Source organism: Pseudomonas sp. GW821-FHT07B01, assembly GCF_059419065.1.
Window position 1 is genome coordinate 1 of the sequence record NZ_JBWKRA010000027.1, and the last position, 56,111, is coordinate 56,111.

General features: G+C 60.4%; 54 protein-coding genes. 20 read left to right on the forward strand and 34 right to left on the reverse strand.

The window, feature by feature from the left end; genetic code table 11:
• Positions 1-161 precede the first annotated feature (161 nt).
• The 10 genes from brnQ to sdhC all read right to left on the reverse strand — a co-directional run bounded on the left by brnQ (position 162) and on the right by sdhC (position 13,282).
• The gene (brnQ, locus tag AC07S6_RS23255; protein WP_014717734.1) at positions 162-1,475 is read right to left on the reverse strand and encodes a branched-chain amino acid transport system II carrier protein; all 1,314 of its coding nucleotides are present in this window, start codon (positions 1,473-1,475) and stop codon (positions 162-164) included.
• Between the two features lie 428 nt (positions 1,476-1,903).
• The gene (gene sucD / locus AC07S6_RS23260) at positions 1,904-2,785 is read right to left on the reverse strand and encodes a succinate--CoA ligase subunit alpha (protein ID WP_003190013.1); all 882 of its coding nucleotides are present in this window, start codon (positions 2,783-2,785) and stop codon (positions 1,904-1,906) included.
• Positions 2,785-3,951, reverse strand: a complete 1,167-nt coding sequence (sucC, locus tag AC07S6_RS23265; protein ID WP_003190011.1) for an ADP-forming succinate--CoA ligase subunit beta — start codon at positions 3,949-3,951, stop codon at positions 2,785-2,787. Before sucC ends, sucD begins: the two co-directional genes overlap by 1 nt.
• Before the next feature lie 204 nt (positions 3,952-4,155).
• Positions 4,156-5,592, reverse strand: coding sequence for a dihydrolipoyl dehydrogenase (lpdA, locus tag AC07S6_RS23270; RefSeq protein WP_014717733.1), 1,437 nt, complete (start codon positions 5,590-5,592; stop codon positions 4,156-4,158).
• 99 nt (positions 5,593-5,691) lie between these two features.
• A complete protein-coding gene (gene odhB, locus AC07S6_RS23275; RefSeq protein WP_014717732.1) occupies positions 5,692-6,915 on the reverse strand; it encodes a 2-oxoglutarate dehydrogenase complex dihydrolipoyllysine-residue succinyltransferase in 1,224 nt (407 codons plus the stop codon).
• 44 nt (positions 6,916-6,959) lie between these two features.
• The gene (locus tag AC07S6_RS23280; RefSeq protein WP_014717731.1) at positions 6,960-9,791 is read right to left on the reverse strand and encodes a 2-oxoglutarate dehydrogenase E1 component; all 2,832 of its coding nucleotides are present in this window, start codon (positions 9,789-9,791) and stop codon (positions 6,960-6,962) included.
• A 262-nt stretch (positions 9,792-10,053) separates the two neighbouring features.
• Positions 10,054-10,758, reverse strand: coding sequence for a succinate dehydrogenase iron-sulfur subunit (locus AC07S6_RS23285; RefSeq protein ID WP_003172807.1), 705 nt, complete (start codon positions 10,756-10,758; stop codon positions 10,054-10,056).
• An 11-nt stretch (positions 10,759-10,769) separates the two neighbouring features.
• Entirely contained in the window at positions 10,770-12,542 is a 1,773-nt protein-coding gene (gene sdhA, locus AC07S6_RS23290; RefSeq protein ID WP_014717730.1) for a succinate dehydrogenase flavoprotein subunit, read from the reverse strand.
• A 3-nt stretch (positions 12,543-12,545) separates the two neighbouring features.
• Positions 12,546-12,914 carry a succinate dehydrogenase, hydrophobic membrane anchor protein gene (sdhD, locus tag AC07S6_RS23295; protein ID WP_003172805.1) on the reverse strand — a complete coding sequence of 123 codons (369 nt, stop codon included), beginning with the start codon at positions 12,912-12,914 and terminating at the stop codon, positions 12,546-12,548.
• Complete coding sequence (gene sdhC, locus AC07S6_RS23300) at positions 12,908-13,282, reverse strand: succinate dehydrogenase, cytochrome b556 subunit (RefSeq protein ID WP_014717729.1); 375 nt, start codon at positions 13,280-13,282, stop codon at positions 12,908-12,910. The genes sdhD and sdhC overlap by 7 nt, the downstream gene beginning before the upstream one ends.
• A 365-nt stretch (positions 13,283-13,647) precedes the next feature.
• Here sdhC and gltA point away from each other — a divergent pair, with 365 nt between their 5' ends.
• The gene (gene gltA / locus AC07S6_RS23305) at positions 13,648-14,937 is read left to right on the forward strand and encodes a citrate synthase (protein WP_014717728.1); all 1,290 of its coding nucleotides are present in this window, start codon (positions 13,648-13,650) and stop codon (positions 14,935-14,937) included.
• A 228-nt stretch (positions 14,938-15,165) separates the two neighbouring features.
• On the opposite strand, the gene AC07S6_RS23310 is transcribed toward gltA, so the two are convergent.
• The 3 genes from AC07S6_RS23310 to AC07S6_RS23320 form a co-directional block, all read right to left on the reverse strand.
• Positions 15,166-16,824, reverse strand: coding sequence for a cation acetate symporter (locus AC07S6_RS23310; RefSeq protein WP_014717727.1), 1,659 nt, complete (start codon positions 16,822-16,824; stop codon positions 15,166-15,168).
• Positions 16,821-17,132, reverse strand: coding sequence for a DUF485 domain-containing protein (locus AC07S6_RS23315; protein WP_003190001.1), 312 nt, complete (start codon positions 17,130-17,132; stop codon positions 16,821-16,823). The genes AC07S6_RS23310 and AC07S6_RS23315 overlap by 4 nt, the downstream gene beginning before the upstream one ends.
• A gap of 232 nt (positions 17,133-17,364) precedes the next feature.
• The gene (locus AC07S6_RS23320) at positions 17,365-18,216 is read right to left on the reverse strand and encodes a glycine betaine ABC transporter substrate-binding protein (RefSeq protein ID WP_003233255.1); all 852 of its coding nucleotides are present in this window, start codon (positions 18,214-18,216) and stop codon (positions 17,365-17,367) included.
• Between the two features lie 332 nt (positions 18,217-18,548).
• Between AC07S6_RS23320 and AC07S6_RS23325 the strand changes: the two genes are divergently transcribed.
• Positions 18,549-20,102, forward strand: coding sequence for a glycoside hydrolase family 17 protein (locus AC07S6_RS23325; RefSeq protein WP_495113154.1), 1,554 nt, complete (start codon positions 18,549-18,551; stop codon positions 20,100-20,102).
• A gap of 106 nt (positions 20,103-20,208) precedes the next feature.
• Here the strand turns inward: AC07S6_RS23325 and AC07S6_RS23330 are convergent, their stop codons facing one another.
• On the reverse strand, positions 20,209-20,577 hold the full coding sequence (locus AC07S6_RS23330) for a hypothetical protein (RefSeq protein ID WP_014717724.1): 369 nt from the start codon (positions 20,575-20,577) through the stop codon (positions 20,209-20,211).
• 233 nt (positions 20,578-20,810) lie between these two features.
• Here AC07S6_RS23330 and AC07S6_RS23335 point away from each other — a divergent pair, with 233 nt between their 5' ends.
• Together AC07S6_RS23335 and AC07S6_RS23340 are read left to right on the forward strand one after the other, a co-directional pair.
• On the forward strand, positions 20,811-22,109 hold the full coding sequence (locus AC07S6_RS23335) for a serine/threonine protein kinase (protein WP_034135177.1): 1,299 nt from the start codon (positions 20,811-20,813) through the stop codon (positions 22,107-22,109).
• Positions 22,102-22,890 carry an MlaA family lipoprotein gene (locus tag AC07S6_RS23340; RefSeq protein ID WP_054898378.1) on the forward strand — a complete coding sequence of 263 codons (789 nt, stop codon included), beginning with the start codon at positions 22,102-22,104 and terminating at the stop codon, positions 22,888-22,890. Before AC07S6_RS23335 ends, AC07S6_RS23340 begins: the two co-directional genes overlap by 8 nt.
• 63 nt (positions 22,891-22,953) lie before the next feature.
• Here AC07S6_RS23340 and AC07S6_RS23345 read toward each other — a convergent pair whose 3' ends face one another.
• Together AC07S6_RS23345 and AC07S6_RS23350 are read right to left on the reverse strand one after the other, a co-directional pair.
• Entirely contained in the window at positions 22,954-23,328 is a 375-nt protein-coding gene (locus tag AC07S6_RS23345) for a DUF805 domain-containing protein (RefSeq protein ID WP_161906352.1), read from the reverse strand.
• A 133-nt stretch (positions 23,329-23,461) separates the two neighbouring features.
• On the reverse strand, positions 23,462-24,376 hold the full coding sequence (locus tag AC07S6_RS23350) for a DUF808 domain-containing protein (RefSeq protein WP_495113155.1): 915 nt from the start codon (positions 24,374-24,376) through the stop codon (positions 23,462-23,464).
• A 134-nt stretch (positions 24,377-24,510) separates the two neighbouring features.
• On the opposite strand from AC07S6_RS23350, the gene AC07S6_RS23355 reads away from it, so the two are divergent.
• On the forward strand, positions 24,511-25,116 hold the full coding sequence (locus AC07S6_RS23355) for a TetR/AcrR family transcriptional regulator (RefSeq protein ID WP_014717721.1): 606 nt from the start codon (positions 24,511-24,513) through the stop codon (positions 25,114-25,116).
• Between the two features lie 212 nt (positions 25,117-25,328).
• A complete protein-coding gene (locus AC07S6_RS23360) occupies positions 25,329-25,787 on the forward strand; it encodes an REP-associated tyrosine transposase (protein ID WP_078467014.1) in 459 nt (152 codons plus the stop codon).
• A gap of 110 nt (positions 25,788-25,897) precedes the next feature.
• Here AC07S6_RS23360 and AC07S6_RS23365 read toward each other — a convergent pair whose 3' ends face one another.
• Positions 25,898-26,338 (reverse strand): GlcG/HbpS family heme-binding protein, encoded by a 441-nt coding sequence (locus tag AC07S6_RS23365; RefSeq protein WP_020302584.1) that lies wholly within the window; start codon positions 26,336-26,338, stop codon positions 25,898-25,900.
• Between the two features lie 256 nt (positions 26,339-26,594).
• Here AC07S6_RS23365 and gcl point away from each other — a divergent pair, with 256 nt between their 5' ends.
• From gcl to AC07S6_RS23410, 9 genes are all read left to right on the forward strand, one after another.
• The gene (gcl, locus tag AC07S6_RS23370; protein WP_003189987.1) at positions 26,595-28,370 is read left to right on the forward strand and encodes a glyoxylate carboligase; all 1,776 of its coding nucleotides are present in this window, start codon (positions 26,595-26,597) and stop codon (positions 28,368-28,370) included.
• Between the two features lie 10 nt (positions 28,371-28,380).
• Positions 28,381-29,163 carry a hydroxypyruvate isomerase gene (hyi, locus tag AC07S6_RS23375; RefSeq protein WP_014717718.1) on the forward strand — a complete coding sequence of 261 codons (783 nt, stop codon included), beginning with the start codon at positions 28,381-28,383 and terminating at the stop codon, positions 29,161-29,163.
• Positions 29,164-29,291: 128 nt separating this feature from the next.
• Positions 29,292-30,182, forward strand: a complete 891-nt coding sequence (locus tag AC07S6_RS23380) for a 2-hydroxy-3-oxopropionate reductase (RefSeq protein WP_034135176.1) — start codon at positions 29,292-29,294, stop codon at positions 30,180-30,182.
• A 157-nt stretch (positions 30,183-30,339) separates the two neighbouring features.
• Complete coding sequence (locus tag AC07S6_RS23385) at positions 30,340-31,620, forward strand: glycerate kinase type-2 family protein (RefSeq protein ID WP_259038217.1); 1,281 nt, start codon at positions 30,340-30,342, stop codon at positions 31,618-31,620.
• Positions 31,610-33,025 carry a pyruvate kinase gene (gene pyk, locus AC07S6_RS23390; protein WP_014717715.1) on the forward strand — a complete coding sequence of 472 codons (1,416 nt, stop codon included), beginning with the start codon at positions 31,610-31,612 and terminating at the stop codon, positions 33,023-33,025. The genes AC07S6_RS23385 and pyk overlap by 11 nt, the downstream gene beginning before the upstream one ends.
• A 131-nt stretch (positions 33,026-33,156) precedes the next feature.
• Positions 33,157-34,032 (forward strand): urea transporter, encoded by an 876-nt coding sequence (locus AC07S6_RS23395; protein WP_197883864.1) that lies wholly within the window; start codon positions 33,157-33,159, stop codon positions 34,030-34,032.
• Between the two features lie 31 nt (positions 34,033-34,063).
• Positions 34,064-34,888 carry an ion transporter gene (locus AC07S6_RS23400; protein ID WP_019820385.1) on the forward strand — a complete coding sequence of 275 codons (825 nt, stop codon included), beginning with the start codon at positions 34,064-34,066 and terminating at the stop codon, positions 34,886-34,888.
• 93 nt (positions 34,889-34,981) lie between these two features.
• Positions 34,982-35,983 carry a sulfate ABC transporter substrate-binding protein gene (locus tag AC07S6_RS23405; protein ID WP_197883866.1) on the forward strand — a complete coding sequence of 334 codons (1,002 nt, stop codon included), beginning with the start codon at positions 34,982-34,984 and terminating at the stop codon, positions 35,981-35,983.
• 251 nt (positions 35,984-36,234) lie between these two features.
• Positions 36,235-37,440, forward strand: coding sequence for an MFS transporter (locus tag AC07S6_RS23410; RefSeq protein WP_495113156.1), 1,206 nt, complete (start codon positions 36,235-36,237; stop codon positions 37,438-37,440).
• A 257-nt stretch (positions 37,441-37,697) separates the two neighbouring features.
• Here the strand turns inward: AC07S6_RS23410 and phnN are convergent, their stop codons facing one another.
• The 11 genes from phnN to ccmA all read right to left on the reverse strand — a co-directional run bounded on the left by phnN (position 37,698) and on the right by ccmA (position 46,083).
• Positions 37,698-38,270, reverse strand: coding sequence for a phosphonate metabolism protein/1,5-bisphosphokinase (PRPP-forming) PhnN (phnN, locus tag AC07S6_RS23415; RefSeq protein ID WP_057976699.1), 573 nt, complete (start codon positions 38,268-38,270; stop codon positions 37,698-37,700).
• 439 nt (positions 38,271-38,709) lie between these two features.
• Positions 38,710-39,117, reverse strand: coding sequence for a hypothetical protein (locus AC07S6_RS23420; protein WP_197884142.1), 408 nt, complete (start codon positions 39,115-39,117; stop codon positions 38,710-38,712).
• Between the two features lie 16 nt (positions 39,118-39,133).
• Positions 39,134-40,324 carry a c-type cytochrome biogenesis protein CcmI gene (ccmI, locus tag AC07S6_RS23425; protein ID WP_105226273.1) on the reverse strand — a complete coding sequence of 397 codons (1,191 nt, stop codon included), beginning with the start codon at positions 40,322-40,324 and terminating at the stop codon, positions 39,134-39,136.
• Positions 40,317-40,790, reverse strand: a complete 474-nt coding sequence (locus AC07S6_RS23430; protein ID WP_020301388.1) for a cytochrome c-type biogenesis protein — start codon at positions 40,788-40,790, stop codon at positions 40,317-40,319. Before AC07S6_RS23430 ends, ccmI begins: the two co-directional genes overlap by 8 nt.
• Positions 40,787-41,323, reverse strand: a complete 537-nt coding sequence (locus tag AC07S6_RS23435; protein WP_054920121.1) for a DsbE family thiol:disulfide interchange protein — start codon at positions 41,321-41,323, stop codon at positions 40,787-40,789. Before AC07S6_RS23435 ends, AC07S6_RS23430 begins: the two co-directional genes overlap by 4 nt.
• Positions 41,320-43,308, reverse strand: coding sequence for a heme lyase CcmF/NrfE family subunit (locus AC07S6_RS23440; protein ID WP_197884140.1), 1,989 nt, complete (start codon positions 43,306-43,308; stop codon positions 41,320-41,322). Before AC07S6_RS23440 ends, AC07S6_RS23435 begins: the two co-directional genes overlap by 4 nt.
• 3 nt (positions 43,309-43,311) lie before the next feature.
• Positions 43,312-43,770, reverse strand: a complete 459-nt coding sequence (gene ccmE / locus AC07S6_RS23445; protein ID WP_014717703.1) for a cytochrome c maturation protein CcmE — start codon at positions 43,768-43,770, stop codon at positions 43,312-43,314.
• Positions 43,767-43,943 (reverse strand): heme exporter protein CcmD, encoded by a 177-nt coding sequence (ccmD, locus tag AC07S6_RS23450; protein WP_003172771.1) that lies wholly within the window; start codon positions 43,941-43,943, stop codon positions 43,767-43,769. The genes ccmE and ccmD overlap by 4 nt, the downstream gene beginning before the upstream one ends.
• Entirely contained in the window at positions 43,940-44,695 is a 756-nt protein-coding gene (locus AC07S6_RS23455; protein ID WP_072448155.1) for a heme ABC transporter permease, read from the reverse strand. The genes ccmD and AC07S6_RS23455 overlap by 4 nt, the downstream gene beginning before the upstream one ends.
• Before the next feature lie 87 nt (positions 44,696-44,782).
• Positions 44,783-45,451 (reverse strand): heme exporter protein CcmB, encoded by a 669-nt coding sequence (gene ccmB / locus AC07S6_RS23460; RefSeq protein WP_054920124.1) that lies wholly within the window; start codon positions 45,449-45,451, stop codon positions 44,783-44,785.
• Complete coding sequence (gene ccmA / locus AC07S6_RS23465) at positions 45,448-46,083, reverse strand: cytochrome c biogenesis heme-transporting ATPase CcmA (protein WP_073842772.1); 636 nt, start codon at positions 46,081-46,083, stop codon at positions 45,448-45,450. The genes ccmB and ccmA overlap by 4 nt, the downstream gene beginning before the upstream one ends.
• Before the next feature lie 199 nt (positions 46,084-46,282).
• Here ccmA and fliK point away from each other — a divergent pair, with 199 nt between their 5' ends.
• Positions 46,283-47,860, forward strand: coding sequence for a flagellar hook-length control protein FliK (gene fliK, locus AC07S6_RS23470; RefSeq protein ID WP_495113164.1), 1,578 nt, complete (start codon positions 46,283-46,285; stop codon positions 47,858-47,860).
• Positions 47,857-48,186 carry an EscU/YscU/HrcU family type III secretion system export apparatus switch protein gene (locus AC07S6_RS23475; RefSeq protein WP_014717698.1) on the forward strand — a complete coding sequence of 110 codons (330 nt, stop codon included), beginning with the start codon at positions 47,857-47,859 and terminating at the stop codon, positions 48,184-48,186. The genes fliK and AC07S6_RS23475 overlap by 4 nt, the downstream gene beginning before the upstream one ends.
• Positions 48,187-48,317: 131 nt before the next feature.
• On the opposite strand, the gene AC07S6_RS23480 is transcribed toward AC07S6_RS23475, so the two are convergent.
• Together AC07S6_RS23480 and moaB are read right to left on the reverse strand one after the other, a co-directional pair.
• On the reverse strand, positions 48,318-49,544 hold the full coding sequence (locus AC07S6_RS23480; protein ID WP_197881640.1) for a molybdopterin molybdotransferase MoeA: 1,227 nt from the start codon (positions 49,542-49,544) through the stop codon (positions 48,318-48,320).
• Complete coding sequence (gene moaB, locus AC07S6_RS23485) at positions 49,528-50,067, reverse strand: molybdenum cofactor biosynthesis protein B (protein ID WP_057976686.1); 540 nt, start codon at positions 50,065-50,067, stop codon at positions 49,528-49,530. The genes AC07S6_RS23480 and moaB overlap by 17 nt, the downstream gene beginning before the upstream one ends.
• A 76-nt stretch (positions 50,068-50,143) precedes the next feature.
• Here moaB and mobA point away from each other — a divergent pair, with 76 nt between their 5' ends.
• Together mobA and AC07S6_RS23495 are read left to right on the forward strand one after the other, a co-directional pair.
• Entirely contained in the window at positions 50,144-50,746 is a 603-nt protein-coding gene (gene mobA / locus AC07S6_RS23490) for a molybdenum cofactor guanylyltransferase MobA (protein ID WP_495113157.1), read from the forward strand.
• A gap of 79 nt (positions 50,747-50,825) precedes the next feature.
• Positions 50,826-51,047: a YgdI/YgdR family lipoprotein gene (locus AC07S6_RS23495; RefSeq protein WP_003189935.1), complete on the forward strand. Its 222-nt coding sequence runs from the start codon at positions 50,826-50,828 to the stop codon at positions 51,045-51,047.
• Positions 51,048-51,102: 55 nt separating this feature from the next.
• Here AC07S6_RS23495 and AC07S6_RS23500 read toward each other — a convergent pair whose 3' ends face one another.
• From AC07S6_RS23500 to AC07S6_RS23510, 3 genes are all read right to left on the reverse strand, one after another.
• On the reverse strand, positions 51,103-51,993 hold the full coding sequence (locus AC07S6_RS23500) for a pseudouridine synthase (protein ID WP_014717693.1): 891 nt from the start codon (positions 51,991-51,993) through the stop codon (positions 51,103-51,105).
• Between the two features lie 69 nt (positions 51,994-52,062).
• Positions 52,063-52,398, reverse strand: coding sequence for a transcriptional regulator (locus AC07S6_RS23505; RefSeq protein ID WP_495113158.1), 336 nt, complete (start codon positions 52,396-52,398; stop codon positions 52,063-52,065).
• A 74-nt stretch (positions 52,399-52,472) separates the two neighbouring features.
• Positions 52,473-52,709, reverse strand: a complete 237-nt coding sequence (locus tag AC07S6_RS23510) for a glutaredoxin family protein (RefSeq protein WP_014717692.1) — start codon at positions 52,707-52,709, stop codon at positions 52,473-52,475.
• Between the two features lie 173 nt (positions 52,710-52,882).
• On the opposite strand from AC07S6_RS23510, the gene AC07S6_RS23515 reads away from it, so the two are divergent.
• Positions 52,883-54,613 carry a cation:proton antiporter gene (locus AC07S6_RS23515; RefSeq protein WP_032903008.1) on the forward strand — a complete coding sequence of 577 codons (1,731 nt, stop codon included), beginning with the start codon at positions 52,883-52,885 and terminating at the stop codon, positions 54,611-54,613.
• On the opposite strand, the gene AC07S6_RS23520 is transcribed toward AC07S6_RS23515, so the two are convergent.
• Positions 54,600-55,808 carry an ammonium transporter gene (locus AC07S6_RS23520; RefSeq protein ID WP_197881637.1) on the reverse strand — a complete coding sequence of 403 codons (1,209 nt, stop codon included), beginning with the start codon at positions 55,806-55,808 and terminating at the stop codon, positions 54,600-54,602. The genes AC07S6_RS23515 and AC07S6_RS23520 overlap by 14 nt on opposite strands.
• Positions 55,809-56,111: the final 303 nt, after the last annotated feature.

Here is a 56,111-nt window from a genome sequence, read left to right on the forward strand (position 1 = left end):
GCGGTGTGCCAGCTGCATATTAGTTTGCTGACACACCGCATTCGCGAGCAAGCCCGCTCCCACATTACCGGTTCACAAGTTTAGAAATATGTAACCTCATACGCAAAAAAAATGCCCCGTATCGTTTGATACGGGGCATTTCAGTAGAGCTCAACCGCGCGTTACGCGATGGCTTCGCTGCGCTTACCCAGCATACGGTCAATCACCACGGCCCCGACCAGCGTCATCACCGACGGCACCAGCCACGCCAAGCCTTGTTCGCTCAACGGCAGGTTTACCAGTTGCGTAGGCATCCAACCCGCCAGGCCTGCACCCTTGAGTGCGTCGATGCAGCCAAAGATGAACGACACCAGCATCACCGGGCCGACAATACGGCCCTGCTCCTGCCAGAACCCTTTGCAGAAGCTCAAGGCTACCAACACGATGCACGGCGGGTAGATCGCGGTCAGTACCGGGATCGAGAAGGCAATGAGTTTGGTCAAGCCCAGGTTGGACACAAACAGCGAGAACAATGCCAGGATCACCACAAGGGTCTTGTAGGACAGCGGCAGGATCTTGCTGAAGTACTCGGCGCAGGCACAGGTCAGGCCCACGGCGGTCACCAGGCATGCCAGGGAAATCAACACGGCGAGGAAACCACTACCCAGGGAGCCGAACGTGTATTGCACGTAGGCGTGCAGTACCGCCGCGCCATTGCTGGCACCCGCGGCCACGGCATGGCTGCCGGAGCCCAGGCGGAACAGGCTGACATACACCAGCGCCAGGCCCACGCCGGCAATCAGCCCTGCAATGATCGCGTAGCGGGTGATCAGCTTGGGTGACTCGACGCCACGGGAGCGGATCGCGTTGACGATCACGATGCCGAACACCAGGGCGCCCAGGGTGTCCATGGTCAGGTAACCATTGATAAAGCCTTGGGAGAACGGTGCTGCAACGTATTCCGGCGTGGCGACACCCACTTCACCCGCAGGCAAGGCAAACGCAGCGATACCGAGGATAGCCAGGGCGATGATTTTCAGCGGCGCCAGGAAACGGCCCACGGTGTCCAGCAGTCGACCTGGGTACAGGGAGACAAAGAACACCACCAGGAAATACACCGAGCTGTAGAGGAACAGCGCCAACGGGCTTTCACCGGTCAAGGGCGCCAGGCCCACTTCAAACGATACTGTTGCGGTGCGCGGGGTCGCGAACAGCGGGCCCACTGCCAGGTAGGCCGCTGCCGCCAGCAGGCCACCGGCGATCTTGCCTATCGGGCTGCTCAGCGCGTCCATGCCACCACCGACCTTGGCCAGGGCGATCACGGTGACCACCGGCAAACCGACCGCGGTGATCAGAAAGCCAAGCGCCGCCATCCACACATGCGGCCCGGACTGCAAACCCACGATAGGCGGGAAGATGATGTTGCCGGCGCCCACGAACAGGGCAAAGGTCATAAAGCCCAGCGCCAGGATATCCTGGCTTTTCAACACTTTCATTTGAGGAAATACCACACTACTGAATCGGAATTTAGAGAGGGCTTCCCTATGGATGAGGGAAATGCTGCCGGCCCTTGTGGGGACCGACCGGTCTAGCGCGCAGCTTCCTTTTGGGACGCGGACGCATAAAGAGGCGGCTAGAGTACAGAATCAGGCTGACAAACGCACTGTTGCGGGGCGAACTGTCCGATAAGCGACATTTGAATGTCGCGTTTTCATACTTAATTGGGCAATACAGAACCCTGTGGGCGCTGGCTTGCCTGCGATGGCATCGACTGGGCATAGCTGATGCGCCGAGGTGTCCGCATCGCAGGCAAGCCAGCTCCCACATTGAACCGAGTACATCCCCAAATCTGGGTATACCCAGAAAGCACAAAGGCCACCCGAAGGTGGCCTTTGTGTGGTGAAGCGTCAGCTAAGCGCGAGGCTTACTTGACAGCCCAACCGGTCAGCTCGGCCAGGGCCTTGCCGATGTCTGCCAGCGAACGCACGGTTTTAACGCCTGCGTCTTGCAGTGCAGCGAATTTCTCGTCTGCAGTACCTTTGCCGCCAGAAATGATTGCGCCAGCATGGCCCATGCGCTTGCCCGCAGGGGCAGTCACACCAGCGATGTAGGAAACAACCGGCTTGGTCACGTGTGCCTTGATGTAGGCAGCCGCTTCTTCTTCAGCCGAACCGCCGATCTCACCGATCATCACGATCGCTTCGGTCTTCGGGTCTTCCTGGAACAGCTTCAGGATGTCGATGAAGTTGGAGCCTGGGATCGGGTCACCGCCGATGCCGACGCAAGTCGACTGACCGAAACCGGCGTCAGTGGTCTGCTTGACAGCTTCATAGGTCAGGGTGCCGGAACGGGAAACGATACCGACTTTACCTGGCAAGTGAATGTGACCTGGCATGATGCCGATCTTGCATTCGCCTGGGGTGATCACGCCTGGGCAGTTAGGGCCGATCAGGACTACGCCCAGTTCGTCGCACTTAACTTTAGCGTCCAGCATGTCCAGGGTAGGAATGCCTTCGGTGATGCAGACGATCAGCTTGATGCCGCCGAATGCCGCTTCCAGGATCGAGTCCTTGCAGAAAGGAGCTGGAACGTAGATCACGCTGGCGGTGGCGCCAGTGGCTTCTACTGCTTCTTTCACGGTGTTGAACACGGGCAGGCCCAGGTGCTCGGTGCCGCCTTTGCCTGGAGTTACGCCGCCAACCATCTGGGTGCCGTATTCGATGGCTTGCTGGGTGTGGAAACTACCTTGCGAACCGGTAATACCCTGGCAGATAACTTTGGTGTCTTTATTGATCAGGACGCTCATTACTTGCCCTCCGCAGCTTTGACAACTTGTTGAGCAGCGTCGGTCAGGCTGGTAGCCGCGATGATGTTCAAACCGCTTTCTGCCAGTACTTTAGCGCCCAGTTCAGCGTTGTTACCTTCAAGGCGAACAACAACCGGGATTTTAACGCCGACTTCTTTCACTGCACCGATGATGCCTTCGGCAATCATGTCGCAACGAACGATGCCGCCGAAGATGTTGACCAGTACTGCAGCGACGTTGGAGTCGGACAGGATGATCTTGAACGCTTCGGTAACGCGTTCCTTGGTAGCGCCACCACCTACGTCGAGGAAGTTGGCTGGCTTGCCGCCATGCAGGTTGACGATGTCCATGGTCCCCATGGCCAGGCCGGCACCGTTGACCATGCAGCCGATGTTGCCTTCCAGGGCTACGTAGTTCAGTTCGAACTTGGCAGCGTGCGCTTCGCGCGGATCGTCTTGCGACGGATCGTGGAAAGTCTTCAGCTTAGGCTGACGGTACATGGCGTTGGCGTCGATGTTGATCTTGGCATCGAGGCAGTGCAGATCGCCGTCAGCCTTGATCACCAGCGGGTTCACTTCCAGCAGGGCCAGATCGTGATCCTGGAACAGTTTGGCCAGACCTACGAAGATCTTGGCGAACTGGGCAACTTGCTTGCCTTCCAGGCCCAGCTGGAAAGCCAGTTCACGACCCTGGAATGGCTGAGCGCCAACCAGTGGATCGATAGTGGCCTTCAGAATTTTTTCTGGGGTTTCGTGAGCGATTTTCTCGATGTCCACGCCACCTTCGGTGGAAGCCATGAACACGATGCGACGGCTCGAACGGTCAACGACAGCGCCCAGGTACAGCTCTTTAGCGATATCAGTGCACGATTCAACCAGGATCTTGGTGACTGGTTGGCCATTGGCATCAGTCTGGTAAGTCACCAGACGCTTGCCCAGCCACTGCTGTGCGAAGGCCTTGGCGTCTTCTTTGCTGCGAACCAGCTTGACGCCGCCCGCTTTACCGCGACCACCGGCGTGGACCTGGGCTTTGACAACCCACTCGCTGCCACCGATTTTGTCGCAAGCTTCTGCTGCTGCTTCCGGGGTGTCTACTGCGTAGCCCTTGGAAACTGGCAGGCCGTATTCAGCGAACAGCTGCTTACCCTGATACTCGTGAAGATTCATGCTTTTTACCGTCTTCGTTAGGTACTGCGCATTCGGCGCTGCGCTCATTATGAGTGCCGCGCCACCTGTGACTGCTGCTTGCGCAACTTGCGGGGCTTATGGCCCGTAAAGCTGCGCAAGGCTGCGTCCAGCGGATATTCCGCGGTGAGTCTTGCGCGCAAGGCTCACGACGGGCAACTCCGCCGTGGTTTCTTATTATCTCGCTTAGCGCTTCTTCTTGTTGGCAATGTGGATGGCGCCGCCATTCACTGCCAACGCAGCTTCGTGCAGCGCTTCGGACAGGGTCGGATGGGAGAAGACCATCATGCCCAAGTCCTCGGCACTGGTGCCGAATTCCATGCCGATCGCGCCTTGCTGAACCAGTTCTGCAGCGCTTGGGCCAATCACGTGGACGCCCAATACGCGGTCAGTCTTGGCATCAGCGATGACTTTGACAAAACCACCGGTGTCGTTGGCTGCCATGGCACGGCCAGAAGCGGCAAACGGGAAGGTGCCGACGTTAACTTCAACGCCTTCAGCTTTCAACTGCTGTTCGTTCTTGCCGACCCATGCAATTTCCGGGTGGGTGTAGATAACCGATGGGATCAGGTCGTAGTTCATCTGGGTCTTGTGACCCTTGATGCGCTCGACAACCATGATGCCCTCTTCGGAAGCCTTGTGGGCCAGCATCATGCCACGAACCACGTCGCCAATGGCATAGACGCCAGGCACGGTGGTGGCGCAATGATCGTCAACGTGGATGAAACCACGCTCGTCGATGTTCACGCCGCTGTCGGAAGCCAGCAAGTCGTTGGTCACTGGGCGGCGGCCCACGGCGACGATCAGCTTGTCGAAAGTGATGGTCTGCTCGCCGTCTTTATCGGTGTAGGTCACTACGACTTCTTCGCCGTTGACCTTGGAACCGGTAACACGGGCGCCGAGCTTGATGTCCAGACCTTGTTTGGTCAGGGTTTTCAGCGCTTCCTTGGACACCGCGGTGTCGGCAGCCAGCAGGAATGTATCCAGGGCTTCCAGCACGGTGACTTGAGCACCCAGGCGGGACCATACCGAACCCAGTTCCAAACCGATCACGCCGGCGCCGATGACGCCCAAACGCTTAGGCACAGCCTGGAATTCCAGGGCGCCGGTCGAATCAACGATCACGTTGTTATCAACAGGAGCAGGCGGAATGTCGATTGGACGCGAACCTGGCGCCAGGATCACGTTTTCGGCTTCGATGACTTCAACCGAACCGTCTGGCTTGGTGACTTCAACTTTCTTGCCGGCCAGCAGCTTGCCGTGGCCTTGAATGGAAGTCACGCCGTTGGCCTTGAACAAGGTGGCAACGCCGGAAGTCAGGCCTTTGACGATGTTGGCTTTACGGCCGACCATTGCGGGTACGTCCATGGTCACGCCAGCATGGTTGATGCCGTGGATCGCAAAGCCGTCTTGGGCTTCGTGGAATTTCCAGGAGCTGTCCAGCAGCGCCTTGGACGGAATGCAACCCACGTTCAGGCAAGTACCGCCCAGCGCCAGTTTGCCTTCCTTGTCGGTGTATTTTTCGATGCAAGCAGTGGACAGGCCCAGTTGCGCAGCCTTGATGGCGGCAACATAGCCGCCAGGGCCTGCACCAATCACTACAACGTCAAATTTCTGTGTCATGAAAATAGATCCTCTATTTGCGACAAGCTTCTAGTCACACATTGCAAGCCAAGCTGCTTTTTCCTACAGCTTGTAGCTCGCAACGTGCAACTGCTTCTATCAGATGTCCAGGAGCAGGCGAGCCGGGTCTTCCAGCAGGTTCTTGATGGTCACCAGGAACGTCACGGCTTCTTTACCGTCGATCAGGCGGTGATCGTAAGACAGTGCCAGGTACATCATTGGGCGGATCACGACTTGGCCGTTGATGGCCATCGGACGCTGGATGATGTTGTGCATGCCCAGGATCGCGGCCTGCGGTGGGTTGACGATCGGCGTCGACATCATCGAACCGAAGGTACCACCGTTGGTGATGGTGAAGGTACCGCCGGTCATCTCGTCGATGGTCAGCTTGCCGTCACGGGCTTTCTTGCCGAAGCCAGCGATGCCGCCTTCGATTTCGGCCAGGCTCATCAGCTCGGCGTTACGCAGGACTGGAACCACCAGGCCGCGGTCGCTGGAGACGGCAACGCCGATATCCGAGTAGCCGTGGTAAACGATGTCGCCGCCGTCGATCGAAGCGTTGACTGCCGGGAAGCGCTTCAGCGCTTCGGTGGCCGCTTTCACGAAGAACGACATGAAGCCCAGGCGCACGCCGTTGTGGGACTTCTCGAACAGGTCCTTGTACTTCGAACGCAGGGCCATGACTTCGGTCATGTCGACTTCGTTGAAGGTGGTCAGCATCGCCATGTTCGACTGAGCTTCAACCAGGCGCTTGGCCACGGTGGCACGTACACGAGTCATCGGTACGCGCTTCTCGGTGCGGTCGCCAGCGGCAAACACAGGCGCAGCGGCAGCAGGCGCTGCAGCCTTGGCAGGTGCGGCAGCCGGAGCGTTCTTCTTGGCTTCAACTGCGGCAACCACGTCTTCCTTGGTCACACGGCCATCTTTGCCGGTGCCCTTGATGGAAGCCAGGTTGATGCCGTTTTCCTCAGCCAGTTGACGCGCAGCCGGTGCAGCGATTGGATCTTCGCCACCCGCAGCCGGTGCGGCAGGCGCAGAAGCAGCCGGTGCAGCAGCGGCAGGAGCAGGAGCAGCGGCAGCAGCGCTGCCCTCTTCGATCGAGCCCAGTACCTGGTTCGACAGAACGGTAGCGCCCTCTTCAGCAACGATTGCGCCCAGCACGCCGTCAGCTTCGGCCAACACTTCCAGAACGACTTTGTCGGTCTCGATGTCGACGATCAGGTCGTCACGCTTGACGGCCTCGCCTGGTTTCTTGTGCCAGGTGGCAACGGTGCCATCGGCAACCGATTCCGGGAATGACGGGGCTTTGATTTCGATAGCCATTATCTGTAGGTCCTTAAAATTCGGTTTCAGTCAGCGCGAAGGCGTTAAACAGTGAAAGCATCTTGCAGCAGTTTTTCCTGCTGCTCGGCGTGCATCGACGCGTAACCACAGGCAGGTGCAGCAGAAGCATCACGACCGGCATACTCAAGGACCAAAGCCTTGTTGTGGTTGCCGATGCTGCGACGCAGATGATGCTGGCTGCTGTACCAGGCGCCCTGGTTCATCGGTTCTTCCTGACACCACACTACGTTCGTGAGGTTGGTGTAAGGCGCGATGATCTCCATGAGGTCATCTTCCGGGAACGGATAAAGCTGCTCGATACGCACGATGGCGATGTCTTCGCGGCCTTCGGCACGGCGTTTTTCCAACAGATCGTAGTAGACCTTGCCGCTGCACAGGATCAGGCGAGTGACCTTGGCGGCGTCCAGCGTATCGATCTCTGGAATCACGGTCTGGAACGAACCTTGGGCCAGATCTTCCAGGGTCGAAACGGCCAGCTTGTGACGCAACAGCGACTTCGGCGTCAGCACCACCAGCGGCTTGCGCAGCGGACGGATCACCTGGCGACGCAGCAAGTGGTAGATCTGCGCCGGGGTCGTCGGCACGCACACCTGAATGTTGTGCTCGGCGCACAATTGCAGGTAACGCTCCAGACGGGCCGAGGAGTGCTCAGGGCCCTGACCTTCATAACCGTGTGGCAGCAGCATGGTCAGACCGCACAGACGGCCCCACTTGTGCTCGCCGCTGGTGATGAACTGGTCGATAACCACCTGGGCACCGTTGGCGAAGTCGCCGAACTGGGCTTCCCAGATCACCAGCGCGTTCGGCGTGGTGGTCGAGTAACCGTATTCGAACGCCAGTACGGCTTCTTCGGACAGGAACGAATCGTACAGGTCGAAACGTGGCTGGCCTTCGTACAGGTTCTGCAACGGGATGTAGGTGCCCGCGTCTTTCTGGTTGTGCAATACAGCATGACGGTGCGAGAACGTACCGCGGCCGATGTCCTGGCCGGTCATGCGGATCGGGTGACCTTCGAACGCCAGGGTCGCGTACGCCATGGTTTCGGCGTAACCCCAGTTGATCGGCAGGCCACCGGCTTGCATCTTCTGACGGTCTTCGTAGATCTTCGCAACCTGGCGCTGTACGACGAAGCCTTCGGGAATTTCCAGCAGCTTGGCGGACAGTTCCTGCAACGTCTTCAAATCGAACGAGGTATCGTGACGTGCAGTCCAGGTGTGACCCAGGTATGGGCGCCAGTCAACGAACAGCTCTTTGTTCGGCTCCTTGACCAGGCTTTTCACTACATGCAGGCCGTTGTCCAGCGCGTTGCGGTATTCGTCGACTTTCGCCTGAACACGCGCATCGTCAACCACGCCGGCCTTGGTCAGGCTTTCGGCGTACAGCTCACGGGTGGTGCGCTGCTTGGTGATCTGCTGGTACATCAACGGCTGGGTGCCGCTTGGCTCGTCCGCTTCGTTGTGACCGCGACGGCGGTAGCAAACCAGGTCGATGACCACGTCACGCTTGAACTGCATGCGGTAGTCGACAGCCAGTTGGGTCACGAACAGCACGGCTTCCGGATCATCGCCATTCACATGGAGGATCGGCGCCTGGATCATCTTGGCAACGTCGGTGGCGTACTCGGTGGAACGCGCGTCCAACGGGTTGCTGATGGTGAAGCCCACCTGGTTGTTGATGACGATGTGAACGGTACCACCGGTCTTGAAGCCGCGAGTCTGCGACATCTGGAACGTTTCCAGGACCACGCCTTGACCGGCGAATGCCGCGTCACCATGGATGGAAATTGGCAGAACCTTCTCACCGGTGGAATCGTTACGACGATCCTGGCGAGCACGTACCGAACCCTCGACCACTGGCGAAACGATTTCCAGGTGGGAGGGGTTGAATGCCATGGCCAGGTGAACTTCACCGCCGGTGGTCATCACGTTGGACGAGAAGCCCTGGTGGTATTTAACGTCACCGGAACCCAGCTCGACCTTCTTCTTGCCTTCGAACTCGTCGAACAGCTCACGCGGGTTCTTGCCGAAGGTGTTGACCAACACGTTCAGGCGACCACGGTGAGCCATGCCGATCACGATTTCCTTGGTGCCATAGGAACCGGAACGCTGGATCAGCTCGTCGAGCATCGGAATCAGGCTTTCGCCGCCTTCCAGGCCGAAACGCTTGGTGCCTGGGTATTTGGTGCCCAGGTATTTCTCGAGGCCTTCGGCCGCGGTCACGCGCTCCAGCAGGTGGCCGCGCACATCGGCGGACAATACCGGACGGCCACGCACGCCTTCCAGGCGGTGCTGGAACCACTGGCGCTGCTCGGAATCGGTGATGTGCGTAAATTCAGCGCCGATGGTGCGGCAATATGTCTGCTGCAACGCTTCGTGAATTTCGCGTAGGCTCGCTTCCTCTTTGCCGATGAACAGGTCGCCGGCACGGAAGGTCGTATCAAGATCGGCATTGGTCAAGCCGTAATGATTGATCGACAGGTCTGCAGGTGCAGGACGCTGCCACAGCCCCAGCGGGTCAAGCTGGGCTGCCTGGTGGCCACGCATACGGTAGGCCTGGATCAGTCGCAGTACTTCAACTTGCTTCTTCTCATGCTCACTGCTCACGCTGCCGGCGGAAACCGGTTGGGCGCGGCGCTGGTTCTTTGCCAGCAGCACGAACTGATCGCGAATTGTTGCGTGCGATACATCGGTGGCAGCGTTGCCGTCTGAAGACAACGTCTGAAATTTGGTGCGCCATTCTTCTGGCACAGCGTTAGGGTCGTGCAGGTAGAGCTCATAAAGCTCTTCCACATAGGCAGCGTTACCACCTGAAAGATAGCCGCTGTTCCACATGCGCTGCATCACGCTTTCTTGCATGCTTGGTCACCCTCGATTTGGGGACACCACCGGCGAAAACACCGAGTTTGCTTGCAAAAGGCCAAGTGCAGCGACCAAAACAAGCCACTTAGGATCACGCTGATAGTTCGGGTACCAACCCGAATGCCCCTGCTTGTCTCATTTCTTCAAAATAAGAGCCGCGGCTTTGTAAGTCGCTGCTCAAGTTAAAACTACGGCGCCGGTTGAAGCCTGCGCCGCAGCATTTACGGGCACAACGGTCCTGCTTTTACTACAACGTCAGTTACACGCCGCTCTGCAGCAGCATGTTACGGATGTGACCAATGGCCTTAGTCGGGTTCAGGCCTTTAGGACATACGTTGACGCAGTTCATGATCCCGCGGCAGCGGAATACGCTGAACGGGTCATCCAGCGAAGCCAGACGCTCGGACGTCTTGGTATCACGGCTGTCTGCCAGGAAGCGGTAGGCTTGCAGCAGCGCAGCTGGACCCAGGAACTTGTCCGGGTTCCACCAGAAGGACGGGCAGGATGTCGAGCAGCAAGCGCACAGGATGCACTCGTACAGGCCATCGAGTTTTTCACGTTCTTCCGGGGACTGCAGACGCTCGATGGCCGGAGCCGGCGTGTCGTTCTGCAGGAATGGCTTAACTTTCTCGTATTGCTTGTAGAAGATGCTCATATCGACGACCAGGTCACGGATAACCGGCAAACCTGGCAGTGGACGAACAATCAGCTTGTTGCCTTTGACCACGGCGGACAGCGGCGTGATGCACGCCAGGCCGTTTTTGCCGTTGATGTTCATGCCGTCGGAACCGCACACACCTTCACGGCAAGAGCGACGATAGGAGAAACCCTCGTCCTGCTCTTTGATCAGTGCCAGTACATCCAGCACCATCAGGTCTTTACCACCGGTATCGACCTGGAACTCCTGCATGAACGGCGCGGCGTCCTGATCAGGGTTGTAGCGATAAACACTGACTTTCAACATGGCAGCCACCCTTAGTAAGTCCGAATCTTCGGTTCAAACGTCGGCACCGTCTTCGGCGAGAAGTTCACGGCACGCTTGGTTACGCGCTTGTCACCCGGGAAGTACAGGGTGTGGCACAACCAGTTTTCGTCGTCGCGATCTTCAAAGTCTTCACGAGCGTGAGCACCACGGGATTCTTTACGAACCTCGGCGGCGATCGCCGTTGCTTCAGCCACTTCCAGCAGGTTTTGCAGCTCAAGGGCTTCGATACGAGCAGTGTTGAACGCCTGGCTCTTATCGTTGATCTTGACGTTGGCGATGCGCTTGCGCAGGTCAGCCAGCTGGGCGATGCCCTTCTGCATGTATTCGCCGGTACGGAACACACCGAAGTAGTTCTGCATGCAGCTTTGCAGCTCGCGACGCAGGGTTGCCACGTCTTCGCCATCCGTGCGCTCGTTCAGAGCGTTCAGACGCGCCAGGGCCGCTTCGATGTTGGCGTCGGTGGCGTCATCGTATTCGATGCCGTCAGTCAGCGCCTTCTCAAGGTGCAGGCCGGCCGCACGGCCGAATACCACCAGGTCGAGCAGCGAGTTGCCGCCCAGGCGGTTGGCACCGTGAACCGATACGCAAGCCACTTCACCTACTGCGAACAGACCATGGATGATCTCGTCCTGGCCGTCGGCGTTCTGGGTGATTGCCTGACCATGAATGTTGGTCGGCACGCCGCCCATCATATAGTGGCAAGTTGGAACCACCGGAACCGGAGCAACTACAGGGTCAACGTGGGCGAAGGTCTTGGACAGCTCGCAGATACCAGGCAGGCGGCTGTGCAGCACTTCTTCACCCAGGTGATCGAGCTTGAGCAGTACGTGGTCGCCATTCGGACCACAGCCGTTACCGGCGATGATCTCTTTAACCATCGAACGAGCCACAACGTCACGGCCAGCCAAGTCTTTGGCGTTCGGAGCATAACGCTCCATGAAACGCTCGCCGTGCTTGTTGATCAGGTAACCACCTTCACCACGGCAACCTTCGGTCACCAGTACACCGGCGCCGGCGATGCCGGTCGGGTGGAACTGCCACATTTCGATGTCTTGTACCGGTACGCCAGCACGCAGGGCCATGCCGACGCCGTCACCGGTGTTGATCAGGGCATTGGTGGTAGAAGCGTAGATACGACCTGCACCACCGGTCGCCAGCACAGTCGCCTTGGCGCGGATGTAGGTGGTTTCACCGGTTTCGATGCAGATGGCGATCACACCGACGAACTCGCCCTTGCCGTTCTTCACCAGATCAACAGCGTAGTACTCGTTCAGGAACGTGGTACCGGCTTTCAGGTTGCCTTGGTAAAGGGTATGCAGCAGCGCGTGACCGGTACGGTCGGACGCAGCGCAAGTACGGGCAGCCTGGCCGCCTTTACCGTAATCCTTGGACTGGCCACCGAATGGACGCTGGTAGATACGGCCTTGCTCGGTACGGGAGAATGGCAGACCCATGTGGTCCAGCTCGAACACCGCGGCCGGGCCTTCCTGACACATGTATTCGATAGCGTCCTGGTCACCGATATAGTCGGAACCCTTGACGGTATCGTACATGTGCCAGCGCCAGTCATCGTTCGGGTCGGCGGAGGCAATGGCGCAGGTGATGCCACCCTGGGCCGATACGGTGTGCGAGCGCGTCGGGAACACCTTGGTGATCACGGCAGTCTTGTGACCGCCCTGGGCCAGCTGCAGCGCAGCGCGCATGCCAGCACCGCCGCCACCAATAATGATGGCGTCGAATGAAATAGTTGGAATGTTAGCCATGAATCAGATACCCCAAAGAATCTGCACACCCCAGACGAAGTAAGCGAACATCGCGACGCCGCATACTGCCTGGAAGAGGAAACGTACTGCAGTCGCGGACTTGCCCAGCGCCATCGGCGTCAGGTAGTCAGTCGCGATGGTCCACATGCCAACCCAGGCGTGAGCGCCCAGGGCTACAAGGGCCAGCAGACTGAAGATTCGCATCGCATTGTGGGAAAACAGGCCGTGCCATTGCTCATAGCCGATGCCCGGGTTTGCGACGAGGTATCCGATCAGGAAAATGAAATAAGCCGCGAGAACGACCGCAGACACACGCTGTGCCATCCAGTCATAGAGGCCCGAACGCGACAGATTCGTTACGCTGGTTACCATATCCAAACTCCTGCCAGAACGATCAGCACCACGGAAATGGCGACGATGATTTTCGAGCCCAGGCGGCCGCCTTCCAGCGTCTCACCGATGCCCATGTCCATGATCAAGTGGCGCACACCGGCTACCAGGTGATACAGAAGAGAGGACAGGAGGCCCCATGCTACGAACTTGGCCAGCGGGCTGGTCAAGCATGCCTTCACCTCGGCGTATCCTTCCTCGGAACCCAGGGATTTGCTCAATGCATAAAGCATGATGCCCAAGCCCAGGAACAGGATGATGCCGGAAACACGGTGCAGGAACGACGTAACGCCGGTGATGGGGAGTTTGATGGTCCTTAGGTCTAGGTTTACAGGTCGTTGGCTATTCACGGCTTTTTTTCACACTGAAGAGCCCCTAACAATCAGGGCAAAGTTGTTGGGGAGTGCGACTGGTCAGGTAAGCACCACCCAGGGAGTGCGACCCCCAATGAAAGCAAGCCCAAAAGCCCTTGGCGGTCGGTGGCCGAGTATAGACAGTTAGGTTACTAATGACAACGCGCACACCTCACCCTAATAGCTGATTGCGCTGGCGGGATAAAAGGCGTAAATGGCAGTCAATTTCGACGAAAAAGTACGGTTAAAGCCTTCTGGCGCAAGACTTTAGGCAAATTGACATCTGGATTTATATCAATATAGTGGTGCGGGCCCTGCGTGGGGGGTCTGTCTGATGATTTGAAGCATAAATAGGAGGCCACATGGCTGACAAAAAAGCGCAGTTGATCATCGAGGGCGCAGCCCCCGTCGAGCTGCCCATTTTAACCGGCACCGTTGGTCCCGATGTTATCGACGTACGGGGCCTGACGGCCACGGGCCGTTTTACTTTCGACCCAGGCTTCATGTCGACCGCTTCCTGCGAGTCGAAGATCACCTATATCGATGGTGATAATGGCATTCTGCTTCATCGCGGCTACCCGATCGAGCAACTGGCTGAAAAGTCGGACTATCTGGAAACCTGCTACCTGCTGCTAAATGGCGAATTGCCAACAGCCGAGCAGAAAGCCCAGTTCGTCAGCACCGTGAAGAACCACACCATGGTTCACGAGCAGTTGAAGACCTTCTTCAACGGCTTCCGTCGCGACGCCCACCCGATGGCCGTCATGTGCGGTGTAGTAGGCGCCCTGTCGGCCTTCTATCACGACTCCCTGGACATCAATAACCCGCAGCATCGCGAAATTTCCGCGATCCGCCTGGTTGCCAAGATGCCTACCCTGGCCGCAATGGTTTACAAGTACTCCATGGGCCAACCCATGATGTACCCGCGCAACGACCTGACGTACGCGGAAAACTTCCTGCACATGATGTTCAACACCCCGTGCGAGATCAAACCGATCAGCCCGGTGCTCGCCAAGGCCATGGACCGGATCTTCATCCTCCACGCCGACCACGAGCAGAACGCTTCCACCTCTACCGTGCGCCTGGCGGGCTCTTCGGGTGCCAACCCGTTCGCCTGTATTGCCGCCGGTATCGCCGCACTGTGGGGCCCTGCCCACGGCGGTGCGAACGAAGCCGTATTGACCATGCTCGATGAAATCGGCGATGTGTCCAACATCGACACCTTCATCGCCAAGGCCAAGGACAAGAACGATCCGTTCAAGTTGATGGGCTTCGGTCACCGGGTCTACAAGAACCGCGACCCGCGCGCTACTGTCATGAAGCAGACCTGCGACGAAGTGTTGAAGGAACTGGGCATCAAGAACGATCCGCAACTCGAACTGGCCATGCGCCTGGAAGAGATCGCCCTGACCGACCCGTACTTCATCGAACGCTCGCTGTACCCGAACGTCGACTTCTACTCGGGGATCATCCTCAAGGCGATCGGCATTCCAACCAGCATGTTCACCGTGATCTTCGCCCTGGCGCGGACCGTGGGCTGGATCTCCCACTGGAAAGAAATGCTCTCCAGCCCGTACAAGATTGGCCGCCCGCGCCAGCTGTACACCGGCTACGAGTCGCGTGACATCACCAAGCTGGAAGATCGCAAGTAAGCATTCAACTGCTTAGCTGCATTGAGAACGGCCTCCCTTAGTGGAGGCCGTTTTTGTTGGTGTGGCCTGATCTACCGTCATCGCAGGCAAGCCAGCTCCCACATTGGACCGCATTCCAACAAAAGGACACGGCCCAGTGTGGGAGCCGGGCTCGCCCGCGATAAGGCCAGCCCAGGCAAAAAAATACCCCGGCCTTGCGACCGGGGTATCTCTTATGCAACTGACGACTTAGTGATTAACCGCCCCACTCGCCCCCAGGCCAGTCTGCGAACGCACAAACTGTGGGAAGTACAGCGCACGCTCTTTCTCTGCCGCCGCCGACTTGTCGGTGATGGAGAAGAACCAGATGCCGACGAACGCAATGATCATCGAGAACAGCGCCGGGTACTCGTACGGGAAGATCGCCTTTTCATGATGCAGGATCGACACCCAGATGGTCGGACCGAGGATCATCAGGCCTACGGCGCTGATCAAGCCCAGCCAACCGCCGATCATGGCACCACGGGTGGTGAGGTTTTTCCAGTACATGGAAAGCAGCAGCACCGGGAAGTTACAGCTGGCAGCGATAGAGAACGCCAGGCCGACCATGAACGCAATGTTCTGGCTTTCGAACAGGATACCCAGGCCGATGGCCAATACACCCAAGGCTACGGTGGTGATCTTCGACACGCGAATCTCATCTTTCTCGTTGGCTTTGCCTTTCTTGATCACGCTGGCATACAGGTCATGGGACACCGCCGAAGCACCCGCCAGGGTCAAGCCGGCAACCACCGCCAGGATGGTGGCAAACGCCACGGCCGAGATGAAGCCCAGGAAGATACTGCCACCCACCGCGTTGGCCAGGTGCACCGCCGCCATGTTGTTACCACCGAGCAAGGCGCCTGCTGCATCCTTGAACGCCGGGTTGGTGCTGACCAGCAGGATCGCGCCGAAACCGATGATGAAGGTCAGGATATAGAAGTAGCCGATGAAGCCGGTTGCGTACAGCACGCTCTTACGCGCTTCCTTGGCGTCGCTTACCGTGAAGAAGCGCATCAGGATGTGCGGCAGGCCAGCAGTACCAAACATCAGTGCCAGGCCCAGGGAGAATGCCGAGATCGGGTCCTTCACCAGGCCGCCGGGGCTCATGATCGCTTCACCTTTGGGGTGAACCTTGATCGCCTCGGAGAACAGCATGTTGAAGTCGAAGTTGACGTGCTTCATCACCATCAGCGCCATGAACGAGGCACCGGACAGCAACAGTACCGCCTTGATGATCTGCACCCAGGTGGTCGCCAACATGCCGCCGAACAGCACGTACAGGCACATCAGGATACCCACCAGGATCACCGCCACATGGTAATCAAGGCCAAACAGCAGCTGGATCAGCTTGCCCGCGCCAACCATCTGCGCGATCAGGTAGAACGCCACCACCACCAGCGAGCCACACGCCGACAGGCTGCGGATCTGGGTTTGCCCCAGGCGATAGGACGCCACGTCGGCAAAGGTGTATTTGCCCAGGTTACGCAAGCGCTCGGCGATCAGGAACAGAATGATCGGCCAGCCCACAAGGAAGCCGATCGAGTAGATCAAGCCGTCGTAACCGGAGGTGAACACCAGCGCGGAAATCCCCAGGAAGGACGCCGCCGACATGTAGTCACCGGCAATCGCCAGACCGTTCTGGAAACCGGTGATCTTGCCGCCCGCCGCATAGTAGTCCGCCGCCGACTTGTTGCGCTTGGACGCCCAATAAGTGATGCACAGGGTGGCGCCGACAAACGCGACGAACATCACAATGGCCGAGATGTTCAGCGGTTGCTTGTGCACTTCACCGGTCAATGCGTCCGCCGCCCAAACGGCAGGAGCCAACAGCGAAGCACCGAATAGAGCCAATAGACGCCGGATCATTGCGCAGCCTCCTTGAGAATCGCATTGTTCAGGTCGTCAAATTCGCCGTTGGCCCGACGCACGTAGATGCCGGTGAGAATGAAGGCCGACACAATCAGCCCGACGCCCAGGGGAATGCCCCAGGTAATCGAGGAACCGGGGCTGATCTTGGCCCCCAGCACTTGTGGCCCGTAGGCAATCAACAGGATGAAAGCGGAGTAAAGCCCTAGCATGATCGCCGAGAGTATCCAGGCGAACCTTTCCCTTTTCCTGACCAGCTCCTTGAAACGCGGGCTGTTTTGAATCGAGAGGTAAATGCTGTCGTTCATTGTTTTTATCCTCGCAGCACAGCTTTTTATTATTTTGGAACGTATCCACTGTATGCGGCTGCGCAATGGGTTCCAGACGACCTTAGTAGTAGATCGAGCTTAGCGAGGATTTGTAAAAAGCGTAGGAGCGAGCTTGCTCGCGAAAAACGTCAACGATAACGCGTTCATTCTGGATGATCGCGGTGCCTGTGCGTTCTTCGCGAGCAAGCTCGCTCCTACAATTGGGGCGGGGTTATTTAGCGGTCCATTCGGCAACGCGCTCGGGGTGCTTGGCTACCCAGTCCTTGGCCGCGGCGTCCGGCTTGGCGCCTTCTTGAATCGCCAGCATGACTTCACCGATTTCATCCTTGGAGGCCCACTGGAATTTCTTCAGGAAGGCTGCGACTTCCGGCGCTTTCTTCTCCAGGCCCTTGCTGCCGATGCTGTTGACGGTTTCAGCAGCACCATAAATCCCTTTTGGGTCGTCCAGGAAACGCAGTTTCCACTTGGCGAACATCCAGTGCGGTACCCAACCGGTGACCGCAATCGACTCCTGCTTGTCTTCGGCGCGGGTCAGTTCGGCAATCATCGCCGCACCCGAGCTGGCTTGCAGTTTGTAGTCCAGGCCATATTGCTTGATAGCTTCGTCGGTCTTGAGCATTACGCCTGAACCGGCGTCGATGCCGACGATCTTGTTCTTGAAGGTGGTATCGGTCTTGAGGTCTTCGATGGACTTGGCCTTGACGTACTCCGGCACGATCAGGCCGATCTTGGCGTCCTTGAAGTTGGGGCCGTAGTCGACCACCTTGTCCTTGTTCTTGGTCCAGTATTCACCGTGGGTTACAGGTAGCCAGGCGGAAAGCATGGCATCGAGTTTGCCGGTGGCGACGCCCTGCCACATGATCCCGGTGGCAACCGCTTGCAGTTTTACGTCGTAGCCGAGCTTTTGCTTGATCACCTCTGCCGCCACATGAGTAGTGGCCACGCTGTCGGACCAGCCGTCCACGTAGCCGATGCTCAGGGTCTTGCTGTCGGCACTGGCCAGTGTGGAGCCCATCGCAACTACCAGAGTGGCAGCTGCGCCCAAGAGTCGTCGCATCTTCATAGTACTTCCCCGAAAGTGCTGCGCCCGACGGATGCCGAGCGACGTCAAACTGTTGTTATAGGGTGCACCGCGCCCCCTTCACGCGCATCGATCCGGTTGCTGAGGCATCAGTGGAGTACTGACAGTTTTATCTTCAACCTGCGTAGGCATTTGCCCTGCTCTGTCAGCGACCTTGGTTGAGCAGGAAACGACATCACATCGCCAGCAGGATGCTTTGTAGGCGTTATCGCCAGAATCCCGCCCGAAGTTTGCATGTCAAAATTATGCAGCCCCACAGGGCTGCGGCAAATCCGGGTAAGATGCGCGCCTTTGCTCCCCCAGATAAGCCGACCATGCCCGCGATTGCCCGCTTCCCTGCCCTGCCCTATTTCTTCGCCTTGATCCTCGGCGTGCTTGCCCTTGTCGGCTACTGGTACGGCCTCGGCCGGCCCGTGGTGTTGCCAGACGTCGCCAGCGCCAGCCATAAGCTGCAATGTGCGTCCTACACACCGTTCGACAAAGACCAATCCCCATTCGACCAACCGTTCACGCTGCGCCCCGAGCGCATGGACGCCGACCTGGCACTACTGGCTACGCGCTTTGAATGCATTCGCACCTACTCCATGACCGGCCTGGAGGCCCTGCCGGACATGGCGCGCAAGCATGGGTTGAAAGTGATGGCCGGGGCCTGGGTCAGCAGCGACCCCGTGGCGACCAAAAAAGAGATCAACGAGTTGATCGCGGCGGCCAACGCCAGCCCGGACGTGGTGACCTCGGTGATCGTCGGCAACGAAGCCCTGCTGCGCAAGGAAGTCACTGCCAAGCAACTGGTGGCGCTAATCCATCAGGTTAAAAGCCAGATCAAGCAGCCCGTCACCTATGCCGATGTCTGGGAGTTCTGGTTGCAACACCCGGAAATCGAGCCGGCGGTGGACTTCCTGACCATTCACCTGTTGCCGTATTGGGAAGATGAGCCGTCCGGCATCGACCAGGCGCTCAAGCACGTGAGCGATGTGCGCCAGACCTTCGGCCATAAATTCGCGCCCAAGGACATCGTGATCGGCGAAACCGGCTGGCCCAGCGAAGGCCGCCAGCGCGAAACCGCCGTGCCCAGCCGGGTCAATGAAGCCAGGTTCATGCGCGGTTTCGTGGCCATGGCCGAAGCCAATGGCTGGCGCTACAACCTGATAGAAGCCTTTGACCAGCCATGGAAACGTGCGAGCGAAGGGGCTGTGGGCGGTTACTGGGGGCTGTTCGATGCAGACCGTCAGGACAAAGGCATCCTCGCCGGCCCGGTGACCAATGTGCCGTACTGGCCGATGTGGCTGGGCGTCGGCGGGCTCATCCTGCTAGGCACCCTGGTGGTCGGCGGCCGCGTTCGCAGCACTCGCTCTGCATTAATACTGCCGTTGCTAGGGGCCGTCGCAGCGTGCTCCATCGGCAGTTGGGCCGAACTGACCCGCGTTACCGCGCGCTTCAGCGATGAATGGGTATGGGCAGGCTTGCTGGTGGTCTTGAACCTGTTGGTGTTGGCCCACGCCGCCCTGACCCTCGGCGCCCGTGAGGGGTGGCGTGAGCGAGCGTTCAACTGGCTGGAGCAACGCGCCGGCTGGCTGATGGCAATCGCCGGGTTTGCCGGTGCGGTGATGATGCTGGCGCTGGTGTTTGACCCGCGCTATCGCAGCTTCCCGAGCGCAGCGCTGGTGTTGCCGGCCCTGGTGTACCTGATACGCCCGGTGACCGGGCCGCGTCGGGAGATTGCGTTGCTGGCCTTTATCATCGGTGCCGGCGTTGCGCCGCAGTTGTACCGCGAAGGGCTATTGAATCAGCAGGCCTGGGGTTGGGCAGTGGTCAGCGTGCTGATGGTTGCGGCTTTGTGGCGTTGCTTGCGAGTGCGCAAGGCTTGACACCGCTATCGCAGGCAAGCCAGCTCCCACCGTTGATTGGGTTCACACATTTCTATCTGTGAGCACGGTCAAATGTGGGAGCTGGCTTGCCTGCGATGAGGCCACATCAGGCGCCGCGCGGCTTCCTGACCAACCGCAACCCCGCAATCACCACCGCGAACACCGCAAACGTCGTGTTGTACAGCGCCAGCGCCGGCAACCCGAACACCAACCCCACCACCGCCAACGCCCACCCCGCACGCCCCGGTACAAAAAAGCCCAGCACCGAAGTGATCAACGCCGCCCACCCCAGCAGCTTGAAATGGATCATCAAACCCAGGTTCGAACGCACCTGGCATTCCCAGCGGCTGGCCTCATCAGCGCAGATGCCAACCCACTGCCCATCCTCCATGAAGCCGTAGCGTGCGGCATAACTGGCGGCCAGCCATAACGGCAGGGCAATAAGCAGCAGGATCAACGGCAAACGACGGGACATGGGGCACTCCGATAGGCAAAAACGGCGCCCAGCTTAATCCCACGGCGGCCGTTAGCAAGGTGTTCGCGCAGATATCTGTTCAACAATGCATGGCAAAGTGTATCGTCTCGCTACTATTACCCCGATTCCGACGTTTTTTCCGACTTTTCGTGCCGAGTGCTGGCACTTCGGTGACAAGGCGGTGGTCATAGCCTGCGAACTTCATTCAGCCCGTTCCTCTTAGGGATTAAGTCATGCTCCGTTCCTTGCGCTGTGCTGCCTTGCTGGGCAGCCTATTTTTGAGTGCGTCAGCACTGGCCGTCGATATCGACCAAGCCAGCTATGGCTACCCTTTGACCAACCCGTTCGAAGCGACCATCGCCACCACACCTCCCGATCTGCGGCCCACCCTGCCGACAGACGACGAGATCAACCAGTCCGACTACACCCTGACGATGCGCCCCGAGCGCGAGTTCAGCCTGCCAGACAATTTCTGGGCGGTGAAGAAACTCACCTACCGCATTGCCAAGCAGGACCGCGCCGCGCCTTTGATCTTCCTGATCGCCGGCACCGGTGCACGCTTTGACAGCAGCATCAACGAATACCTGAAAAAGCTGTATTACCAGGCCGGCTACCATGTGGTGCAGCTCTCCTCGCCAACCAGCTTCGACTTCATCAGCGCCGCTTCGCGCTTCGCCACCCCGGGCATCACCCAGGAAGACGCCGAAGACATGTACCGCGTGATGCAAGCCGTACGCGCGCAGAACGCCTCGTTGCCCGTGACCGATTTCTACCTCACCGGCTACAGCCTGGGCGCCCTGGATGCGGCGTTTGTCAGCAAGCTGGATGAGACCCGCCGCAGCTTCAACTTCAAGAAAGTGCTGCTGCTCAACCCGCCGGTCAACCTCTACACCTCGATCACCAACCTCGACAAGCTGGTACAGACCGAGGTCAAGGGCATCAACAACAGCACCACCTTCTATGAGTTGGTGCTGAGCAAACTGACGCGTTACTTCCAGCAAAAAGGCTACATCGACCTCAACGATGCCCTGCTTTATGACTTCCAGCAGTCCAAGCAGCACCTGACCAACGAACAGATGGCCATGCTGATCGGCACCTCGTTCCGCTTCTCGGCCGCTGACATTGCCTTCACTTCGGACTTGATCAACCGCCGTGGCCTGATCATTCCGCCCAAGTACCCGATCACCGAAGGCACCAGCCTCACGCCGTTCCTCAAGCGTGCCCTGCAGTGTGACTTCGACTGCTACCTCACCGAACAAGTGATCCCGATGTGGCGCGCTCGTTCCGATGGCGGCAGCCTGCTGCAACTGATCGATCAGGTCAGCTTGTACGCCCTCAAGGACTACCTGCGCGACAGCCCGAAAATCGCCGTGATGCATAATGCCGACGATGTGATCCTCGGCCCTGGCGACCTGGGTTTCCTGCGTAAAACCTTCGGCGATCGCTTGACCGTCTACCCGCTGGGCGGCCACTGCGGCAACCTCAATTACCGCGTCAACGCCGACGCCATGCTGGAGTTCTTCCGTGGCTAAATATCTTCTGCTGCTCGCCGCACTGATGTGCGCAGGCGTGGCCAATGCCGACAACAGCAAGGCCCAGGAACCCGTCAAGGTCGATGCCGACGGCTTCAAGGAGCCGCTGACCAAGCTCAAGTTCAACCCAGGCTTGGACCAGCGCGAATTCGAGCGTTCCACGCTCACCGCGCTCAACGTCTACGACCCACTGGAGTCGTGGAACCGCCGCGTGTACCACTTCAACTATCGCTTCGACCAGTGGGTGTTCCTGCCGGTGGTGAACGGTTACCGCTATGTTACGCCGAGCTTTCTGCGCACCGGCGTGAGCAACTTCTTCAACAACCTGGGCGATGTGCCCAACCTGATGAACAGCTTGTTGCAGCTCAAGGGCCACCGCTCGCTGGAAACCACCGGGCGCCTGCTGGTCAACACCACCATTGGCATCGCGGGCCTGTGGGACCCGGCCACCGCCATGGGCCTGCCGCGCCAGAGCGAAGACTTCGGCCAGACCCTGGGCTTCTACGGTGTACCGGGTGGCGCCTATGTGATGCTGCCGATCTTCGGCCCGTCGAACCTGCGTGACACCGGCGGCCTGCTGGTGGACTACAGCGCAGAATCGCAGATCAACTTCCTCAACGTATCCGAAGTCAGCTCCAACCATCCGGAAGTCTGGGCCCTGCGTGCCGTGGACAAGCGCTACCAGACCAGCTTCCGCTACGGCCAGATGAACTCGCCGTTCGAGTATGAGAAGGTGCGGTATATCTACACCGAATCGCGCAAGTTGCAGATTGCCGAGTAAACCGCAGCGATCAAAAAGGCCATTCGATTGAATGGCCTTTTTTATTGCATTGATTTTGCTCACTTACTCAGATAGAAACTCTGTAATTGGAGGCAAGCCATAATCGTTCTCCCCCTTATCGCCTTGGGTGAATAGGCGGACGGACACCATTATAAAACCAACGACCGGTATCAAAAACCAAAGTGCATACGCCCCCGTAATGTTCACATCATGAAGCCTGCGGAATGTCACTGAAACCGCAGGGGGGATCATGAACAAGACGTAAAACCCAAATGGAACGATAAACCACGGACTCGAGAGAACCTCCGCTAAGTACGCTATCAATATAGAGCCCCAAATCAGCATGATGTCCATCACTACAAACGCCCAATATTCCCTTCTGCAGGCTCGCCCACTGAACTTGGCATAGTTTTTTATTGCTTGAAAACACCAGTTCATCCTTAACCCCTTATCGATCCATTTTTCGCGCCACTTCACATGAAGAAGCGCGACGCATCCTATAAATGCATGGAAAATCGGGCTGTAGGATTAAACTTAAACAGTGTTTCAACCTGCAATCAATGCGAACTCATCAGCGCCTAGCTGTTCGCCATACCTTGCCGACTGCTTGGACAACGATCAGCACCAAAGCCCCTGCAACAATCCCCGCCAGCGCATTGACCACCGTCGGCATCAACCATGCCAGAGCCCCCATGCTTTGGCTTACCGTTTCGATCCAGTGATGCACCACGGGCACGCCATGGGTGAGAATGCCACCACCGACCATAAACATCGCCGCCGTGCCGATCACTGACAGGCTCTTCATCATGTAGGGGGCCGCACTCAGAATCGCGCCACCAATGCTGCGCGCCACCTGGCCCGGCTTCTGCGTCAGCCACAGCCCCAGGTCGTCGAGCTTGACGATACCGGCCACCAATCCATATACGCCGATGGTCATGACAATGGCGATACCCGACAGCACGATCACCTGCTGCGTGAGCTGCGCGTCGGCGACGATGCCGAGGGTGATGGCAATGATTTCGGCGGAAAGAATAAAGTCGGTACGGATCGCGCCCTTGATCTTGTCTTTCTCGAATGCCACCAGATCGGTTGCCGGGTCGGCCATCGCTTCAGCCAACTGTGCGTGTTCGGCTTGATCTTCAGCCTTGCTGTGCAGGAATTTGTGCGCGAGTTTTTCGAAGCCCTCGAAACACAGGTAGGCGCCGCCGAGCATCAACAGCGGTATTACCGCCCAGGGTGCAAAGGCGCTGATCAACAGGGCCGTCGGCACCAGGATCAGCTTGTTGATAAACGAGCCCTTGGCCACCGCCCACACCACCGGGATTTCTCGCTCGGCGCGCACGCCGGAGACCTGCTGGGCGTTCAGTGCAAGGTCATCGCCCAGCACGCCCGATGTCTTCTTGGCGGCCATTTTGGTCATCAGCGCGACGTCATCGAGTACCGCCGCGATATCGTCGATCAACACCAACAAGCTGCTTCCTGCCATGAACCGGACTTCCGTTAGAGAGAGATGGCGCGAGCATAGCGCGGCGCAAGGCCTTGCGGGCAGATTGTTGAGGCTTGCGGATGGCCGGTGCTACCATGCGCAACCGCCTGTCATGGCAAGGAAACGTCTGGTTTATGAGCAGCATTCGCGAGCGCAACAAAGAAAAAATCCTGCGGGCGGCGAGCGAGGAGTTTGCCGACAAAGGCTTCGCCGCGACCAAAACCAGCGACATCGCCGCCAAGGCCGGGCTGCCCAAGCCCAACGTCTATTACTACTTCAAATCCAAGGACAACCTTTACCGCGAGGTGCTCGAAAGCATTATCGAGCCGATCCTGGCCGCCTCCACGCCGTTCAACCCCGAAGGCGAGCCCAAGGAAGTGTTGAGCAACTATATCCGCTCCAAAATCCGCATCTCCCGCGACCTGCCGTTTGCCTCCAAGGTGTTCGCCAGCGAAATCATGCACGGCGCCCCACACCTGAGCACCGACCAGGTTGAACAGCTCAATGCCCAGGCCAAGCACAATATCGACTGCATCCAGAGCTGGGTTGACCGTGGCCTGATCGCAGCAATTGACCCCAACCACCTGATGTTCAGCATCTGGGCAGCCACCCAGACCTATGCCGATTTCGACTGGCAGATCTCGGCGGTAACCGGCAAGGCCAAGCTGGATGAGGCCGATTATGAGGCGGCGGCGCAGACGATTATTCGGTTGGTGCTCAAGGGGTGTGAGCCGGATTGATACACCGCGGCGCCTGTACCATTCGCGAGCAAGCCCGCTCCCACAGGTAGGCGCAGCGCCAGAAACACATTGTATATACCGCACACCCCCCCTGTGGGAGCGGGCTTGCTCGCGAAAGCGCCCTCCCAGACACATCCTGCCAAAAGTCTATAGATCAGTCTCAGCCACCGAGATCTAGCCTCTCAGAACCCCATCTGAAGAGAGGCCAAGGAATGCCTGATCGAGCTACATCACACCGCCTGCGTATCGGCAGATTCAGCGAGTCCAACCGCATCTATCTGATCACCACCAACACCCATGAACGTGTGCCGATGTTCAATGACTTTCATCTGGGTCGCTTGGTCGTCTGGCAATTCAGACTCGCCCAATACCAAAGGTTGGCACACTCTCTGGCTTGGGTGGTGATGCCCGACCACTTCCACTGGCTGATCGAACTGCAACAAGGCTCGCTGGGAGATCTGATGTGTCAGGTGAAATCCAAAAGTACCCGTAGCGTAAACGGCGCTACTGGCCGCAAGGGCCGACTGTGGCAAACCAGCTTTCATGACCGGGCCCTGCGCAAAGAAGATGACTTGGTAAAAATGGCCAGGTATGTGGTTGCCAATCCCCTGAGAGCTGGGCTGGTAAAGCGGATTGGCGACTATCCGCTGTGGGATGCAGTTTGGGTATAGCGCCAAGACCGAGGCGCCGCTTTCGCGAGCAAGCCCGCTCCCACATTTGGAACGCATTCCCCTGTGGGAGCGGGCTAGCTCGCGAAGAGGCCCGATCCATCAGCCTCGAATCAAGCCGACACCCCCGCATCCGCCATCAACCCCACTCCCTCTATCGCCGTGATCGCACACTGCTCGTCAATATCGGACGTGTCCCCGCTGATCCCGATCGCACCCAGCACCATGCCGCTCTGATCCCGAATCAACACCCCACCCGGCGCCGGCACGACGCTGCCCTGCCCCAGGCTGTTCAACGCCGCGATAAACGCCGGGCGCTGTTGGGCGTCCAGCGCCAGCAAACGTGAACCCTTGCCCAGGGCAATGGCGCCCCAGGCTTTGCCGATGGCGATTTGCGGGCGTAGCAGGCTGGCGCCGTCTTCGCGTTGCAGGGTGACCAGGTGGCCGCCGCTGTCGAGCACGGCGATGGTCAGTGGCGCAGCCGAAATGGTGCGGCCTGCAGTAAGGGCCTGGGTGGCCAGTTGGGTGGCGAGTTTCAAGGTTAAAGCGCTCATAGGTGCCGTCCTTATCTTGTTATGGGTAACGCGGTGAGGTCTGTTTGATCAGATGCTCGATCACACAAATAGAACACAATGATATTTGTTTTTGTATACAATATTTTCCAACAAAGGCTCCATACGTCGAAAAAAGCGCTTCCGACGAACGCAAAGGTCAGTTTACGAAAGGCATTGACCAACGCCGCTCGCCGTGAATACACTTTGGACAGACACCACTTGTATACAATTACAAAACGCAAGAGGCACCAAAACCATGAGCAAAATGAGAGCAATCGAAGCCGCCGTCCTGGTGATGCGCCGTGAAGGTGTGGATACCGCCTTCGGTATCCCAGGCGCCGCGATCAACCCGCTGTATTCGGCCTTGCAGAAGGTGGGTGGCATCGATCACGTCCTTGCTCGCCACGTTGAAGGCGCCTCGCACATGGCCGAGGGCTACACCCGCACCAAGGCCGGCAATATCGGCGTGTGCATCGGCACATCGGGCCCGGCGGGTACCGACATGGTCACCGGCCTGTATAGCGCCTCGGCCGACTCGATCCCGATCCTGTGCATTACCGGCCAAGCCCCTCGCGCCCGGATGCACAAGGAAGACTTCCAGGCCGTGGACATCACCAGCATCGTCAAGCCGGTGACCAAGTGGGCAACCACGGTGCTGGAACCCGGCCAAGTGCCTTACGCGTTCCAGAAGGCCTTCTATGAAATGCGCTCCGGCCGCCCCGGCCCGGTGTTGATCGACCTGCCGTTCGACGTACAGATGGCCGAGATCGAATTCGACATCGACGCCTACCAGCCGCTGCCTCTGGCCAAGCCGCTGGCGACCCGTGTGCAAGTGGAAAAAGCCCTGGCTCTGCTCGACGCAGCCGAACGCCCATTGCTGGTGAGCGGTGGCGGCGTGATCAACGCCGACGCCAGCGAGTTGCTGGTGGAGTTCGCTGAGCTGACCGGCATCCCGGTGATCCCGACCCTGATGGGCTGGGGCACTATCCCGGACGACCATCCGCTGATGGTGGGCATGGTCGGCCTGCAAACCTCGCACCGCTACGGCAACGCGACGATGCTCAAGTCGGACGTGGTGCTGGGCATCGGCAACCGCTGGGCCAACCGTCACACCGGGTCGGTCGAGGTGTACACCGAGGGCCGTAAATTCATTCACGTCGACATCGAACCGACCCAGATTGGCCGCGTGTTCACGCCGGACCTGGGCATCGTTTCTGACGCCGGCTCCGCGCTGACGATGTTCATTGAAGTGGCCCGCGAGTGGAAAGCCGCCGGCAAGCTCAAGGACCGCAGTGCCTGGTTGCATGACTGCCAACAGCGCAAGGCCACCCTGCACCGCAAGACTCACTTCGACAACGTGCCGGTCAAGCCGCAACGCGTGTACGAAGAGATGAACCAGGTGTTCGGAAAAGACACCTGCTACGTCAGCACCATCGGCCTGTCGCAGATTGCCGGCGCGCAATTCTTGCATGTGTACAAGCCACGCCACTGGATCAACTGCGGCCAGGCTGGCCCACTGGGCTGGACCATTCCCGCGGCGCTGGGCGTGGTCAAGGCCGACCCGAGCCGCAAAGTGGTGGCCTTGTCGGGCGACTATGACTTCCAGTTCATGATCGAAGAACTGGCGGTGGGCGCACAGTTCAAGCTGCCGTACATCCATGTGGTAGTGAACAACTCATACCTGGGCCTGATCCGCCAGGCCCAGCGTGGGTTCGAGATGGACTACTGCGTGCAGCTGTCCTTCGACAACCTCAACGCCCCCGAACTCAACGGCTATGGCGTCGACCATGTGGCGGTTGCCGAGGGCTTGGGCTGCAAGGCCCTGCGTGTGTTCGAGCCAGGCCAGATCCAACCAGCCTTGCGCCGCGCCCAAGAGATGATCGAAGAATTCAAGGTGCCGGTGATCGTTGAGATTATTCTGGAGCGGGTGACCAATATTTCCATGGGCACCGAGATCAACGCCGTCAATGAATTCGAAGACCTGGCCCTGGTCGGCAACGACGCGCCGACTGCCATTTCCCTGCTCGATTAAGGAGAACCCTATGCCGCGCTTTGCTGCCAACCTGTCCATGCTGTTTACCGAACAGGATTTCCTTGCCCGCTTCAAAGCGGCTGCCGATGCCGGCTTCCAGGGCGTGGAGTACCTCTTCCCGTATGAGTTCAGCTCTGCCGACATCAAGGCGCAGTTGGACGCCAACGGCCTGACCCAGGTGTTGTTCAACCTGCCTGCCGGTGACTGGGCCAAGGGCGAGCGCGGCCTGGCTTGCCACCCGGACCGGGTCGAGGAGTTCCGTGCCGGGGTCAAACTGGCAATCGCCTATGCCCAGGTCTTGGGCAACACCCAGGTCAACTGCCTGGCGGGTATCCGGCCCCAGGGCGTTGATGACGAGACCGTGGAAAAGACCTTTGTCGCCAACCTCAAGTACGCCGCAGAGAAGCTGCAGGCGGCGGGTATCAAGCTGGTGATGGAGATGATCAACACCCGCGACATTCCCGGCTTCTACCTCAACAACACGGCGCAGGCCCTGTCGATTCGCGAGCAAGTGGGCAGCGCCAATCTGTTCCTGCAATACGACATCTACCACATGCAAATCATGGAAGGCGACCTGGCGCGGACCATGGCGGCGCACCTGGGCGAGATCAACCACATTCAACTGGCGGACAACCCAGGGCGCAACGAGCCAGGTACCGGTGAGATCAACTACCGCTTCCTGTTCGAGCATCTGGACCGCATTGGTTACGCGGGTTGGGTCGGCTGTGAGTACAAGCCGTTGACCACTACCGAGGCGGGTTTGGGCTGGCTCAAAACCCATAACGCCATCTGACAACTGACACAACACAAAACAATGTGGGAGCTGGCTTGCCAGCGATGCGGACACCTCGCTGTATCAGGCATACCCAGGTAATGCCATCGCAGGCAAGCCAGCTCCCACATTAAACGAGGATTTTGATCATGGCTAAAATCGGATTCATCGGCACCGGCATCATGGGCCAACCCATGGCCGCCAACCTGCAGAAAGCAGGCCATCAACTGTTTCTCTCCGAACATCACGGCAAGGCTCCGGCTGAACTGATCAGCGCCGGCGCCGTGGCGCTGGCCAACCCGCAACAAGTGGCCCAGGAAGCCGAGTTCATCATCGTCATGGTGCCCGACACCCCTCAAGTCGATGACGTGCTGTTTCGCGCCGACGGCGTGGCTGCGGGCCTGTCACCGAACAAGGTGGTGATCGACATGAGCTCGATCTCCCCTACTGCGACCAAAGCATTCGCCGCCAAGGTCAACCAGGCCGGCGCGCAGTACCTGGACGCACCGGTGTCCGGTGGTGAAGTCGGTGCCAAGGCCGGCACCTTGAGCATCATGGTCGGCGGCGAACCGCAGACGTTCGAACGCGCGTTGCCGCTGTTCCAGAGCATGGGCAAAAACATCACCCTGGTAGGCGGCAATGGCGATGGCCAGACCGCCAAGGTGGCCAACCAGATCATCGTCGCGCTGAACATCCAGGCGGTGGCCGAAGCGTTGCTGTTCGCCTCCAAAAACGGCGCCGACCCGGCCAAAGTGCGTGAAGCGCTGATGGGTGGCTTTGCATCGTCCAAGATCCTGGAAGTGCACGGCGAGCGCATGATCAAGGGCACCTTCGATCCGGGTTTCCGCATCAACCTGCACCAGAAGGACCTGAACCTGGCGCTGGCCGGTGCCAAGGAACTGGGGATCAACCTGCCGAACACCGCCGGCACCCAGCAAGTGTTCAGCACCTGCACGGCAATTGGCGGCGGCAACTGGGACCACTCGGCGCTGATCAAGGGCCTGGAGCATATGGCGAATTTCTCGATTCGCGATAAATAACCCACACCGCTGATCGTTCCCACGCTCCGCGTGGGAATGCCTCTTGTGACGCTCCGCGTCACGCTTTGGGCGCAGAGCGTCCCGGACTGCATTCCCACGCAGAGCGTGGGAACGATCGCTGCACCTCTAATAACAAGAATCCCCCGGGAGCCCGCTTATGTCGGTCGATCCGCAACACCTGCTTCGCGAGCTGTTTGCCACAGCCATCGACGCCGCCCACCCCCGGCAAGTCCTTGAACCCTACCTGCCTGCCGACCGCAGTGGCCGTGTGATCGTGATCGGCGCCGGCAAAGCCGCGGCCGCCATGGCACTGGTCGTCGAAGACTGTTGGCAGGGCGAGGTCTCGGGCCTGGTGGTCACCCGCTACGGCCATGGCGCGCCATGCAAAAAAATCGAAGTGGTCGAAGCCGCCCATCCGGTGCCGGATGCGGCCGGCCTGGCCGTGGCCCAGCGCGTGCTGGAACTGATCAGCCATCTGGGTGAAGACGACCGCGTGATCTTCCTGCTCTCCGGCGGTGGCTCGGCACTACTCGCCCTGCCCGCCGAGGGCATCACCCTGGCGGACAAGCAAGCCATCAACAAAGCCCTGCTTAAATCCGGCGCCACCATTGGCGAGATGAATTGCGTGCGCAAGCACCTCTCGGCGATCAAGGGCGGTCGGTTGGCCAAGGCTGCGTGGCCGGCCACGGTGTACACCTACGCGATCTCCGATGTACCGGGCGACCAGGCCACGGTGATTGCCTCGGGCCCGACCGTCGGTGACCCGAGCACCTCACAACAGGCCCTGGCGATCCTCAAGCGTTACCACATCGACGCCCCCGCTTCGGTGCGCAGTTGGTTGAAGAACCCGGCCTCGGAAACCGTCAAGCCCGGCGACCCGGTGCTTGCCCGCAGCCACTTCCAATTGATCGCCCGCCCGCAGCAATCCCTGGAAGCGGTAGCAGTAAAAGTGCGCCAGGCCGGTTTCAGCCCGCTGATCCTCGGTGATCTGGAAGGCGAAGCCCGCGATGTGGCCAAGGTACACGCCGGCATCGCCCGCCAGATCGTGCAGCACGGCCAGCCACTGGCGGCGCCGTGCGTGATCCTTTCGGGAGGCGAAACCACCGTCACCGTACGCGGCGACGGCCGTGGCGGACGCAACGCGGAATTCCTCTTGAGCCTCACCGACAGCCTCAAGGGCCTGCCCGGCGTGTACGCCCTGGCCGGCGATACCGATGGCATCGACGGTTCAGAAGACAACGCCGGCGCGATCATGACCCCCTGCAGCTACCGCCGTGCCGAAGCCCTGGGCCTGTCGGCCAGTGATGAGCTGGACAACAACAACGGCTACGGCTATTTCGCCGCCCTGGGCGACTTGATCGTCACCGAGCCGACGCGCACCAACGTCAACGACTTCCGCGCCATCCTGATCCTTGAGACTGCCAACCATGACGCCTGACAAGAAGGTCAAAATCCTCGCCACCCTGGGCCCGGCCACCGACGGTATCGACGACATCCGCGAGCTGGTGGAGGCCGGGGTAAATATCTTCCGTCTCAACTTCAGCCACGGCGACCACGCCGACCATGCCCAGCGCTACCAGTGGATTCGCCAGGTCGAGCGCCAGCTCAACTACCCGCTCGGTATCCTCATGGACCTGCAAGGGCCGAAGCTGCGGGTGGGACGCTTTGCCGAAGGCAAGGTGCAGCTCGTACGCGGCCAGGCCCTGCGCCTGGACCTGGATGAAACTTTGGGGGACCAACGCCGGGTCAACCTGCCCCACCCGGAAATCATCGCGGCCCTGGAGCCGGGCATGGACCTGCTGCTCGACGACGGCAAGCTGCGCCTGCGCGTGATCACCAAGCATGCCGACGCCATCGACACCACCGTGCTCAATGGCGGCGAACTGTCTGACCGTAAAGGTGTGAACGTCCCACAAGCGCTGTTGGAACTGAGCCCACTCACCGCCAAGGACCGCCGCGACCTGAGCTTCGGCCTGGAGCTGGGTGTGGACTGGGTGGCGCTGTCGTTTGTGCAGCGCCCGGAAGACATCCGCGAAGCCCGCGAGCTGATTGGTGATAAGGCGTTTTTGATGGCCAAGATCGAAAAGCCGTCAGCGGTGCAACGGCTGCGCGAAATCGCCGAACTGAGCGACGCGATCATGGTGGCCCGGGGTGATTTGGGCGTGGAAGTGCCGGCCGAGAGCGTGCCGCAGATCCAGAAAGACATCATCAGCACCTGCCGTCAACTGGGTAAGCCGGTGGTGGTGGCCACGCAGATGCTCGAATCCATGCGCTTCTCGCCAGCACCCACCCGCGCCGAAGTCACCGATGTCGCCAATGCGGTGGCTGAAGGTGCGGACGCGGTGATGCTGTCGGCCGAAACCGCCTCGGGCGAGTACCCGCTGGAAGCGGTGCAGATGATGAGCAAGATCATCCGCCAGGTGGAAAACGGCCCAGACTACCAGGCACAGTTGGATGTCAGCCGGCCCAAGGCAGATGCCACGGTGTCGGACGCCATCAGCTGCGCGATCCGCCGCATCAGCAGCATCCTGCCGGTGGCGGTGCTGGTGAACTACAGCGAGTCCGGCAGTTCCAGCTTGCGCGCGGCACGGGAGCGGCCCGTGGCGCCGATCCTCAACCTCACGCCCAACCTATCCACGGCGCGGCGCCTGAGCGTGGCGTGGGGCGTGCACTCGGTGGTCAATGATCGGCTGCGCCAGGTGGATGAGGTGTGTTCCACCGCGCTGGAAATTGCCCAGGCCCAGGGCATGGCGCAGCGTGGCGATACCTTGGTGATTACCGCAGGGGTGCCGTTCGGGCAGCCGGGGTCCACCAATTCGCTGCGTATAGAGACGCTGATTTAGCGCCTGTCAGGGCCTCATCGCGGGCAAGTCCGGCTCCCACATTTGATCGAGTTTGCATGTCGAACATCAATCAAATGTGGGAGCTGGCTTGCCTGCGAGGAGGGCAACTCGGTCTTATTGACTCAACCCAAATGCACAACCCAACCTGCCCCGACTGGGCCGAAGCCCTGCTCAACGGCTTCAGCCAAATCTTCCTGCAGCGCCACCCGCTGTGCGGCCTGCTGTGCCTGCTGGCGATCCTGATCGGCGCCCCGGCGTTGCTCGGCGGTGCCTTGCTGGGAGGTGTCGCAGGGTTGCTCACGGCCCAGCGCCGGGGGTATCCCAAGGCCGAGCGCCAGGCCGGGCTGTATAGCTACAACGGCGTATTGCTGGGCCTGTTGATCAGCCAGCACTTTGCCTGGTCGGCGCTGGTGCCGCCGCTGATCCTGGCGTGCGGCGGCTTGAGTGCCATCCTCACCCGGCACTGGTTGAAACACGCGACCCAACCCCTGGATTTGCCAGCGTACACCGCGCCCTTTGTTGGGCTGGGCTGGTTGCTGCTCGGCCAGGTCCCGCAGAACACTCTTGCGCTGAGCGAGCCCGACACTGTCGCTATACTGGCCGCGCCCTTCACCGGCCTTGGGCAAATCATGCTGCTGGACCAGCCCCTGGCGGGTGTGCTGATCGCCTTGGGCTTGCTGCTGGCCGACCGTCGCGCCGTCGCGTGGGCCTTGGGCGGCGCCACTCTCGGCATGCTGGCCGGCCTGTGGTTGAACGACGCCACTGGCGCTCTGCTAGGCCTGCACAGCTATAACCCCGCGCTGGCCGCCGTGGCCCTGTGCTCGTCGCGTCGCCAGCCTTGGTTGCCACTGCTGGGTATCGGCCTGGCCATCCTGCTCACCCCAGGCTTCGCCGCCCTGCACCTGCCCGCGCTGACCGCGCCGTTTATCCTGGCGTGCTGGCTGGTGCGCGCCGGTCAGCGAATGCTGCACAAGCCTCACATGGACAGCCCGTTCGAATCGCCCTAGGCTTGCTCGATATTCGTTTCAGGCAGGGTTTATGGACAGCAACAACGACTGGCGCCAGCGCCTCTACATCATGGTGTTCCAAAGCGACACCGTCGCCGGGCGGCGCTTTGACGGCATCCTGCTGCTGATCATCCTCGCCAGCCTGGTGATCGTGATGCTCGACAGCATCGACACAATCCATCAGAACTACGCCGACCTGCTGGCCTATATCGAGTGGGGCTTCACGCTGATCTTCGCTATCGAGTACGGCCTGCGCCTGTATTGCTCGCCCAAGCCGCTGCGCTATGCCTTCAGCTTTTATGGCTTGGTGGACCTGCTCGCCATCGTCCCCGGCATCCTCGCGCTGTACTACAGCGACGCCCAGTATCTGCTGATCATCCGCATCATCCGCATGCTGCGCATCTTCCGCGTGCTCAAGCTCAGCCCGTATCTCAAGCAGGCCAACTACCTGATGGCGGCGCTGCGCGGCAGCAAGCAGAAGATCGTGGTGTTCCTGGTCAGCGTGTGCACCCTGGTGACGGTGTTCGGCACGTTGATGTACGTGATCGAAGGCCCGGAACATGGCTTTACCAGTATCCCCAAGGGCATCTACTGGGCGATCGTCACCCTGACCACCGTGGGCTTCGGCGATATCGTGCCCAAGACGCCCCTGGGCCAGGTTATTTCATCGCTGGTGATGATCACCGGTTACTCGATCATCGCCGTGCCGACGGGTATTTTTACCGCTGAACTGGCCAGTGCCATGCGCGGCGAACAGCTGCATACCGATTGCCCAGTGTGCAAGAAGGACAGCCATGAACCCAACGCCGCGTTTTGTGCGCGCTGTGGCAGCAATCTGTTTCGCAAACTGGAATAAGCAAAGTTCTTTTTAATCTTTAAAGCTCTATGAAGGCCCGGCTATAGTCGCTGGCAAATTGCCTCCCTCTTCTCGAACAACAAGGAATGAGCAGTGAAAAAAATCCTCAGCGCCTCCCTACTGGCCGCCGGCCTGGCCTTGGCGGGCTCCGCCCAGGCAGCGACCACCCTGCTCAACGTCTCCTACGACGTGATGCGCGATTTCTACAAGGACTACAACGCCGCCTTCCAGAAGCATTGGGCAGCCGAGCACCCGGACGACAAGCTGACGTTGCAGATGTCCTTCGGCGGCTCCAGCAAACAGGCACGCTCGGTGATCGACGGCCTGCCCGCCGACGTGATCACCATGAACATGGCCACCGACATCAATGCCCTGGTCGACAACGGCAAGCTGGTGCCGGACAACTGGGTGACACGCCTGCCGAATAACAGTGCGCCATTCACCTCAGCCACAGTCTTTATCGTGCGCAAAGGCAACCCCAAGGCGTTGAAAGACTGGCCCGACCTGCTCAAGGATGGCGTGCAAGTGATCGTGCCCAACCCGAAGACCTCGGGCAACGGCCGCTACACCTACCTGTCGGCCTGGGGCTACGTGTTGAAGAACGGCGGCGATGAAGACAAGGCCAAGACCTTCGTTGGAAAGTTGTTCAAGCAAGCGCCCGTGCTGGACACCGGTGGCCGCGCCGCCACCACCACCTTCATGACCAACCAGATTGGCGACGTGCTGGTGACCTTTGAAAACGAAGCGGAAATGATCGCCCGTGAGTTTGGCCGTGATCAGTTCGAAGTGGTCTACCCAAGCGTCTCCGCCGAAGCCGAGCCGCCGGTGTCGGTGGTGGATAAAGTGGTCGAGAAAAAAGGCACCCGTGCGGTGGCTGAGGACTACCTCAAGTATCTGTGGTCGCCCGAAGGCCAGGAAATTGCGGCCAACAACTACCTGCGCCCACGGGACCCGAAGGTGCTGTCCAAGTACACCGACCGGTTCCCCAAGGTGGACTTCCTGTCGGTGGAGAAGACCTTCGGCGACTGGCGCACAGTGCAAAAGACCCATTTCAATGATGGCGGGGTGTTTGACCAGATCTACTCTGGCCAATAATCCATCTGACTGAATCAACTCGGTCAAACCTGTGGGAGCTGGCTTGCCTGCGAAAGCGATCTATCAGTCATATTTCTGGTGACTGGTGCACCGCCATCGCAGACAAGCCAGCTCCCACTTTTATGCGTAAGGCAGATGTGTCTGAATGTATCATCACTCGGCATAAGTGATATCACCACAAGCAGTCTACTCACTTGCGAGCCTTGTCTTTACTCTCTCACGCCATCGTCCTTCGCCTTTATGAGCACACCATGAACGCAACCTCTCACGCTGCAGGCACCATGACCCGGGGCATGGTCATGCTGTTCGCGTTTTGCTGCGGCGCCATTGTCGCCAACATCTACTACGCGCAACCGATCATCGAGCTGATTGCCCCGGACATTGGCCTGACGCCGGCAATGGCCAGCCTGATCGTGTCCCTCACGCAAATCGGCTATGCCCTGGGCCTGTTTTTCCTGGTGCCTCTGGGCGACCTGCTGGAAAACCGCAAGCTGATGATCGCCACCACCGTCGTGGCGATCGCCAGCCTGCTGGGTGCGGCGTTTATCGAACAGCCAAACCTGTTCCTGCTGGTGTCGCTGCTGATCGGCTTCAGTTCCGTCTCGGTGCAGATCCTGATTCCGCTGGCCGCACACCTGGCGCCGGCCGAATCCCGGGGCCGGGTGGTCGGCAGCATCATGGGCGGCCTGCTGCTGGGCATCCTGCTGGCACGGCCGGTGTCGAGCGTGGTGGCCGACCACTTCGGCTGGCGTGCGATGTTCATGGCGGCCGCCGCACTGATGGCGTTCATCAGCGTGGTGCTGATGCTGACAATCCCCAAGCGCCAGCCCGATCACAGTGCCAGCTACGGCCAGTTGCTGCGCTCCCTGGGCACCCTGTTGCGTGAACAACCGCTGTTGCGCCAGCGGGCGTTCTACCAGGGTTGCATGTTCGCCGCCTTCAGCCTGTTCTGGACTGCCGTACCACTGGAACTGGCGCGTAACCACGGCCTGAGCCAAAGCGAGATCGCACTGTTTGCCCTGGTCGGTGCACTTGGCGCCATCGCCGCGCCCATGGCCGGTCGCCTGGCCGACGCCGGCCATACCCACCGCGCCTCGTTGCTGGCGATGCTGTTTGGCGCGCTGAGTTTCCTGCCGGCGTTGGTACACCCGCTTTACAGCGTGATCGGCCTGGCAGTCACCGGTGTGGTTCTGGACTTCTGCGTGCAGATGAATATGGTCCTCGGCCAGCGCGCCATCTACGCCCTCGATGCCAACAGCCGCAGCCGCCTGAACGCGCTGTACATGACCAGCATTTTTATCGGCGGTGCGTTCGGTTCGGCGATTGCCAGCAGCGTGTATGAACATGGCTGCTGGTTGGCCGTCATGCTGGTGGGCAGCGCATTTGCGCTGTTGGCCTTGTTGCGCTTCCTGAGTGCGTCACGTAAAGCCGCGTTGGCCACTGCCCAAGCGTCCTGACGGGGCCTTCGGCTCATAAAAACGTTTCACAACGCACAAAGGGGCGGGACTTAATCAACCATTGAGTAAGTCCCGCCCCGCATTGCGTCAAACAATCGCGCCCCCTGCCGCCCCTGTATAGTGCTCAACGAAGTTCATCGCTACCTTGCCGTCGCGTGCCATTTGCGACAGGTCGATCTTGTCTTCTCCGTATTGAGAAATATGAGCTCCGTCTCCGGGTTTTATCTGAGCGCTGGCATTACCCATGCACTACTGGGTCAGGTGTTCACGCTGTGCCCGTGCTCCAGGCAACACAGCAAGCGTTCGACGGTATGCGCCAACGGGCCGGAATTATCCAATACGAACAACCCCGCGCCATGACCGGCAATCAATTCGGCAGTGAACCGCGCATTGCGCGCGAGGCGCTCCTCGATATCCGCCAATGACTCCCGCCCACGCGCAATCAGACGCTGGCGCAGCACCGCTTGGTCCACCGTCAGCAGCAATACCAGCAAGGTCGGATAACGCTCACGGGTTTGCGCCAGGTGCGCACGGGAACCGTTGACCAGAACGTCGTCCCCCGCGGCCAGCCAATCGTCGATTTCCCTGGGGATGCCGTAGGACAAGCCATTAGCCTGCCAGCTCAAGGCAAATGCGCCCTCGGCCTCCATGGCCGCAAACTGCTCGGGGCTCACACCTTGCGCCGCTTCGCCCACCGCCTCCGCGGACCGAGTGATCACCCGTCGCACCATGCGGCACCCACGCTCAACCAGACGTGGGCGTGCGGCATCCAGCAGACTGTCTTTGCCCGAACCCGATGGCCCGATGAGATAGATCAACCTGCCTGCCATTAAAAACCCTCTTCGCTTGTCCCCACACCGGTACATCCCCGGGACCACTGCGCGGCGCCTGGTTTGCACCCGGGGAGCCGCGTCGTAGTAGCCGCAGGAAAGTATACCTAGCAATCCTTCCCACGCCAGGCCAGCGATAGCCACATCACTACAGCACACTGCGCATTCGGCGCATGCGTCGGGCTTTAATTGCTTAGCCCTGCCGTAATCCACACAGTGCGTTTGAAAGCCATGAAAAAGGCGACCCTCAGGCCTAATGCCAGTCAGTTAAGAGCTAGAGCAGACAACCAGTGACTTGTGGCGAGGGAGCTTGCTCCCGCTGGACTGCGTAGCAGTCCCATTTTTGGGGCCGCTTCGCGCCCCAGCGGGAGCAAGCTCCCTCGCCACAGTTACCGATTCTGTCTTAACTGACTGGCATTAACCCTCAGGCCGCCTTTTGTCATTGCGCGTATTGCTTGCTCAACCCCGGCGGCACGCCTTGCACGTTGGTCTCTTCCCATGGCCCGTTGGGGCTGATGGAGCGGCTCCAGCCGTTGCTCCAACGGTAGTAAGTGCGCTGGCGGTAGAAGGTGTCAGGCTGATCGTCGAGCACGTACACCTGCATCTTTCCGTCCCAGTGGCTGGCAGCGCCCGGCGGTGGGGCAAAGGTCGGCGACTTGCTTGGCAGGGGTTTGGTCGGTGGCGTCACCGGGCCGGAAGGTTTGGTGCTGGGCTTGGTGTTCGGCTGGGTCGAGGGGCCAGACGGTGGAATAGTCGGGCCGGTCGGCGCCGGAGGTGGGCGGTGGACCGCACAGGCGCTCAGGCCGAGTACCAGGCTGAGCAAGGTGATGCGTGCAAATGCGGTCATGGGTGTGTCCTCAGAATTACTGGTCCGGAGTGTCGATGGTCAGTTGCTGCAACGCAGTGGTGCTGCTGGCCAACGGTTGGCTGCGGCCGATCCATTCGCCAGTGGTCGGTTGGCCGGCCCGGGATATGCGCGCAACCAGTTGGACTTCGGGGAAGTTGGACAGTTTCAACTGCGGCATCATCGCGTCGGCATCGCCCAGTTCGACGGTGACCGGCAATGCGTCGACGGTCACACGCTTGGCAGCCAAGGGCGCCGGGGGGCCGTTTACGGCGCGGGCAAAGATGAACACGCTGTCGCCTGGCAGGACGTTGGCCTTCACTTCGGCAGATAAGTCCACCCGCACGGTCAGCAGCGCCTTGGGCGCCGGGGCGACGCTGCCACCGCTCTCCTTGAGCTTCTCTGCCGCGCGATCAATCCCGCCTTGCAGGGCGACACGGGAATTGTCTTCTGGCGGCAGTTGCGCGAGCAGGCGGTTCCAGTAGTCGATGGCTTCCTGATAACGCTGGCCCTCAAAGGCAGCGATACCCAACAGGCCAAGACTGGTGACTTCCTTGGGATCGAGCTTCAAGGCTTCGTCGGTCAGCGCCTGAACCTGAGGCGACCATTGTTTGTTGTCAGCAAAGTACTGCGCCTGGGCCCATTGCCCGAGCAGTTCCGGTTGGCGCCCGGCCAACGCAACCGTACGTTCAAAGACTTTGGCGGCATCGCCGGCACGGTCCTGGGCCATATAGGCGCGCCCAAGGAAGTACAAACCTTCTGCCGAATCCGGTTGTGCAGCGGCGGCGCGTTCCAGGCGGCGGGTCATGTCGGCCATGGACACCGGCGGTTGGGAAAACTCACGGGTCAGTTCAACCTTGTCGCTCGCGCCATAATGCAGGTACAGCGCCACGCCCAGCACAGGCACCAGAAACGCCGCCAAAAACGGCAGCGGTTTGCCTAACCGCGATTCGCGGGGTTTTTCTACACCTTCGGTGTCGGCCAGCAACTCGCGGGCCGCTTCGGCGCGGCCGGTATCAAGTTGCGCGGTATTCAACACACCTTCGTCCTGCTGCGCTTGCAGCTCGGCGACGCGTTCCTGGTACAGCGCCACGTTCAACGCGGTGCGATCCTCTTCACGCTGGGCACGACGGCCACGCAACACAGGGATCAACAGGAAACTCAGGGCAATCAGTAGCAGCAAACCGGCTGCGAGCCAGAAATCAATCATCAGTCTTGGTGTCCAGCAATTGGTCGAGGCGTTTACGCTCTTCAGGGGACAGCGCATCGGCGCCATCAATCGGTGCGACACGGCGCCGACGCACGATCACGGCCATTACCACCACGCCGGCCAGCAACAGCCCGGCCGGGCCAAACCACAGCAGCGCGGTCTTGCCGGTGAGTGCCGGTTTGTAGCGTACGAAATCACCGTAGCGGTCGACCATGAAGTCGATGATCTGCTGGTCGTCCTTGCCCTCCCCCAGCATGCGGAAAATCTCTCTGCGCAGGTCGGTGGCGATCGGGGCGTTGGAGTCGGCGATGTCCTGATTCTGGCATTTGGGGCAGCGCAGTTCCTTGGTCAGGTCGCGGAAACGCTCACGCTGCGCGTCGTTGGCGAATTCATAGGTGTCGATGGCGGCGTGGGCCACGCCAGCCAGGCCCAGGGCTAAAACGGCAGCGGTCAACCAACGCTTCATGGCTTGGCCTCATCGACCAGGGCCTGGTACTTGGCGGCCAGTTGCTCGCGCCACACCGTTTCGTCGATCACGCCGACGTACTTGTCGCGGATCACACCTTTGGCGTCGATGAAGAAAGTTTCCGGCGCGCCGTACACACCCAGGTTCAACCCCAGGTTGCCGTCTTCGTCGCGGATATCCAGCTGGTACGGGTTATGAAATTCCGCCAACCACTTCACGGCCGCCGCATTGTCGTCCTTGTAGTTGATGCCGTAGATCACCACGCCCTTCTCGGCCAACTTGTTCAGCACCGGGTGTTCGACGCGGCAAGAGATGCACCAGGTGGCCCACACGTTGACCAGGGCCGGCTTGCCCTGCAAGTCTGCCTGGGTCAGGGTCTTGTCACCCTGCACCGTTGGCAGGTTGAAGGCGGGGAACGGCTTGCCGATCATCGCCGAAGGCAGCTCGGCAGGGTCCAGGTACAACCCGCGATACAGGAACACCGCCACCAGCAGGAACAACGCCAGCGGCACAACCATCAACCAACGCTTCATACCGCAGCTCCCGAAAGGCCAAGCGCTTCACGCACCCGGCTCTTGACCTTGACCCGATAGCGCCGGTCCAGCGCTGCGAGCAACCCGCCGAACCCGGTGAGCAAACCGCCGAACCAGATCCAGCGCACGAAGGGTTTGACATGCACGCGCACGGCCCAGGCCCCGTCGCCCAAGGGTTCACCGAGGGCCACATACAGGTCACGGGTGAAACCGGCGTCGATGCCAGCCTCGGTCATCATCGAACTTTGCACGGTGTACAGGCGTTTCTCCGGGTGCAGCACGGCGATTTCCTTGCCATTGCGCACTACGCGCACCGTGCCTTTGTCGGAGGTGAAGTTCGGCCCTTCAAAGTGCTTGGCACCTTCGAAGATGAAGTGGTAACCGGCCAGGTCCATGGACTCGCCCGGCGCCAGGCGCAGGTCGCGCTCGGCGCTGTTCTGGCTGGACAGCACCACCCCAAGGGCGCACACCGCAATACCAATGTGGGCGATCTGCATGCCCCAATAGCTGCGGGTCAGAGTGGGCAGGCCTTTGATCAGGCCTTTGTGGCGCGTCTTGTCGACGATGTCCCGCGCCCCCGCGAGCAACACCCAGGCTGCCAGCAGGAACGTCGCGAGTACCGCCCAATTGAAGTCGCCGTAGGCGAAACCGGCGATCACCGCCAGGGCCACGCTGCCGAGCAGCACCGGCATCAGCATGCCCACCAGCCATTTCACCGGGGTGTCTTTCCAGCGCACCAGCACGCCGACCGCCATCACCACCATCAACAGGCCCATCAGCGGAATGAACAACGCATTGAAGTACGGCGGCCCCACGGACAGCTTGGCGCCGCTCAAGGCGTCCAGCACCAGCGGGTAGAGGGTGCCGAGCAGGATCATCGACGCGGCTACCACCAGCACCAGGTTATTGCCCAACAACAGGGTTTCCCGCGACCACAGGTTGAAACCGACCTGGCTCTTGACCACCGGTGCGCGCAGGGCAAACAGGGTGAGCGAGCCGCCGACGACAAACAGCAGGAAGATCAAGATGAACACGCCGCGCTCAGGGTCTGAGGCAAACGCATGCACCGAGGTCAGCACGCCCGAGCGCACCAGGAAAGTGCCGAGCAGGCTGAGGGAAAACGCCGCGATGGCGAGCAGTACCGTCCAGCTCTTGAACACGCCACGTTTTTCGGTGACGGCCAGGGAGTGAATCAGCGCGGTACCCACCAGCCACGGCATGAAGGAGGCGTTTTCCACTGGGTCCCAGAACCACCAGCCGCCCCAGCCGAGTTCGTAGTAGGCCCACCATGAGCCCAGGGTGATACCGATACCGAGGAAGGCCCAGGCAACGATGGTCCATGGCCGTGACCAGCGCGCCCAGGCGGCGTCGAGACGCCCGCCGAGCAAGGCGGCGATGGCAAACGCGAAGGCCACGGAGAACCCCACATAACCCATGTAGAGCATCGGCGGGTGCACGATCAGGCCGATATCCTGCAGCAACGGGTTGAGGTCGTGACCGTCCACCGGGATCTGCGGCAGGATGCGGGTGAACGGGTTGGAGGTCATGATCAGGAACAGTAGGAAGCCGATGCTGATCATGCCCATCACCGCCAGCACCCGCGCCAGCATCACTTGCGGCAATTGGCGCGAGAACACCGAGACGGCGAAGGTCCAGCCGCCGAGGATCAAGGCCCACAACAGCAATGAACCTTCGTGGGCACCCCACACGGCGCTGAACTTGTAGTACCAGGGCAAAGCGCTGTTGGAGTTGTTGGCAACGTAGGCGACCGAAAAATCGTCGGTCATGAAGGCGTAGGTCAGGCAACCAAAGGCGAACAGCAAAAAGGCAAACTGGCCCCAGGCGGCAGGCTGCGCCAGGCTCATCCACAGGCGGTCGCCGCGCCAGGCACCCAGCAAGGGCACCACGGCCTGGACCACGGCAAAGCACAGCGCGAGGATCATCGCCAACTGGCCCAGCTCCGGAATAAACAGTGCGGACGTCATGGCTCAGCCCTCCTTGACTGGGGTGGCGGGCGCGGTTTGGCCGCTGTCTTTCAAGGCTTTGGTGACCTCGGGCGGCATGTATTTTTCATCGTGCTTGGCCAGCACTTCGTCAGCCACTACCACGCCATCGGCGTTGAGCTTGCCCAAGGCGACAATGCCCTGGCCTTCCCGGAACAGGTCCGGAAGGATGCCCCGATAGGTGATGGTCACGGCCTTGTTGAAATCGGTGACGACGAAGGTCACGTCCAACGAATCGCCGGAACGCTTTAACGAGCCCTGCTCCACCATGCCGCCAGCGCGGATGCGCGTATCGACCGGTGCCTCGCCATTGGCGATCTGGGTGGGCGTGTAGAACAGGTTGATGTTCTGCTGCAGGGCGCTCAGGGCCAGGGTCACGGCAATGCCGACGCCGGCCAGGATGGCAAGGATGATCAACAGACGCTTTCTACGCAGCGGATTCACTTTTCGGTCTCCCGGCGCAGACGTCGCGCCTCTTGTTGCAGGTAACGCTTGCGGGCCAGGATCGGCGCGGCGACGTTGAGGGCCAGCACCGCCAGGCAGATGCCATAGGCCGTCCAGACATACAGGCCGTGGTGGCCCATGGCGAGAAAATCACTGAAAGAAGCAAAACTCATCCACGTGCTCCCAGGCAGCTTTGCACTTCGGCCTTTACCCAACTGGTACGGGCTTCACGCTTGAGCACTTCAAGGCGCATGCGCAGCAGCAATACGGCGCCGAAGAAACAGTAGAAGCCCAGCACCATCAGCAGCAACGGCGCCCACATTTCCACGGGCATCGCCGGTTTTTCGGTGAGGGTGAAGGTGGCGCCCTGGTGCAGGGTGTTCCACCACTCCACCGAGTACTTGATGATCGGGATGTTGATCACGCCGACAATCGCCAGCACCGCGCAAGCCTTGGCGGCGCTGTCACGGTTGCTGATGGCGTTGCCCAAGGCAATCAGGCCGAAATACAGGAACAGCAGGATCAGCATCGAGGTCAGGCGCGCATCCCACACCCACCATGAGCCCCAGGTCGGCTTGCCCCAGATCGCACCGGTCACCAGCGCCACGGCGGTCATCCACGCACCGATGGGCGCGGCGCATTGCAGGGCTACATCGGCCAGCTTCATCTTCCATACCAGGCCGACGACACCGCACACCGCCAGCATCACATAGCAGGACTGGGCCAGCATCGCGGCAGGTACGTGGATATAGATGATGCGAAAGCTGTTGCCTTGCTGATAGTCCGGCGGCGCAAAGGCCAGGCCCCAGACCAGGCCGGTGCCGATCAGCAGGATGGCGGCGATACTCAACCACGGCAGCAGCTTGCCACTGATGCCATAAAACCATTTGGGCGAGCCGAGCTTGTGAAACCAGGTCCAGTTCATTGCTGTTTCCATCACGGTGCTTTTCGTCGTGGCGAAAAGCTCAGGGTCTTTACTGACTCAGCGTCATTGACGCCGGGTCAGACCTCATTATTCACCGACGCTGATTTTCAGGCCGGCGGCTATAGCAAAAGGTGTCAGGGTTACCGCCAGGGCGGCCAGGCTACCCAGCCACAAGAGATAACCGGTCGCCGGCATGCCCATGAGCGCGGCTTGCAACGCGCCACTCCCCAGGATCAACACCGGGATATACAGAGGCAGAATCAACAGCGCCAGCAACAGCCCGCCCCGTTTCAAGCCGACGGTCAACGCTGCGCCCACCGCCCCCAACAGGCTGAGCACCGGCGTGCCGAGTAACAAAGACAGGAGCAGCACCGGCAGGCATTCAACGGGCAACCCAAGCATCATGGCAAGCAGTGGCGAGAGCAAGACTAGCGCTAGGCCGGAAAAAACCCAGTGTGCCAGCACCTTGGCCAGTACCAGAAGTGGCAACGGGTGCGACGAAAGGACCCACTGCTCCAGGGAACCGTCTTCGAAATCACTGCGAAACAGCCCGTCCAGCGAGAGCAGAACCGATAAAAGCGCGGCGACCCACACCAGTCCTGGGGACAAGGTTTGCAACAGTTTAGTCTCCGGGCCAACCGCCAGCGGGAACAGCGCGATCACGATGGCAAAGAACACCAGCGGGTTGGCCAGTTCGGCGGGGCGACGGCACAACAGCCGGGCTTCGCGGGCGACCAACAGGGCGAACACACTCATAGCGACCACCGCCCCAGGTCCAGCTCACGGTAGCCAGCGGGCATGCGCGCCAAGGTGTGGTGGGTGGTGAGCACCACCAGCCCGCCTTGCTCGCAGTGCTGGGCCAGATGCGCTTCGAGTTGAGCCACGCCTTGTTTGTCGAGGGCCGTGAAAGGCTCGTCGAGAATCCACAGCGGCGGGCCGGGCAAGTACAAGCGGGCCAGGGCCACGCGGCGCTGCTGGCCGGCGGACAGGGTGTGGCAGGGAACGTCTTCAAAGCCCTTGAGGCCCACCGCGGCCAGGGCCTGCCAGATGGCATCACGGGAAGCAGGATGATGCAGGGCGCTGAGCCAACTGAGGTTTTCTTCAGCGGTGAGTACGTCCTTGATGCCGGCGGCGTGGCCGATCCAGACCAGGTTGCGCGCAAGCTCGCTACGCTGCTCGTTCAAGGGCTTGCCGTTGAGATGCACCACGCCGGCCGTCGGCTGCATTAAACCGGCCAGCAGGCGCAGCAGGCTGGTCTTGCCGCTGCCATTGGGGCCACTGATTTGCACCATGTCCCCACCCGTCAGCCGCAGGTCGAGTTGCTCGAACAGCAGGCGCAGGTCGCGTTCACAGGCAAGCGCTACGGCTTCAAGAAGAGGGCTGGTCAAAGATCGCGGGCCTTTACGGTTCAAGTCGGCGGTGCAGCGGCCGTTATAGAGAGATGCACAATAACGGCTTTGGCGACCGATTTTAGAGAGCTGGATCAAATAGTTGTGAGGTTTTTACCGCTCTCTTTGCAGACGGGCGGCATTATACATGCGATGCCCTACTCTAAAGAGGGCAATTTCCCCAGAGACGATGCGCACGATGACCGGCGAGATCAACCTTCCTCCACTGCCGCCAACCTCCGCACCCGGGCCCACTCCGCTGCCTGGGGCCGGCGCATTGCTCAAACTGCTGGAGCCGCAGGCCGGGTTGATCGACCCGGGGAAAACCGTGAACGCCGAGGTCATCGCGCTTAAACAAGGCGGCGAGGCCTTTCAGTTACTGCTCAAACTGACCCTCGAAGGCGGTCGCCAGGCGCTGGTGCAGGCCAGCAGTGCCCAGCCCTTGCCTCTAGGCAGCAATGTGGCGGTGAGCCAGACGCCTGCGGGCAACCTGGCCATTACCTTGCAGCAAGCCATGAGTGCCAACGTGGCCGCCCTCACCCGCCTCGACACTAACCAAATACCGGTGGGTACGTTATTGCAGGCCAAGGTGCTGACCACGCAGATGCTGCCCCAGGGCACGGCGCAACCGGCGATCTATCGCTCGCTGGTAAGTGTGCTCAATAACGCCCTGGCCGGTGCCACCCTCACCCTGGAAAGCCCTCAGCCGCTGAGGGTGGGCAGCTTGCTCAGCGCCGTGGTGCAGAACGCGCAGACCCTGAACTTCGTACCGCTAAGCGGCCTGAAGGACCAACTGGCCGTGACGCAGCAACTTGCCACTCAGCAAAGTCGCCAAGGCTCGCTGGATGCGGTGTTCACCGCCTTGCAAAACCTGCCCCGTGGCGACAGTACATCGGCCGAGCTACGGGCCGCCGCCGAGCGCTTGCTGGCGGCGTTGCCCGATCTGGCACAGGTCAGCAATCCCAAGATACTGGCCCAGGTGGTGCAGAACAGCGGCGCCTTTCTGGAAGCCAAATTGCTTGCCGGGCAGAACCCGCAAATCCCACCACTGGACATGAAAGGCGCGCTGTTACGCCTGGTCGCAGACCTTTTGCCCGCCTTGCCTGCCAGTACCAACCTGAATGCGATCCTCGCCGCCAATACCCTGGCCCAGGTGTTGCCGCACTTCGTGCGCAGCCCGTTGAACACCCTCGGCCAGGTCGGCGCCCGGCAGATACCCGCCGGCTTCCCGCTGCCCGAGCGGCTCATGGCAAAACTGGAAGGTGAAGGCGACCTGGAAAACCTGCTACGCCTGGCCGCCGGGGCGATCTCGCGTTTGCAGAGCCATCAACTGTCGAGCCTGGAACAGACCGGCACCACCGCCGACGGACGCCTGCAAACGACCTGGCAGTTGGAGATTCCCATGCGCACCCTGCAAGACATCGTGCCGCTGCAGGTCAAGTTCCAACGCGAGGAGCCCGCGCCAGAAAAGGACCAGCCCGAGCGCAAGGATAAAAAAGACCCGAAACAAATGCTTTGGCGCGTCGAACTGGCCTTCGACATGGAGCCGCTGGGGCCGTTGCAAGTTCAGGCGCAGCTGTCCCAGGGCAAACTGTCCAGCCAGTTATGGGCCAGCCGCCCTTTCACTGCCAGCCTGATCGAAAGCCATTTGGGCAGCCTGCGCGAGCGTCTGGTGTCATCCGGGCTTAACGTCGGCGACCTGGATTGCCATCTGGGCACCCCGCCCCGCGGGCCAAAAACCGGACTGGAGCAACGCTGGGTGGATGAAACCGCATGAAAAACGCCGCCCCACCCCGCCAGGCCATCGCCCTCAAGTACGACGGCCAACAGGCCCCCACCCTGACGGCCAAAGGCGACGACGCCCTGGCCGAAGCCATCCTCAAATTGGCACGGGAGAATGAAGTACCCATCTATGAAAACGCCGAGTTGGTGAAGCTGCTGGCGCGCATGGAACTGGGGGACAGCATTCCGGAAGAGTTGTACCGCACGATTGCCGAGATCATTGCGTTTGCCTGGACGTTGAAGGGCAAGTTCCCGGCCGGCTACGACCCGGAAGCAGGGCCAGTAGAGCGGGATGTCACTGAGCAGGGTGACGATTACTGATTGCTCATGAGCTCCACACACATCCAACTGTGGGAGCTGGCTTGCCTGCGATAGCGGTGGGTCAGCCTGATGTCAGGTGACTGATACACCGCTATCGCAGGCAAGCCAGCTCCCACATTTTTGATCTGTGTTCAGTTCAGGACTTCGCTCAAAGGAATGAAGTTGACCCGGTCGCCGATGGCCAGCGTGGTGCCTTCCATTACCTCCACAAAGCCTTCAGCCCACGCCGCACTGCGCAGCACCCCGGAGCTTTGGTTGCGGTAGATGATCGCCTTGCCCTGTTCGATCCGCCCGCGCAGGTACTCGCGGCGGTTGCCGGGCTTGGGCCAGACGAACCCTGCCGGCACTTCGAAGCGCAGCGGCTGCACCTCCAGCACACCTTGACGGCGCAGCAGATACGGGCGCGCCAGCAGCGCAAAAGTCACCAGGGTCGAGGCCGGGTTTCCCGGCAGGCCGATCACCGGCACGCCACGAAAATGCCCGAAGGTCAGCGGCTTGCCCGGTTTGATCGCCAGTTTCCACAGCGCCAGCTCACCCTCTTCCCGCAAGGCAATGCCAAGGAAGTCCGCTTCGCCCACCGACACACCGCCGGTCGAGAGGATCAGGTCAACGCTGCCCAGCCCCGCCAGGCGCGCGCGGGTCTGTTCCAGATCATCCGGTAGAATCCCGGCATCAATCACTTCGCAGCCCATGCGCCCAAGCCAACTGCACAGCACGCGGCGGTTGCTGTTGTAGATCTGCCCAGGGCCGAGCGGCAACCCTGGCTCGATCAGTTCATCGCCGGTCGACAACACGGCCACGCGCACGCGCCGCACCACCTCGAGTCGATCACGTCCAAGAGACGCGGCCAAACCGAGTTCGATAGGGCCCAGGCGGGTACCGGCACTGAGTACGGTCTCGCCGACCGTGGTCTCTTGGCCCTGAGGCCGGATGTTGTCGCCCATCTGCAATGGCTCGGTGAAACTCACGCGCTGGTCGGCATGCACCACGGCGTTTTCCTGCATTTGCACGCAGTCAGCGCCTTGGGGCACCGGCGCGCCGGTAAAGATGCGTGCGCAGGTGCCGGCCGCCAAGGGTTCAGGGGCAGTGCCGGCGAAAATCCGCTGGCTCACCACCAAGGGTTCGCCGGTCCAGTCCGCCAGGCGCACGGCGTAGCCGTCCATGGCACTGTTGGGCCACGGTGGCAGGTCGAGTGTGGAGATCAGATCCTGGGCCAATACCCGGCCATCACACTCAGCCAGGGACAGTACTTCCTCCTCGCGGATCGGCGCGGCGGCGGCCATGTCGAGCAAACGTTGCAGGGCTGCTTCCACCGGCATCAGGGCGCCGGTCTTGCCGGGCTTATCCACGGGATTCACAAGGTTCTGCCTGCTTCAGATGCGGGACGAAGTTGCACGGACGGTGCCGGTTGTCCAACTGCTCGGCGAGGATGCCGTCCCAACCGGTGCGCACGGCATTGGTGGAGCCTGGCAGGCAGCACACCAGGGTGCCGTTGGCCAACCCCGCCAAGGCGCGCGATTGTACGGTGGAGGTGCCGATATCGGCCACGGAGATCTGGCGGAACAGCTCGCCAAAACCATCGACCTGCTTGTCGAGCAGGCAGCTCACTGCTTCAGGGGTACTGTCGCGACCGGTGAAGCCGGTGCCGCCGGTAATCAGCACCACCTGCACCACGTCTTCGGCGATCCAGTGGGCCACCTGGGCGCGAATCTTGTAAAGGTCGTCCTTGAGCAGCACGCGCTCGGCCAGGCGGTGGCCGGCGGCGGCGAGGCGGTCGACGAAGACCTGGCCGGAGGTGTCAGTCTCCAGGGTGCGGGTGTCGCTGACGGTCAATACAGCAATATTCAGGGGTACAAAGGGCGCATCGGCCTTGGCTTTCATGGCAGGGTCCGGTTGTCGAAGGAACAGCCCGGTGTTATATCACAGGCCCCTGTTTCCCTGCCGCAGCGCAACCACCATGACGTTTGAATTTTCCTCACTGCCGTGTTCGATCCTATTGCTCGCCGGTGGTCGCGGCCAACGCATGGGCGGCCAGGACAAAGGGCTGCTGGAATGGCAAGGCCAGCCCTTGATCGCCCACCTGCACCAGTTGGCCCGGCCGCTCACCGATGACCTGATCATCTCGTGCAACCGCAACCATGAACGCTACGCGCCCTATGCCGACCAGCAGGTGAGCGACGACAACCCGGACTTCCCCGGCCCGCTGGCCGGTATCCGTGCGGGACTCTTCGCCGCACGCCATGGGCATCTGCTGATATTGCCTTGCGATGTGCCGCAGGTCGATGCGCGACTGCTGGCCGACCTGCATGCGACCGCAGGACGCAACCCGCAGATACCGGTGATGGTGCGCCAGGGTGAATGCTGGGAACCCTTGCTGTGCATCATTCCCACAAGCCTGAAAAACCAGGTGGAACAGGCATGGCAAGCGGGTGAGCGCAGCCCGCGCAAGCTCTGGCTGCAACTGGGCGCGGTGGCCGTGGAATGCCCGGCCGATGACCCACGCCTGGCCAATCTTAATACGCCCGAGCTGTTGCACCCCGGGGCTGGCATGTCAGAATGAACCCTGCACAAGGAACTTTGCCGGCGTCCCGTACGTCACAAGGTCAGCAATTTAAAAGTATTCTCTCGGAGACAAACTCATGACTCAACGGACCATCGCCGCTCTCATGCTTGCACTGGGCCTCGCCACCCTCGCCGGTTGCGCCTCGCCAACAGTGATCACCCTGAATGACGGTCGCGAAATCCAGGCCGTCGACACCCCGAAATACGATGAAGATTCGGGCTTCTACGAATTCGAACAACTGGACGGCAAGCACACCCGTATCAACAAAGATCAGGTTCGCACCGTTAAAGACCTGTAAGCCTCAGCGCTTGCACACAAGGCCCGCCTAGCGCGGGCCTTGTTGTTCCTGGGGTTTACCAGTCCAGGGTGATCTGGCTGCGGAAGCTGCGTTGTTCACCGCTCACCGGGTCGATAAAGCGCACGCCCTGGGCCAGTAGCTTGAGTGGCTTGGCATAATCGTCCTCGGCATCCTTGATTACTTCGGGGTAAAACGGGTCATTACAGATGCTTGCCCCCAGCGCCGTCATATGCACGCGCAGCTGGTGCTTCTTACCGGTCACCGGGAACAGGCCGTAGCGCCATAGATCAGCGTTTTTCTCGCGCACCTCTACCGCCGTCTCGGTGTTGCTGGCCCCCGGCCCTTCCTGCATGCGAAAGAAAGGCTCGCCATCCACCAAACGGCTTTTGTGCACCAACGGGAAGCTGAGGTGCGGCAAGGCCGGTGCGATGGCTTCGTAGAATTTGTCGATACGTCGTGTGGGAAACAATTGCTGATAGGCCGAACGGCTGTGCGGGTTGGCGGAGAACAGCACCAACCCCGCCGTATGCCGGTCAATGCGGTGCAGAGGCACCAGGGCGGGATTGTCCAGGCGCCGGATCAAGCGTCGCAACAAGGTGTGCTCGACGTACTCGCCAGCGGGTGTCACTGGCAGGAAATGCGGTTTGTCCGCCACCACCAGGTGTTCATCGGCGTACAGGATGTTTTCCTGCACCGGAATCACTTTCTCGTTGAGCACTTCGCGAAAGTAATAGATGCACAGGCCTTCCTTGTAGCCCAGGCCCAGGCTGATCGGGTTGCCATTGACATCCAGCACCCGGCCGCGGGCAATGCGGTCCAGCCACTGTTCGCGGCCAATGGCCGGGAAGTGTGCGCACAGGCAATCGAGCACCGTCACCCAGGAGCCCGGCGGCAAGTACAGGGTGCTGGCTTGGTGCTGGGAGGGGGAAAAAACCAAAGTGGACATGCCGACGCTCAAAGCCTGGAAAACAGGCGGGCATTATCGCCCATGGCGCGCGATTGCCTAGGGCCTATCTCAGGCCTTGGCCAGTTGAGCCTGCAGCACCGGCGAGGCGCTCGCCGCCTCGGTGAATTCCTTGAGCCAGCGCAGCACGTCCACCGCTTCCCAACGGCCTGGGTCATACAGCGCGTAGAGCAAGCCCTGATAACCCACCACATCCAGCTGCTTGTGATAACCGGCGCGCTGGAACAGCGCCTCGATTTCCGCGAAGCAGGTGTTGAAATGCACTTTGTTAAACGGCGTCTTGCCTTCCGTGACCAAGCCATCGAGGCGCAGTTCGTTCACCGCGTCACGCACCACATCGGCGGACATGCGATTGACGCTGCTTTTAAGTTGTTCAACATTCACCACGGGCGTTCCCTCTATTCAATCGCTGTACGAATATACAGTAACTGAATATTTGAAAAGCCGCCATCGCATAAATCTCAGCGCAGGAAGGCAACCACCTGCTCGGTGTCGAACGGCCAGTCCAGTTCCGCCCCGGTGTCCGTGCGGCGAAGCACCGGAATCCGCAGGCCATAGACGTCTGTCAGGTCCTGCGGATCGGTGATATCCACCAACTCCACCAACAGCCCGTGTTCGACGAGCGGCATGACTTCGGCTTCGGCGATCTCACACAAATGGCAACCCAGGGTGCCGAACAGCTGGCATTCAGGAAGCATGATGAAAGGACTCGGTCACAAAACGAATCTCCATTCTAAGCCCAACAAGCCCCTTGTAGGAGCGAGCTTGCTCGCTCCTACGGTGCAAAAAGCCTGACGCAGATCACCATGGCCTATAACTGATTCAGCGATTCTCGCGGCTTTTTGCCGCTCACCCTGCAACGGAGATGCCTGTGTTCGCCAACCTGCTGATTATCCTGGCTTCATCCCTGGTGGTGATTGCGTTGTTTCGCCGGCTGCAGTTGCCTCCCGTGCTGGGCTACCTGTGCGTGGGCCTGGCAGTGGGGCCCACCGCGCTGGACTGGGTCAATGACAACGAAGACCTGCCGGACCTGGCCGAGATGGGCGTGGTGTTCCTGCTGTTTTCCCTGGGGCTTGAGTTTTCCCTGTCGAAAATGTTGGCGCTGCGCAGCGTGGTATTTGGCCTGGGCAGCCTGCAGGTGCTGGGGTGCGGGGCACTGCTGGGCGTTTTGTTGATGAGCTTAGGCCTCGCGCCTGGCATCGCGTTATTGCTGGGCGCAGGGCTGGCGTTATCGTCCACGGCCATTGTCAGCAAGGAATTGACCAGCCTCGGGGAAATCTTCAGCAGTCATGGCCAGAATGCGATAGGCGTGTTGCTGTTCCAGGATGTCGTGGCGGTGTTGCTGCTGACACTGGTGCCGGTGTTTGCCGGCAGCAGCGACCACGCCTGGTACTGGGCGCTGCCGTTGACGCTGGCTAAGACCGTGGTGCTGTTCGTGGGCCTGTTGTTCGCCAGCCGCTGGTTGCTGCCGCGCCTGTTCCGTGAAGTCGCCGCGTCTCATTCGGCGGAGCTGTTTGTGCTGCTGGCGCTGGTGATTGTCTTGCTCACCGCCTGGCTCACCCACCTGCTGGGCCTGTCCCCTGCCCTCGGCGCGTTCCTGGCCGGCATGCTGCTGGGCGAGAGCCATTACCGACACCAGATCGAAGCCGATATCCGCCCGTTTCGCGACATCCTGCTGGGGCTGTTTTTTGTCAGCATCGGCATGCTCATCGATCTGCAGTTGTTCGTCAGCCACAGCCTGTTGATCCTCGGCCTGACGCTCACGTTGATGCTGGTCAAAGGCATGGTCGTCGCGGCGCTGGTCAAGTGGCGTGACAGCGACACCGAAACGGCCTGGCGCAGCGGCCTGGCACTGGCCCAGGGCGGCGAATTCTGTTTTGCGCTGATGGCGCAGATGCAGCAGAGCCGGTTGATTCCCGATGAGTTCAACGGCCTGCTACTGGCTGCCACCTTCTGCTCAATGCTGCTGACACCACTGCTGTTACGTGCGGCACCGGCCATCGCCCTGCGCCTGCATCGCAAGCCCAACCAACAAGTGCAACTGGAACACATCACCGCGCTCAACGCCCAACTGCATAGGCACGTGGTGATTTGCGGGTATGGCCGGGTAGGCCAGTCCATCGGGCGCTTTATGCGCCGCGAACAACAGGCGTTTATCGCCCTGGATGATGACCCCGAACGGGTGCAGGAAGCCGCCACCGAGGACAGCAGCGTGCATTACGGCGACTGCCGCCGTGGCGCTTTGCTCAGCGCCGTCGGCCTGGAACGGTCGCGGTTGGTGGTGATCGCGGTGGACAACAGCGATGTCGCGCTGGTGGTGCTCAAGGAGGCGCGGCAGATCAACCCTGACGTGCCGATTTTGGTGCGCACCCGCGATGACAGCCAGTTGGCTGAGCTCAAGGCCGCGGGCGCCAGCGAAGTGGTGCCCGAGCTGTTGGAGTCGAGCCTGATGCTCGCCTCCCATGCCCTGATCCTGCTGGGTCTGCCGGACCAACAGGTGCAGGCGCGAGTGAACGAAGTACGGCGCAACCACTATCGCCTGCTGCACGGTTTCTACCCACCGGAACACACTGACGAAGACGCGCCGATCAGTCCTGACTGACCGCGCCGATTTTGTGAATCGACAGGTCTGCGCCGTAATACTCCTGCTCCTGGCTCAAGCGCAGCCCTTGCACACGCTTGATCACACCGTACACCAGCAAGCCGCCGCCAAACGCCACGGCCACGCCCAACCCGGTGCCGATCAACTGGCTGATCAGGCTCACGCCGCCCAGCCCACCGAGGGAGGCCTGCCCGAAAATACCGCAGGCAATGCCGCCCCACACACCGCACAAGCCATGCAATGGCCACACGCCCAGCACGTCATCGATCTTCCAGCGCGACTGGGCAGCGATAAAGCACCATACGAACAAGCCACCAGCCACCACGCCCGTGACCAGCGCGCCCACCGGGTGCATCAGGTCGGAACCGGCGCAGATTGCCACCAACCCGGCCAAAGGACCGTTGTGCAGAAACCCAGGATCGTTACGGCCAATTACCAGGGCAGCCACGGTGCCACCGACCATGGCCATCAGCGAATTGACGGCCACCAGGCCACTGACGCCATTGAGGGTTTGGGCGCTCATCACGTTAAAGCCGAACCAGCCCACGATCAAAATCCACGAGCCCAGCGCCAGGAAAGGAATGCTCGACGGCGCAAACGCCACCAGACGCCCTTCACGATAACGCCCATTGCGCGGGCCCAGCAGCAACACCGCCGCCAGCGCCAGCCAGCCGCCCATGGCGTGAACCACCACGGAACCGGCAAAGTCGTGGAAGCTGGCACCAAAGGTTGCGAGCAGCCAGGCTTGCAGGCCAAGGTTGCCGTTCCACACCAGACCTTCGAAGAACGGGTAGATAAACGCCACGATCAGCGCGGTGGCACACAGCTGCGGCGCAAACTTGGCACGCTCGGCAATCCCACCGGAAATGATCGCCGGAATCGCCGCGGCAAACGTCAGCAGGAAGAAAAACTTCACCAGGCCGTAGCCATGATCGGCGCTGATCACGGCGGCCGGTTGCAGGAAGCTCACACCGTAGGAGATCCAATAGCCTATAAAGAAATAGGCCAGCGTTGAAATCGCAAAATCACTGAGGATTTTCGACAAGGCATTGACCTGGTTCTTCTGCCGTACCGTGCCAACCTCAAGGAAGGCAAAGCCGGCGTGCATGGCCAGCACCATGACCGCGCCAATCAGAATGAACAAGGTGTTGGAACTGTGGACGAGGGTGTCCACCGCGCTTTGCAAGTTTTCCATGGAGGTTGGCAGGCCTGCGTCAAGGCAAAAAGCACCAAAGCGGTTCAAGCCAGGGTTTCGCGCACTAAATTGGCACCGCCGGCCTCGCCCTTCTTCAGAGGGCGTGAACCGCTTTAGCGCAGCGATCAACACAACAGGCCGTTGCCGACAGGGTTTTTCCGCGAAATTAAGTGATTTAGGGTAAGGTTTTCCAAGGTTCTCACCTCGACCGCCCGGATTCAGCGCAGGCTCCAGGGCCTGCGCACCAAGGCAAAGCAAAAGCTGTACCACACAATTGCACTGAACCTTCAGCCCACGGCGCGA

What these genes read in the sequence shown, in the direction of transcription:
- AC07S6_RS23345 (WP_161906352.1), bottom strand. Translation starts at nt 23,328, where the DNA reads ATGAACTGGTGTTTTCAAGCAATAAAAAACTATGCCAAGTTCAGTGGG.
- AC07S6_RS23500 (WP_014717693.1), bottom strand. Translation starts at nt 51,993, where the DNA reads ATGTCCACTTTGGTTTTTTCCCCCTCCCAGCACCAAGCCAGCACCCTG.
- ccmI (WP_105226273.1), bottom strand. Translation starts at nt 40,324, where the DNA reads ATGATTGATTTCTGGCTCGCAGCCGGTTTGCTGCTACTGATTGCCCTG.
- brnQ (WP_014717734.1), bottom strand. Translation starts at nt 1,475, where the DNA reads ATGAAAGTGTTGAAAAGCCAGGATATCCTGGCGCTGGGCTTTATGACC.
- moaB (WP_057976686.1), bottom strand. Translation starts at nt 50,067, where the DNA reads ATGAAAGCCAAGGCCGATGCGCCCTTTGTACCCCTGAATATTGCTGTA.
- phnN (WP_057976699.1), bottom strand. Translation starts at nt 38,270, where the DNA reads ATGGCAGGCAGGTTGATCTATCTCATCGGGCCATCGGGTTCGGGCAAA.
- AC07S6_RS23520 (WP_197881637.1), bottom strand. Translation starts at nt 55,808, where the DNA reads ATGGAAAACTTGCAAAGCGCGGTGGACACCCTCGTCCACAGTTCCAAC.
- AC07S6_RS23440 (WP_197884140.1), bottom strand. Translation starts at nt 43,308, where the DNA reads ATGACGTCCGCACTGTTTATTCCGGAGCTGGGCCAGTTGGCGATGATC.
- AC07S6_RS23410 (WP_495113156.1), top strand. Translation starts at nt 36,235, where the DNA reads ATGAACGCAACCTCTCACGCTGCAGGCACCATGACCCGGGGCATGGTC.
- AC07S6_RS23350 (WP_495113155.1), bottom strand. Translation starts at nt 24,376, where the DNA reads ATGGCAGGAAGCAGCTTGTTGGTGTTGATCGACGATATCGCGGCGGTA.
- AC07S6_RS23510 (WP_014717692.1), bottom strand. Translation starts at nt 52,709, where the DNA reads ATGCTTCCTGAATGCCAGCTGTTCGGCACCCTGGGTTGCCATTTGTGT.
- AC07S6_RS23335 (WP_034135177.1), top strand. Translation starts at nt 20,811, where the DNA reads ATGCTCCGTTCCTTGCGCTGTGCTGCCTTGCTGGGCAGCCTATTTTTG.
- ccmB (WP_054920124.1), bottom strand. Translation starts at nt 45,451, where the DNA reads ATGAGTGTGTTCGCCCTGTTGGTCGCCCGCGAAGCCCGGCTGTTGTGC.
- AC07S6_RS23320 (WP_003233255.1), bottom strand. Translation starts at nt 18,216, where the DNA reads ATGAAGATGCGACGACTCTTGGGCGCAGCTGCCACTCTGGTAGTTGCG.
- AC07S6_RS23430 (WP_020301388.1), bottom strand. Translation starts at nt 40,790, where the DNA reads ATGAAGCGTTGGTTGACCGCTGCCGTTTTAGCCCTGGGCCTGGCTGGC.
- gltA (WP_014717728.1), top strand. Translation starts at nt 13,648, where the DNA reads ATGGCTGACAAAAAAGCGCAGTTGATCATCGAGGGCGCAGCCCCCGTC.
- AC07S6_RS23455 (WP_072448155.1), bottom strand. Translation starts at nt 44,695, where the DNA reads ATGAACTGGACCTGGTTTCACAAGCTCGGCTCGCCCAAATGGTTTTAT.
- sucC (WP_003190011.1), bottom strand. Translation starts at nt 3,951, where the DNA reads ATGAATCTTCACGAGTATCAGGGTAAGCAGCTGTTCGCTGAATACGGC.
- AC07S6_RS23315 (WP_003190001.1), bottom strand. Translation starts at nt 17,132, where the DNA reads ATGAACGACAGCATTTACCTCTCGATTCAAAACAGCCCGCGTTTCAAG.
- AC07S6_RS23330 (WP_014717724.1), bottom strand. Translation starts at nt 20,577, where the DNA reads ATGTCCCGTCGTTTGCCGTTGATCCTGCTGCTTATTGCCCTGCCGTTA.
- pyk (WP_014717715.1), top strand. Translation starts at nt 31,610, where the DNA reads ATGACGCCTGACAAGAAGGTCAAAATCCTCGCCACCCTGGGCCCGGCC.
- AC07S6_RS23310 (WP_014717727.1), bottom strand. Translation starts at nt 16,824, where the DNA reads ATGATCCGGCGTCTATTGGCTCTATTCGGTGCTTCGCTGTTGGCTCCT.
- AC07S6_RS23360 (WP_078467014.1), top strand. Translation starts at nt 25,329, where the DNA reads ATGCCTGATCGAGCTACATCACACCGCCTGCGTATCGGCAGATTCAGC.
- AC07S6_RS23400 (WP_019820385.1), top strand. Translation starts at nt 34,064, where the DNA reads ATGGACAGCAACAACGACTGGCGCCAGCGCCTCTACATCATGGTGTTC.
- AC07S6_RS23395 (WP_197883864.1), top strand. Translation starts at nt 33,157, where the DNA reads ATGCACAACCCAACCTGCCCCGACTGGGCCGAAGCCCTGCTCAACGGC.
- AC07S6_RS23285 (WP_003172807.1), bottom strand. Translation starts at nt 10,758, where the DNA reads ATGTTGAAAGTCAGTGTTTATCGCTACAACCCTGATCAGGACGCCGCG.
- AC07S6_RS23365 (WP_020302584.1), bottom strand. Translation starts at nt 26,338, where the DNA reads ATGAGCGCTTTAACCTTGAAACTCGCCACCCAACTGGCCACCCAGGCC.
- gcl (WP_003189987.1), top strand. Translation starts at nt 26,595, where the DNA reads ATGAGCAAAATGAGAGCAATCGAAGCCGCCGTCCTGGTGATGCGCCGT.
- sdhD (WP_003172805.1), bottom strand. Translation starts at nt 12,914, where the DNA reads ATGGTAACCAGCGTAACGAATCTGTCGCGTTCGGGCCTCTATGACTGG.
- AC07S6_RS23420 (WP_197884142.1), bottom strand. Translation starts at nt 39,117, where the DNA reads ATGACCGCATTTGCACGCATCACCTTGCTCAGCCTGGTACTCGGCCTG.
- AC07S6_RS23280 (WP_014717731.1), bottom strand. Translation starts at nt 9,791, where the DNA reads ATGCAAGAAAGCGTGATGCAGCGCATGTGGAACAGCGGCTATCTTTCA.
- AC07S6_RS23355 (WP_014717721.1), top strand. Translation starts at nt 24,511, where the DNA reads ATGAGCAGCATTCGCGAGCGCAACAAAGAAAAAATCCTGCGGGCGGCG.
- odhB (WP_014717732.1), bottom strand. Translation starts at nt 6,915, where the DNA reads ATGGCTATCGAAATCAAAGCCCCGTCATTCCCGGAATCGGTTGCCGAT.
- lpdA (WP_014717733.1), bottom strand. Translation starts at nt 5,592, where the DNA reads ATGACACAGAAATTTGACGTTGTAGTGATTGGTGCAGGCCCTGGCGGC.
- AC07S6_RS23435 (WP_054920121.1), bottom strand. Translation starts at nt 41,323, where the DNA reads ATGAAGCGTTGGTTGATGGTTGTGCCGCTGGCGTTGTTCCTGCTGGTG.
- AC07S6_RS23495 (WP_003189935.1), top strand. Translation starts at nt 50,826, where the DNA reads ATGACTCAACGGACCATCGCCGCTCTCATGCTTGCACTGGGCCTCGCC.
- AC07S6_RS23385 (WP_259038217.1), top strand. Translation starts at nt 30,340, where the DNA reads ATGTCGGTCGATCCGCAACACCTGCTTCGCGAGCTGTTTGCCACAGCC.
- sdhA (WP_014717730.1), bottom strand. Translation starts at nt 12,542, where the DNA reads ATGGCTAACATTCCAACTATTTCATTCGACGCCATCATTATTGGTGGC.
- AC07S6_RS23325 (WP_495113154.1), top strand. Translation starts at nt 18,549, where the DNA reads ATGCCCGCGATTGCCCGCTTCCCTGCCCTGCCCTATTTCTTCGCCTTG.
- sucD (WP_003190013.1), bottom strand. Translation starts at nt 2,785, where the DNA reads ATGAGCGTCCTGATCAATAAAGACACCAAAGTTATCTGCCAGGGTATT.
- ccmD (WP_003172771.1), bottom strand. Translation starts at nt 43,943, where the DNA reads ATGAGTTTTGCTTCTTTCAGTGATTTTCTCGCCATGGGCCACCACGGC.
- hyi (WP_014717718.1), top strand. Translation starts at nt 28,381, where the DNA reads ATGCCGCGCTTTGCTGCCAACCTGTCCATGCTGTTTACCGAACAGGAT.
- AC07S6_RS23475 (WP_014717698.1), top strand. Translation starts at nt 47,857, where the DNA reads ATGAAAAACGCCGCCCCACCCCGCCAGGCCATCGCCCTCAAGTACGAC.
- AC07S6_RS23380 (WP_034135176.1), top strand. Translation starts at nt 29,292, where the DNA reads ATGGCTAAAATCGGATTCATCGGCACCGGCATCATGGGCCAACCCATG.
- mobA (WP_495113157.1), top strand. Translation starts at nt 50,144, where the DNA reads ATGACGTTTGAATTTTCCTCACTGCCGTGTTCGATCCTATTGCTCGCC.
- fliK (WP_495113164.1), top strand. Translation starts at nt 46,283, where the DNA reads ATGACCGGCGAGATCAACCTTCCTCCACTGCCGCCAACCTCCGCACCC.